This window comes from Bartonella sp. AC329YNZD (assembly GCF_042196685.1).
Taxonomy (GTDB): Bacteria; Pseudomonadota; Alphaproteobacteria; order Rhizobiales; family Rhizobiaceae; genus Bartonella.
Genome location: NZ_JBHIQS010000008.1, coordinates 1 through 57,671, shown reverse-complemented (window position 1 = coordinate 57,671; position 57,671 = coordinate 1). Strand labels below are relative to the sequence as shown.

General features: G+C 38.0%; 42 protein-coding genes and 1 pseudogene. 24 read left to right on the top strand and 19 right to left on the bottom strand.

The genetic code is table 11. The features are described from left to right. Nucleotides 1-115 precede the first annotated feature (115 nt). Together ACFIMW_RS05375 and ACFIMW_RS05370 are read left to right on the top strand one after the other, a co-directional pair. The gene (locus tag ACFIMW_RS05375; RefSeq protein ID WP_375608453.1) at nt 116-2,545 is read left to right on the top strand and encodes a TIGR02302 family protein; all 2,430 of its coding nucleotides are present in this window, start codon (nt 116-118) and stop codon (nt 2,543-2,545) included. 223 nt (nt 2,546-2,768) lie between these two features. Beyond that, nucleotides 2,769-3,539, top strand: coding sequence for a class I SAM-dependent methyltransferase (locus ACFIMW_RS05370; protein WP_375606043.1), 771 nt, complete (start codon nt 2,769-2,771; stop codon nt 3,537-3,539). Nucleotides 3,540-4,439: 900 nt separating this feature from the next. Here the strand turns inward: ACFIMW_RS05370 and ACFIMW_RS05365 are convergent. From ACFIMW_RS05365 to tsaD, 3 genes are all read right to left on the bottom strand, one after another. Beyond that, complete coding sequence (locus ACFIMW_RS05365; RefSeq protein WP_375606042.1) at nt 4,440-5,120, bottom strand: response regulator transcription factor; 681 nt, start codon at nt 5,118-5,120, stop codon at nt 4,440-4,442. A 1,189-nt stretch (nt 5,121-6,309) separates the two neighbouring features. Then, the gene (locus ACFIMW_RS05360) at nt 6,310-6,744 is read right to left on the bottom strand and encodes an EVE domain-containing protein (RefSeq protein WP_375606041.1); all 435 of its coding nucleotides are present in this window, start codon (nt 6,742-6,744) and stop codon (nt 6,310-6,312) included. 595 nt (nt 6,745-7,339) lie between these two features. After that, nucleotides 7,340-8,434, bottom strand: coding sequence for a tRNA (adenosine(37)-N6)-threonylcarbamoyltransferase complex transferase subunit TsaD (gene tsaD, locus ACFIMW_RS05355; RefSeq protein WP_375608454.1), 1,095 nt, complete (start codon nt 8,432-8,434; stop codon nt 7,340-7,342). 362 nt (nt 8,435-8,796) lie between these two features. On the opposite strand from tsaD, the gene ACFIMW_RS05350 reads away from it, so the two are divergent. The 4 genes from ACFIMW_RS05350 to ACFIMW_RS05335 all read left to right on the top strand — a co-directional run bounded on the left by ACFIMW_RS05350 (nt 8,797) and on the right by ACFIMW_RS05335 (nt 14,227). Beyond that, complete coding sequence (locus tag ACFIMW_RS05350; protein ID WP_375608455.1) at nt 8,797-9,981, top strand: hypothetical protein; 1,185 nt, start codon at nt 8,797-8,799, stop codon at nt 9,979-9,981. A gap of 11 nt (nt 9,982-9,992) precedes the next feature. Beyond that, nucleotides 9,993-11,552: a heme biosynthesis protein HemY gene (locus ACFIMW_RS05345; protein ID WP_375606038.1), complete on the top strand. Its 1,560-nt coding sequence runs from the start codon at nt 9,993-9,995 to the stop codon at nt 11,550-11,552. A 149-nt stretch (nt 11,553-11,701) separates the two neighbouring features. After that, entirely contained in the window at nt 11,702-12,448 is a 747-nt protein-coding gene (locus ACFIMW_RS05340; RefSeq protein WP_375606037.1) for a glutamine amidotransferase, read from the top strand. Nucleotides 12,449-13,240: 792 nt separating this feature from the next. After that, a complete protein-coding gene (locus tag ACFIMW_RS05335; RefSeq protein ID WP_375608456.1) occupies nt 13,241-14,227 on the top strand; it encodes a DUF2125 domain-containing protein in 987 nt (328 codons plus the stop codon). A 1,182-nt stretch (nt 14,228-15,409) separates the two neighbouring features. Here ACFIMW_RS05335 and ACFIMW_RS05330 read toward each other — a convergent pair. Further along, the gene (locus ACFIMW_RS05330) at nt 15,410-20,119 is read right to left on the bottom strand and encodes an NAD-glutamate dehydrogenase (RefSeq protein WP_375608457.1); all 4,710 of its coding nucleotides are present in this window, start codon (nt 20,117-20,119) and stop codon (nt 15,410-15,412) included. 274 nt (nt 20,120-20,393) lie between these two features. Between ACFIMW_RS05330 and ACFIMW_RS05325 the strand changes: the two genes are divergently transcribed. From ACFIMW_RS05325 to rpsP, 4 genes are all read left to right on the top strand, one after another. Further along, entirely contained in the window at nt 20,394-21,050 is a 657-nt protein-coding gene (locus ACFIMW_RS05325; protein ID WP_375608458.1) for a carbonic anhydrase, read from the top strand. A gap of 230 nt (nt 21,051-21,280) precedes the next feature. Further along, a complete protein-coding gene (gene ffh / locus ACFIMW_RS05320; protein WP_375608479.1) occupies nt 21,281-22,849 on the top strand; it encodes a signal recognition particle protein in 1,569 nt (522 codons plus the stop codon). A gap of 24 nt (nt 22,850-22,873) precedes the next feature. Then, nucleotides 22,874-23,203, top strand: coding sequence for a chorismate mutase (locus tag ACFIMW_RS05315; protein WP_375606220.1), 330 nt, complete (start codon nt 22,874-22,876; stop codon nt 23,201-23,203). 16 nt (nt 23,204-23,219) lie between these two features. Beyond that, nucleotides 23,220-23,594, top strand: a complete 375-nt coding sequence (gene rpsP, locus ACFIMW_RS05310; protein ID WP_375608459.1) for a 30S ribosomal protein S16 — start codon at nt 23,220-23,222, stop codon at nt 23,592-23,594. A 131-nt stretch (nt 23,595-23,725) separates the two neighbouring features. Here rpsP and ACFIMW_RS05305 read toward each other — a convergent pair whose 3' ends face one another. After that, a complete protein-coding gene (locus tag ACFIMW_RS05305; protein WP_375608460.1) occupies nt 23,726-23,941 on the bottom strand; it encodes a DUF1674 domain-containing protein in 216 nt (71 codons plus the stop codon). Nucleotides 23,942-24,025: 84 nt separating this feature from the next. Between ACFIMW_RS05305 and htpX the strand changes: the two genes are divergently transcribed. The 3 genes from htpX to ACFIMW_RS05290 all read left to right on the top strand — a co-directional run bounded on the left by htpX (nt 24,026) and on the right by ACFIMW_RS05290 (nt 28,309). Beyond that, a complete protein-coding gene (gene htpX, locus ACFIMW_RS05300) occupies nt 24,026-25,075 on the top strand; it encodes a zinc metalloprotease HtpX (RefSeq protein ID WP_375608461.1) in 1,050 nt (349 codons plus the stop codon). A gap of 59 nt (nt 25,076-25,134) precedes the next feature. Continuing rightward, nucleotides 25,135-26,499 (top strand): RsmB/NOP family class I SAM-dependent RNA methyltransferase, encoded by a 1,365-nt coding sequence (locus ACFIMW_RS05295; RefSeq protein WP_375608462.1) that lies wholly within the window; start codon nt 25,135-25,137, stop codon nt 26,497-26,499. A gap of 64 nt (nt 26,500-26,563) precedes the next feature. Beyond that, nucleotides 26,564-28,309: a heparinase II/III family protein gene (locus ACFIMW_RS05290; protein WP_375608463.1), complete on the top strand. Its 1,746-nt coding sequence runs from the start codon at nt 26,564-26,566 to the stop codon at nt 28,307-28,309. A 2,050-nt stretch (nt 28,310-30,359) separates the two neighbouring features. Here the strand turns inward: ACFIMW_RS05290 and ACFIMW_RS05285 are convergent. The 3 genes from ACFIMW_RS05285 to ACFIMW_RS05275 form a co-directional block, all read right to left on the bottom strand. After that, the gene (locus ACFIMW_RS05285) at nt 30,360-30,512 is read right to left on the bottom strand and encodes a DUF1127 domain-containing protein (protein ID WP_375608464.1); all 153 of its coding nucleotides are present in this window, start codon (nt 30,510-30,512) and stop codon (nt 30,360-30,362) included. Nucleotides 30,513-30,864: 352 nt separating this feature from the next. Further along, on the bottom strand, nt 30,865-32,484 hold the full coding sequence (gene purH, locus ACFIMW_RS05280) for a bifunctional phosphoribosylaminoimidazolecarboxamide formyltransferase/IMP cyclohydrolase (protein ID WP_375608465.1): 1,620 nt from the start codon (nt 32,482-32,484) through the stop codon (nt 30,865-30,867). Between the two features lie 2,384 nt (nt 32,485-34,868). Beyond that, the gene (locus tag ACFIMW_RS05275; protein WP_375608466.1) at nt 34,869-35,657 is read right to left on the bottom strand and encodes an SURF1 family protein; all 789 of its coding nucleotides are present in this window, start codon (nt 35,655-35,657) and stop codon (nt 34,869-34,871) included. 276 nt (nt 35,658-35,933) lie between these two features. Here ACFIMW_RS05275 and rpmB point away from each other — a divergent pair, with 276 nt between their 5' ends. The 3 genes from rpmB (at nt 35,934) to ACFIMW_RS05260 (ending at nt 38,320) form a co-directional block, all read left to right on the top strand. Beyond that, on the top strand, nt 35,934-36,251 hold the full coding sequence (gene rpmB / locus ACFIMW_RS05270) for a 50S ribosomal protein L28 (protein ID WP_375606026.1): 318 nt from the start codon (nt 35,934-35,936) through the stop codon (nt 36,249-36,251). Between the two features lie 79 nt (nt 36,252-36,330). Next, complete coding sequence (locus tag ACFIMW_RS05265; RefSeq protein WP_375617363.1) at nt 36,331-37,014, top strand: VUT family protein; 684 nt, start codon at nt 36,331-36,333, stop codon at nt 37,012-37,014. 1,195 nt (nt 37,015-38,209) lie between these two features. Continuing rightward, complete coding sequence (locus ACFIMW_RS05260; RefSeq protein WP_375608480.1) at nt 38,210-38,320, top strand: HaeIII family restriction endonuclease; 111 nt, start codon at nt 38,210-38,212, stop codon at nt 38,318-38,320. A 107-nt stretch (nt 38,321-38,427) separates the two neighbouring features. Here ACFIMW_RS05260 and cobT read toward each other — a convergent pair whose 3' ends face one another. From cobT to ACFIMW_RS05245, 3 genes are all read right to left on the bottom strand, one after another. Next, nucleotides 38,428-40,323, bottom strand: a complete 1,896-nt coding sequence (gene cobT, locus ACFIMW_RS05255; protein ID WP_375608468.1) for a cobaltochelatase subunit CobT — start codon at nt 40,321-40,323, stop codon at nt 38,428-38,430. A 14-nt stretch (nt 40,324-40,337) separates the two neighbouring features. After that, a complete protein-coding gene (cobS, locus tag ACFIMW_RS05250) occupies nt 40,338-41,318 on the bottom strand; it encodes a cobaltochelatase subunit CobS (RefSeq protein WP_375608469.1) in 981 nt (326 codons plus the stop codon). Between the two features lie 202 nt (nt 41,319-41,520). After that, complete coding sequence (locus tag ACFIMW_RS05245) at nt 41,521-42,141, bottom strand: J domain-containing protein (RefSeq protein ID WP_375608470.1); 621 nt, start codon at nt 42,139-42,141, stop codon at nt 41,521-41,523. 124 nt (nt 42,142-42,265) lie between these two features. Here ACFIMW_RS05245 and ACFIMW_RS05240 point away from each other — a divergent pair, with 124 nt between their 5' ends. Then, entirely contained in the window at nt 42,266-42,538 is a 273-nt protein-coding gene (locus tag ACFIMW_RS05240) for a BolA family protein (protein ID WP_375606020.1), read from the top strand. 18 nt (nt 42,539-42,556) lie between these two features. Here ACFIMW_RS05240 and ACFIMW_RS05235 read toward each other — a convergent pair whose 3' ends face one another. Next, nucleotides 42,557-43,525 carry a tyrosine recombinase XerC gene (locus ACFIMW_RS05235; protein ID WP_375608471.1) on the bottom strand — a complete coding sequence of 323 codons (969 nt, stop codon included), beginning with the start codon at nt 43,523-43,525 and terminating at the stop codon, nt 42,557-42,559. A 3-nt stretch (nt 43,526-43,528) separates the two neighbouring features. Beyond that, on the bottom strand, nt 43,529-44,350 hold the full coding sequence (locus ACFIMW_RS05230) for a SapC family protein (protein WP_375606018.1): 822 nt from the start codon (nt 44,348-44,350) through the stop codon (nt 43,529-43,531). 131 nt (nt 44,351-44,481) lie between these two features. Here ACFIMW_RS05230 and rimM point away from each other — a divergent pair, with 131 nt between their 5' ends. The 7 genes from rimM to ACFIMW_RS05195 all read left to right on the top strand — a co-directional run bounded on the left by rimM (nt 44,482) and on the right by ACFIMW_RS05195 (nt 50,606). Continuing rightward, nucleotides 44,482-45,039: a ribosome maturation factor RimM gene (gene rimM, locus ACFIMW_RS05225; RefSeq protein ID WP_375606017.1), complete on the top strand. Its 558-nt coding sequence runs from the start codon at nt 44,482-44,484 to the stop codon at nt 45,037-45,039. Between the two features lie 286 nt (nt 45,040-45,325). Then, on the top strand, nt 45,326-46,024 hold the full coding sequence (gene trmD / locus ACFIMW_RS05220) for a tRNA (guanosine(37)-N1)-methyltransferase TrmD (RefSeq protein ID WP_375606016.1): 699 nt from the start codon (nt 45,326-45,328) through the stop codon (nt 46,022-46,024). A gap of 209 nt (nt 46,025-46,233) precedes the next feature. Beyond that, entirely contained in the window at nt 46,234-46,674 is a 441-nt protein-coding gene (rplS, locus tag ACFIMW_RS05215) for a 50S ribosomal protein L19 (protein WP_375606015.1), read from the top strand. Nucleotides 46,675-47,154: 480 nt separating this feature from the next. Beyond that, a complete protein-coding gene (gene sdhC, locus ACFIMW_RS05210) occupies nt 47,155-47,556 on the top strand; it encodes a succinate dehydrogenase, cytochrome b556 subunit (RefSeq protein WP_375608472.1) in 402 nt (133 codons plus the stop codon). An 18-nt stretch (nt 47,557-47,574) separates the two neighbouring features. Further along, complete coding sequence (sdhD, locus tag ACFIMW_RS05205) at nt 47,575-47,961, top strand: succinate dehydrogenase, hydrophobic membrane anchor protein (protein ID WP_375608473.1); 387 nt, start codon at nt 47,575-47,577, stop codon at nt 47,959-47,961. Nucleotides 47,962-47,967: 6 nt separating this feature from the next. After that, nucleotides 47,968-49,812: a succinate dehydrogenase flavoprotein subunit gene (gene sdhA / locus ACFIMW_RS05200; RefSeq protein ID WP_375608474.1), complete on the top strand. Its 1,845-nt coding sequence runs from the start codon at nt 47,968-47,970 to the stop codon at nt 49,810-49,812. Between the two features lie 14 nt (nt 49,813-49,826). Then, the gene (locus ACFIMW_RS05195) at nt 49,827-50,606 is read left to right on the top strand and encodes a succinate dehydrogenase iron-sulfur subunit (RefSeq protein WP_375606011.1); all 780 of its coding nucleotides are present in this window, start codon (nt 49,827-49,829) and stop codon (nt 50,604-50,606) included. A gap of 1,910 nt (nt 50,607-52,516) precedes the next feature. Here ACFIMW_RS05195 and ACFIMW_RS05190 read toward each other — a convergent pair. The 6 genes and pseudogenes from ACFIMW_RS05190 to ACFIMW_RS05165 all read right to left on the bottom strand — a co-directional run. After that, nucleotides 52,517-52,816: a hypothetical protein gene (locus ACFIMW_RS05190; RefSeq protein WP_375608475.1), complete on the bottom strand. Its 300-nt coding sequence runs from the start codon at nt 52,814-52,816 to the stop codon at nt 52,517-52,519. Between the two features lie 1,067 nt (nt 52,817-53,883). Further along, on the bottom strand, nt 53,884-54,945 hold the full coding sequence (gene virB11, locus ACFIMW_RS05185) for a P-type DNA transfer ATPase VirB11 (RefSeq protein ID WP_375608476.1): 1,062 nt from the start codon (nt 54,943-54,945) through the stop codon (nt 53,884-53,886). Next, nucleotides 54,920-56,080, bottom strand: a complete 1,161-nt coding sequence (virB10, locus tag ACFIMW_RS05180; protein ID WP_375608481.1) for a type IV secretion system protein VirB10 — start codon at nt 56,078-56,080, stop codon at nt 54,920-54,922. The genes virB11 and virB10 overlap by 26 nt, the downstream gene beginning before the upstream one ends. After that, nucleotides 56,080-56,886, bottom strand: a complete 807-nt coding sequence (gene virB9, locus ACFIMW_RS05175) for a P-type conjugative transfer protein VirB9 (RefSeq protein ID WP_375608477.1) — start codon at nt 56,884-56,886, stop codon at nt 56,080-56,082. Before virB9 ends, virB10 begins: the two co-directional genes overlap by 1 nt. Nucleotides 56,887-56,899: 13 nt before the next feature. Next, on the bottom strand, nt 56,900-57,598 hold the full coding sequence (locus ACFIMW_RS05170; RefSeq protein ID WP_375608478.1) for a virB8 family protein: 699 nt from the start codon (nt 57,596-57,598) through the stop codon (nt 56,900-56,902). Further along, nucleotides 57,595-57,671: pseudogene (locus ACFIMW_RS05165) on the bottom strand (TrwH protein); the annotation flags it as partial. The pseudogene ACFIMW_RS05165 and the gene ACFIMW_RS05170, both read right to left, overlap by 4 nt.

The window sequence follows — 57,671 nt, the reverse complement described above, 5'->3', positions numbered from 1 at the left end:
TATTTTTGGTCTTATTTTTACTAAACTTTGATGAAACAATTTATTTTCTAGAAATTGTTCTGTATGGGGTTTATGATCTTAATGCACCACGGTAAAAGGGGATAAATGCTTGTTTATGAAAAATAAAAACATCAAAGGCTTTGCAATGAAGCTTTTGTGTGTGCGCATTTTGATGTGGGGGATCCTTTCATTGGAACGGATCTGGGGTCGGTTATTACCATTTTTCCTTGTTCTTAGTCTGTTTTGTTCGTTTAGCTGGTTGGGACTTTTTGGCGTTTTGGGCTATTGGTTCCATTGGCTTTTACTTGGGGCTATGCTTGTTTGTGCTGGGGTAAGTTTATTTTTTCTTATTGGTTTTCGGTTTCCCACAATGCGGGAAGTGGATCACCGTCTTGAACGTGTCAATGGCCTTAAACACCAGCCTTTGAATATTCAGACAGATCGTTTATGTTCTGAAAATGATGAAGATTTTAGTGTTGTTATTTGGCGTGAACATCAACGCCGAATGGCAAAGCAATTATACCATTTAAAAACTGGATTTATCTCTCTTAATAGTGCGGATTATGATCCTTTAGCTTTGAGGGCTTTGTGTGCTCTTCTTTTTGTGTGCGCTTTTAGTTTTTCTTTTGGTTCACAAGGGGGGCGTTTGGCTGATGCCTTTGATTTTCGTCCTGTCGTTGATGAAAAACTCATGCGGATTGATGCTTGGGTAACACCACCTGCTTATACCGGTGTGGCACCGATTTATTTGACAAAAGATGAGAAAACACAACTAGAAATCCCTGAAGGGAGTAATGTTGTTGTGCGTGTTGTCAATGGGGCTGGCATTACAGTAAAAGCAAAGTCTGTAGAAGATGGGAGGGAAATTTCGTTTTCAGAGAAAACGGAGCAAACAGCTTTGAATGATCCAATTGTTCATTTTGAAACACATTTAAAGCATTCAATAAATTTATTTGTATCATCACGTCGTAAAAAACAGCAATGGCATTTGCAGATAATTAAGGACACGCTTCCAACAATTCATTGGTTGGAAAAACCAGGGAGGATTTTAACGGGATCATTGGAGTTACGATATGTGGTGGATGATGATTATGGTGTGACAAAGGCTTTTGTTGAAATAGAGCCTTTTCTTCCTCAGAATAAAAGTGCTTCTTCTCTTTATAATGCTCCGGAAATAGAACTTCTTCTTCCGCGTGGTGGAAAGGGGAAAATGCGAATGGTGCAGGATATATCAGCGCATCCATGGGCGGGTTCGCAAGTCAAAATTACTTTGGTGGCAGAAGATGGTGCGGGGCAGAAAGGACGTAGCAAAACTTTTGTTATGATATTACCACAGCGTGTTTTTTCGAATCCTGTTGCACGCGCAGTGGTTGAACTGCGTCGTTTATTAGCTCTTAATCCTTTAGCGCGAGAGCGGGTACTTGATATGCTTTCTGCTTTGCTTGTGCGTCCAGAAAAGGGGTTGCAAAATGCATCGCATTTTATTGTTCTACAAAGTGCGTGGACAAGACTTTCTTTAGCACAAACAGACGAGGATTTGCGCAATGTGGTGGATTATTTATGGCAAATTGCTTTGGGTATTGAAGGCAATCAACTTGAATCCGTGCAAAAAAAGTTAAAACAAGCACAAGCTGCTTTACGTGATGCATTGCGTTACGGTGCTTCAGCGGCAGAAATTGAACGGCTTATGGCAGATTTACGTCAAGCTATGGATGCGTATATTCGTGCTTTGGCTGAAAAAGCACCGGATAGTCAAGTTTCTAAAAATTCTAAAAGCTCAAAAAGTCCTAATCTTTCTGAAGCTACATTACAAGAAAAGCTAAATTTAATTGAGGAAATGGCTAAAACAGGCTCTTCTTTAGCAGCTGAACAACTCTTGGCGGAAGTTGAACAGACGCTTGATCATTTGCATGTGCAAAAAGGTAATCAAAATGAGGGAGAAAAAAGCCAATCTACACAAATGAAAGAAAAGATGGACCAGCTTGGAGATTTAATGCGTCGTCAGCAAGAAATTCTCAATGAAACACATCAGTTAGAGATGGAACAAAAACGCGGAGAAAATGTACCGGAAACACAAAAAAAATCTTTAAAAAAACGTCAAGCTGAATTGCAATCTGAATTATCAACATTAGAAAAAGAATTATCAGAACAAGGATTTGAAACAGGGGGCGCCTTGAAAAGGGCAGAAGAAAAAATGAATTCTGCGGAAAATGCTCTTGATAATGGAAATCATCAGGTATCTATACAAAATCAGTCTGATGCTTTGGAATCTTTGAGGCAAGGTGCACAAAATGTTTTGAAAAAAATGCGCGAAACACTTAAAGAAACGGGAGATGATCAAAATGCTGATTCTGGTCCTAAAGATCCGTTAGGACGTCCACTTTCTTCAAAAACAGATGAAGAACAAGAAGGCGAGGCACTCCCACAAGAAAGTGATCAAATGCGTACGCGGCAGATTTTGGATGAAATTCGCGAACGTCTTGGTAAAGAGCATCTTTCAGAAGAAGAAAAAAACTATCTTGAAAGATTGCTTCATTTTAATTAATCAGTGTTGGCTTTTTTCTTAATTGATGTCAAAAACAGTGTATGAAGAACCTCTATGGAGTTCAGCTTCAAAGAAAATAATTAAAGCACTTGTAACGCGATAATCATTCTATTGTACTGCTTTTTTAATCATTTAAGTTTAAAATATGCAATATTGAAGTGTTCGCTATTGCGGAGAAAGAGCAGAAGTCCATATAAGTTGGATATATGAAAATCTGTAATGTTTGAAATTTGTTTCTACATGGTATGTTGAGTTGGATATCGTTACGCTGAAAGATTTTTATGCTTCTGCACTTGGGCTGCGTGTGCAAAAGACGCTGTGTGACCAATTAAATTTATGGTGGCCTGATCTTACGGATAAACGGATTATGGGGTTGGGTTATGCGATACCTTATCTTTCTGTATTGCGTGAACGTGCCCAACAATGTTTTGCTTTTATGCCTGCTGCTCAGGGTGTTTCGCCTTGGCCTTGTGCTGAGAAAGTTGCTACAGCGCTTGTTTTTGAAGAAGATTTGCCGCTTCCTGATGCGTCAGTTGATTGTATTTTATTGGTCCATGCATTAGAATATACAGAAAATTCATTTGAAACGTTGAATGAAATATGGCGTGTTTTAGCACCCAATGGTCATTTGATCGTTATTGTTCCTAATCGCTCTGGCTTTTGGGCGCGCAATACGACTACGCCCTTTGGTTATGGCGAACCTTATAGTCAACAACAGCTTATTCGTTTGTTCGAAAAAACAAATTTTATTTCTGGACCAATACAAGAAATTGTACACTATATGCCCTCTACGGGGTATTTTTCGCGGTTGTTCTCATTTTTTTACGAGCCATTTGCTCGCTATCTTTTGCCTTATTTTGGTGGACTCTTAATGTGTCAGGCACAAAAACGTGTTTATCAGGGTCTGCTCGTACAGCGTCGTCAGTCGCGACGTATTTTTATTCCTGCTTTATCACCACAGACAAGAAATATTTTAAATTATAAAGATAATTAATCATTTTGTCATTGTCATAAGAACCGCAAGTATAAAAGGATTCTCTTATTTCAATTTTTTGCATTTACAATTAAAAAATATTCTTTTGTACATTAATATGTGGAATTGGTATGTGAATAAAAATCTCAAGTATCTATATATCGAACCATATTTCATGAATAGCGGAAACATTTTAAAAGAAAAAATGCTGGTATCTTCGTAAGCATAAAAATAGCAGAGTCCAAAGGATCTTGCATAATATGGTTTATGGTGGTTAAAAACTGTACAAGGAAGGATTAAAATGCTTCTTATGAACCATCTCAAGTATCAAGGGCTCCTCTGCAACATCGAGATCTAACATAAGTGTGTGATGGTGCTGGCTTGTTCTTTTATAAGCGTAAAGATGGTGGTGCTCAGTGGCTTTATCGTTAGGATAAACATTTAGCGTTATATCATGAATTATATAATCTCTTAAGAGGAGATAAAGTCATAAAGAATGGAGGAAAACTATAAAGATAAAAAACATCTCTCAAGTTAGGTTAGTGAATGTGAGATAAAGCAATGCGTGGAGCGGTTTTTCTGAAAAAAATAATTATAAATAGCACTCATCTAAAGATGATAGTTATGATCAAGAATGTTGCTAAAAGATATCACGATTATTTATATGCGAAACATATTAAAAACTTTAGAAAGAACAAAAGCATGTGAAACAGAAGTTACAAAGTATATCGTGAGGGTTGAAAGCATTTTTGTTTCTGGTTCTCATGTTGGAATATTTCGTTTTTTATTCGTAATGTTATATATTTTGTCATAAGAGTAAGTTCTAAGTAATAGCATTCGAATTATATGCGAAGGTTTTTTCATCTCGTTTCTGTTTTCATTTAGGATATTAAAATTATTTTTGAAACAGTAAATCTCGAATTAAAGATTTAAACGGTAACCATTTTGATCTGTTATGAGAATTTGTGCATTGGAGGGATCGTTTTCGATTTTTTGTCGCAAACGATAGATATGGGTTTCTAAAGTATGGGTGATAATATTTTCATTATATCCCCAAACTTGTTCTAACAATGTTTCACGGCTGACAATTTTATCATTGGCATAATAGAGACATTTAAGGATCGCTGCTTCTTTTTCTGTGAGACAGATTTTATTGTTGCATTGATCAAGAAGAAGTTTTTGTCTTAGTTTAAAAGTATAGGGACCAATATGAAAGGTTGCGTCTTCATTTTGTTCATATTGGCGCAACTGTGCTCGAATTCTCGCCAATAACACTGCAAAGCGAAAGGGTTTTGTTACATAATCATTGGCGCCTGTTTCAAGATCTAAAATATTATCACAGTCTGTATCATAATTTGTTATCATGATAATGGGAGCACGAAATCCTTGGGTGCGTAATTGTTTAACGGCTTTGTAGCCATCAAGATCAGGAAGTTGAAATCCCAAAATAGTGAGATCAATATTTTCTTTTTGGATTATTCTCATTCCCGCTTCTGCTGTTTTTGCTTGGGAAATTTTAAATTCTTGATGCATTTGCAATTGTTCTACTAAAATGGGGCGTAGATCATCGCCTTCAACGATTAAAAGAGTGTATTGGTTCATGTTTTTCCTTATAGGCATGTTGATGCACTGATTGATATAGTTTCATGAAAAATGAGATTTCATGCAAGAAAAATTAAAAGAGGAAAATTAAAAAAAAGTCTTTGAAAAAATAAACTTTTATAATTTCTATGGTTGTTTGCCGAAAAGAAGGTGTTTCCGTCTGCAGAGTATTTTACGTATTGGTTGGAAGCATTTTTTATGCTTTAGAATGTGTTTTAGCCATTGAGTGTCATCATTTTTACGCTTATGGAGAAACAAGCTAGCACTATCATTCACTTTGCCAGCTCGTGGGTGTTGCGGACAGTTCTTGGCACTTGAGACGATTCATAAGAGGAATTTTTAGTGCTTTCTTTCACGTTTTTTATCTATATGGGACTTTCTCCGCTTAGAATATGCAAGCAAATAGCTTTTGATTGATTCAATATAAACAGGTTGGGAATGAGAGAATCCAGCGGCATGAGAGGCTCTCATCCAACATGCGAACAATGAACACTCAATATGATGCGTTTTTTAAGCGTGAAGAGAACTGTGCAACACCTAGCAGATATGTACCGTTTAGGAGAATTTCACGGTCATTTTTATTGTTTTTTTATCCACGTTCAGTTTTGTTTTTTCGTAGAGTTTGTGTGCGAAGAGGTCTGTGTGATGCTCGTGGGTGTTGCTTATTATAATCGTTGAGTAAGTCTTGCCTTTAGAAATGCCTAAAAAATACCTAATGAAGGGGGGAAGTTTTGGGGCATTTTATATTGAGAAGAGTGCAGAATGAAAAATGATAAGGAAGAGTATCCTATTTATGTATTTAGCGTGAAAACACATCAATAGAGAGGGATGCCTTGTGCGATATGAAGTGCTTTTTCATATGAGTCTAACGGTAAATTCATCGAACACTCCCATCTTTACGCTTATGAACAAGTAAGCCGGATCACACACTTTGCCAGCTCGTGGGTATTTCGAGACAGCCCTTAGCACTTAAGACGGTTCATAAGAGCCATTTTCACTCTTTTCTTTAACAATTTTTATTCACACACTCATCCCGCTTTTTATGTGCAAGAAAGTGGTTTTAATTGATTCAACATGGGACAAATTTGAAATGGGAGAATCTTACGATATTCGGGACTCTTATTCAACATGCAAAACAGTAATTTATCATTATAAATCAATGGATTATTAATGAATAAAATTTATTTCTTTAAGATAAAAGCATTTCCTTCTTAAGGTTGCCCATCAAACAGACTTCTGTCCATTCCTCTTCTGTCACGGGTTGTACTGATAAGCGGCTGGCCTTGACCAACACCATATTTGCTAGTTTAGGATTGGCTTTGATTTGTTTTAATGAAACAGGTGTTGGCATGTCACAAAGTGCTCGGATATCCACACATTCCCAGCGTGGATCAGAACTTGTAGAATCAGGGTGTGCTTCAGCACATATTTCTACAATTCCTACAATTTCTAAACCTTTATTTGAGTGATAAAAAAAACCTTTATCACCATATTTCATAGTGCGCATATTGTTACGTGCTTGATAATTGCGTACACCATCCCATTGTTCGCCATTAACTCCTTTTTTCTTTTGCATCTCCCATGACCATTTATGGGGTTCAGATTTAAAAAGCCAATAAGCCATGAGTTCTCCTTTTTCATAGACTGTTATGCATTTTTATAAGTATCTTTGTAATACCATCAACGATGATTTTTAAAATGGGGTAAATAACGGCTATTATCTATTTTTCTTGTTTCAAAATAATGTGTAGTAGAGAGACGCGCTCCATTGATATTTCATGTTGTATAAAAGTATTTTGCTCTTTGTTTCTCTTTTCAACTATGGTCTGAAATGCGGTCACTATAAGAGTTTGTTGGAAAAAATTAAGAAAATTGGTTCTAAAAAGCTTTAAGATTACAATGACAATGAAACGAATAAATGGTCAAAGATGATGAGGTCAACGAATGGCATTCATATCTATGCTTTGTGGGAGAGAGTAGATCTTATTATGCTGTAAAATACCGTCATTTGAAGTGTAATGATATAAGGCAGTTTTTTGAAACATGAGGTTTTTAAGAATGTGTGGTGAATATTTAGATTTACGTGTCGAGCTTTGGGTTAAGTGAATTGTGTGAGTGGGAAGCAGGTGGAATCTGCTCGATAGAGAATTCGGACTATCTATAGACCGGATTGAGTAGAAATCTTCGTTCTTTAAGATGTGTGTGGGACGTCAATTTTATTATGCTTTTGTTCCACGGCGTCCCATCCCGATCAAGGGCGGGGCTTTTTCATCTAATGGCCAGCGTGAGCGGGGTGCAATGTCAAGAGAGCTTGTTTCTCCTCGTGCGAGTTTTTGTGCACCGGCAAAAGCAATCATTGCAGCATTATCCGTACACAAGGAAAGAGGAGGGGCTATAAATTCAAAACCATGTTGATGAGCAAGGTCTTGCAACGTAGAGCGAATGGCTTGGTTTGCGGCAACGCCGCCCGCAACAACTAAAGCAGGAGAACGCTTTTCTTGATTATCAGAGAGAGGATATTGGTGGGTAAAGTGTTGTAAAGCTAGGTGAACACGATCACGTACCGTATCAGTCACAGCGGCTTGAAAACTTGCGGCAATGTCAGCAATATCATTTTCTGTAAGGGGAGCTATGGCTGTTGCGGCTTGTCGAACAGCAGTTTTGAGTCCTGAAAAAGAAAAGTCTAATCGTTTTTCACCTTTTAAAGGTCGTGGAAGAGGGATGCGATTTTTATCACCAAATAAAGCTGCTTTTTCAAGTGCTGGTCCACCAGGATAAGGAAGACCTAAAAGTTTTGCTGTTTTATCAAAGGCTTCTCCTAACGCATCATCAATAGTGGTTCCTAAACGCTGGTAGTTGCCTACTCCATGAACAATGATTGTTTGTGTATGACCTCCTGAAACTAAAAGTAATAAATAAGGAAAGCTGACGTTGTGCGTTAACACAGCTGTTAAAGCATGTCCCTCTAAGTGATTTACCGCAATAAATGGTTTGCCAGTGGCAAGAGAGAGTGCTTTTGCGCTCATAACGCCTACCAACAATCCTCCTATCAAACCAGGACCACTGGTGGCTGCAATGCCATCAATATCTTTTAATTTTGTGTTTGCTTCTGTTAGTGCTTGCAGAATTAAATGATCAAGAACTTCAACATGGGCACGAGCAGCAATTTCAGGAACAACACCGCCGTAAGGTGCATGGTGATCAATTTGACTCCAAACAACATTGGAAAGAATTCGGCTGTTTGATTCATTGTTATATTCAATGACAGCCGCTGCCGTTTCATCACAACTTGTTTCTATTCCCAGCAGACGCATTTTAAACAAAACCTTATATTGAAGCTTCTTTCTTACGTGCGTATCATGAACAGAAAAAGATGCAAAGTATTTCTCTTAGAATTGATTTTTCTATGAAAAATATGTGTTTTGGCATTTTCTTTGAATTTTATGATATCGTTGATTAAAAAATAAAGCTGTATTTTCGAGTATAAAATGCAAATATTTTTTTAAAACTTGTCTATTAAAGTCTATAATTGTAAATATTATTGAGAAAAATGAGATTTGGAAAATTTCTGTAAATTTATACTCTTTCGAAGATATTTGAGAAAAGCTTCATTTTTAAAACTTTTTTCATTTTATTATTTTATTTTTGAAAAAAGTGTGCACAAAAAGTGATAAAGATGGTCGATTCTTCAAAACCAAAAGTTAAATCACATTATACTGGTACGCGCCGTAAGAAACCAGTTATTGAACATGAAGCTACTCCCCATGATTCAGAGGAAAAAATCCACAATTCTGTAGAATCTCCTGCACGAGAAAAACAGAATATGCAAGGTCAGGATAAAAGTATCTCTAGTACAATTTGGCTTTTCTTATCCCTTTCTGGGATTTTGGGGGGATTCATTGCTTTGGGAATTTTTATGGGGTTTCAATGGGCTGGTTTTTTTCCTTCTCCTTTTGTGGCAAATTCTGCTGGGGAGGAAAAAGCCTTGCAGATTGCTGAAGCCGCAAAAAGTCAAGGTGAAGACACAAAGGAACAATTGAGCCGGGTCTTTCAAGAAATCGATGCGTTAAAAACAGAGTTTTCTTCTTTTTCATCACAACAGTTTAAAACAACGAAAAATGATGAACTATCGAAAGAAGAAAGCAAAAAAGCTTTTGCGATTTTAGAGGAAAAAGTAAAAACTCTTGAAGAAACTGTACAAACTTTTGTTAGAGAGTCGAAAGAGATAGAGACGGCTTTGTCTGTTGGGCAGAGCAATGCAAATGATCTTGCTGCGTTAAAACAACAGTTAGAAGCACTACAGGAAGAAACTGCTGTTAAAAATAGTGAGAAAAAAGAAATAGATACCGCGCTCTTTACTGCAATTAGTTCATTAAAAAATGCTGTAGAGCGTGGTGGATCTTATAATAATGAATTAAAGCTGTTGCGGCAATTATCGCCTTCGATTAATGGACTTGATGTGTTGCAAAAAACAGCTACTGTGGGTCTTCCAAGTTCAGCACAACTTTCAGTTGATTTTGCTCATGTTGCTGATGCAATTGTTGGTACGCAAAATCTTGTTGCGTCAGATGCTGGTTTTTTTGACCGAATTTTAGCGTGGATAAAAGGGCTCATTGTTTCGCGACCGATTGGAAATGTTGAAGGGACAACGCTGGGGGCTATTGCGGCACGCATGGAAGTTGCCATTCAAGCTGGTGATTACGAAAAGGCTTTGAGTGAATGGCAATCATTGCCCCAAAGTGCAAAAGATGTTTCAATGGATTTTGTTAAGCAGCTTGAAAGACATATTGCTATTCAACAGTTGTTGCAGCAATTGTTATTGTCTGTGCAACAAGGATCTTTTAAAGCAACAAAGATGTAAATAGGCCCAAGATGATACGTGTTTTTATTTATATTTTTGTTGTTTGTATCCTCGGTTTAGCTTTCACGTGGGTTGCTAATCACAATGGTATTTTTGTTCTCACATTTTTGCATTTCAGATTTTCTGCTTCATTTCTTACAGTGTTAAGTGTGCTTATTTTGTTTTTTGTAACGCTGGTGCTTTTATGGTGGTTATTGTCTTTCTTTTTTTCCATACCGAATGCTCTTTCCAATTATTTTTATAAACGCCATCAAAAGCGTGGTTACGAAGCTCTTTCAAAGGGGATTCTTGCAACTTTTGCTGGTGATAGTATGGTTGCGCAAAAAATGGAAACACGGGTTGCTAAATATCTTGCAGGAAAACAAGAGCCATTGGTAAAACTCTTACAAGCGCAAACCTTGTCTTTACAAAATGATTCTGTTCGCGCCATAGGTCTTTATGAAGAGATGAGAAAGGAAGATCCGACAAAACTGGTTGGACTTTATGGTTTGTTTCGTGAAGCGATGAAGAGTAAAGCTTATGAGGCAGCGCAACAATATGCCGAAGAGGCACTGACTTTATCGCCAGCACTTTTATGGGCGCATCAGGCGGTGCTCGATCGGTTAAGTACTGAGGGTAAATGGGATAAGGCACTTACTATTTTTGAAAGAACGCAAAAAGCTCTCCCGCGTTCTATTCGCGCGACTCCAGAGCGGCAGCATATACAGGTTTTACTACTAAGTGGGCAGGCACTTTCTTTGTTTGATACACATCCTGTACAAGCACGTGAAGCTATTTTGAAAGCCCATAAATTGGCGCCTGATTTTGTTCCAATAATAGTTATTGCTGCTGATATTCTTTATAAATTAAACGAAACGCGTAAAGCGGATAAAATGATTATAGCGGCTTGGCAAAAGGAGCCTCATCCTGACTTGGGAGCGCTGTATCTTGAAAGAGAAGAAGGAGCCATTGGGCGATTGAAAAGGGCTAAGACACTTGCTTCTTATAATAAAGATGCATTTGAGTCGGCTTTCCTTATTGCTAAAGCAGCTTTGGATGCTGGTGAAACAGCATTAGCAAGAGAGAAGGCACAAAAAGCATTACAATGTCATCCACGGGAAAGTGTTTATTTATTGTTGGCAGATATTGAAGAGGCACAGGGAAACAGTCAAGGTGCTGTGCGTCAATGGCTTTCTTTAGCACTTCGTGCTGAACGTGATCCAGTGTGGATGTGTGATGGGGCCATTTTTTCTTCTTGGTCAGCGGTTTCTCCAATCAGTGGACGTTTGGGCTGTTTTGAATGGAAGGCGCCTCCTTGTATGCCTTCTCTCACATTAGAGGCGGACAATATTGTGTCGAAAAGGCAAGACAAAGAGTATGTTATGGGAAAAAGTGATGATGTTGGAGATAAGAAGCTTGAAAAATTAACACCTATAGATGATTCTCTTTTGCATAATGCGCAGGTGGAGAAACAAGATATAAAAGAAAAAGATGTAAAAATGTTCAGTCAAACTCACTTAAATGTTGATGATCCAGGGGTTAAAACAGAAGAAGAAACATCTTTATCGAGGAAAAAATTTCGTTTATTTTAAATTGCATCAATATGGTAGTATGAGCGTTTTTTCAGAAGAAAAAATTAATATAGAAGAAAAAAAATTATCTTTAATCTTGTCCAATAAAATTATTCTCTTATGCTTAAAAAATGAAATTTTGCTTGGTAGCAGATGTGATTGGTTAAAAAATGTTTTTAAATCAGAGATGTCTTGATAAAAAACAAAAAAATAACAAACCAAGGATTGCTGTCGTTATTCATCGGCGCTCTACCTATACTGGTCGTTTGGGAAAATTTTTACAACAAAATGGTTTTGTTCTTGATATTTATCGTCCTATTTTTGGACAAAAACTCCCTGATACATTAGAGCATTATGCCGGCGTTGTTATTTTAGGGGGACCGATGAGTGTGAATGACAGCGAAGCCTATATTGGTGAGGAAATTGATTGGATTTCGTTATCACTAAAGGAAAATAAGCCTTTTTTGGGTATTTGTCTTGGAGCACAAATGTTAGCGCGAAATCTAGGGGGGCGCGTTGGTACAAGAAGTGATGGGACTGTTGAAGTCGGCTGGTATCCACTAGAAGCAACCCCACAAGGGAAGGAATTGATGAATTGGCCAGAGATGGTCTACCATTTCCATGATGAAGGTATTTATGATTTACCGAAAGAGGCAATGCTTTTGGCAACAGGGAATACATATCCTACACAAGCTTTTCGTTATGGAAACAATGCATGGGGCTTGCAGTTTCATGCTGAATTTACACGCGCTATGATGCGGCGTTTGGTCGTGCGTTCGGCACATAAATTGACTGAAAAAGGTGCTCAACCTGCTTGTGCACATTTGAAAGGTCGTTTAATCTATGATCGAGCTTTGAGTCAATGGTTTGAAAGCGCATTACACCAGATTTTTTGTACACCGCCCGTACTTGTGTGATTATTGATAACGCATTGATTTATATAGGTAATTCACGGTTTTGTATATTGAATGAGAACCCCGAATATAGTAAGGTTTTTTCATTCCAAACCTGTGTATATTGACTCAATAAAAACCTCTTGTTTGCATGTCACAAGTAGGGCTGGCGTGTGGGCAAAAACTGTATAAGAAAAGACTAAAAATGCTTCTTATGAACTGTCTTAAGTGCCAAGAGCTGTCGCAACATTTGGGGGCTAGCCAAATATAATGATGGTGCTGGCTTTGGGGTCTCCATAAGCGTAAAGATGGGGGGCTCAATGGCTTTATCGTTAAGAAACACTATTCATTATCATTTTTGTTGTGCTGTAAAAGAGTATGGTTTAAGGCAGAGGTAGAAAATCTATGTAAAACTTTACACATGAGGTATTTTTTGTTAAAGGGTATAATCGTTCTTCTTAAGAAAGCCTTGTTGAGTTTATGAGATACAGTACTTTAGAATGATGTATGGGGGCTTCTTGAAGTGATCAGTAGATAAAGTCCGGTCGATTAAGAAGTTGGATTGTGTATAAACTGACCGGGGTTAGAAATCTTTGTCCTTTTTAGGGTGGGAGAAAGTTAAGAGATAAAGAAAGTTTTAATGTTGTCCAAATCCTCTCAATTACCATTAAGACGAAAAAGTTTTTCTTTAAGCTATTTAATTTTTGGGCTTTTTTGTTTGGCTCTGATATTTATTTATAGCGCACTCTGGTTTTTTTTTCACGTAAAATAGAAGACCATGTTTCTGATATATTTGTAAAAGTATCTTCCCATAATATGGCGGCGGTATGCGAGAATGTACGCAGGGATGGTTATCCTTTACGTGTCGGTGTTGTTTGTGACAAGTTTCAATTTTCTTGGCCTTTACATGGGGTTTCTTTATCGACGGGGCGTTTGACGGCTGGTGCACCAATTTATTCACCTTATTTGGTCGAGTTTAATGTTCGTTCTCCTGCATTAATTGTTTTTTCCGGAAAAACTCCTATAGTATCGCATTGGCGCAATTTGGTGATTGAAACAGAGCCTTATTGGAAAACGGGTAAAACATTGAAGTTTATAGCTGAAGGGCTTGAGATTGCATCTTTTTCCTCTTTCTCTGAAGATCAAAAGCTTCAAGAAGCATTAAGAGCACAAACGATAGATAAAAAAACGACACAAGAAAATATTGAAGATCCGGCATCTTTGCAAAATACGCATGACGTGATTATTCAGCCATTAGAGCCACAAGATATGCCTCAAAAAATAACGGCAGAATTTTTGCGTTTTGATCTAAAACATGAAAAGAATGATTTATCGGGACATATAACTTTTGACGGTTTTGATGCTTCTCCCTTTTTAAAATCTTCTTTTGTTGATATTCCTAAAATTGATGGTAATTTGAAATGGATTTTAAATGACATTTCTTTTCTGTCTGAAGATGAAGAAAAAAATTGGCAACAGCGACTGTATGGAAAAAGTGGACTTTTAAAGCAAGGTGAATTGACTTTTCATACAGGTGGTGCAGTGCGTATTAGTGGACCTTTTTCTTTTGATGATGAAGGATATTTGACAGCAAAATTTGAACTTGTCCTTATTCAGTCCATGAATCTTCTTGACACTCTGCAGCGCTTATTTCCCGCGCAAGCCAATAATCTTCAAGCGTTATTTTTTATTTTAGGTGCTTTGCCTAAAAATGCGGACGGCGCTCCCGTTCTTTCATTGCTCATTAACAATGGGTGGGTAAAACTGGGATTTTTAAAACTTGGTCGTCTTGCTCCACTTTAGGTGTTGTACCAAAGCCTTTTTTCATCTTTACTATCAAATTTCGACTTTTTCTGATTTTCACACTTTTTTGCAATTTTAGAGTGTCAAAATATATTTTAACAAAATGCGTATTTAATGGTAAAAAAAAATAGCTATAAAAATAAAAAATTATCATCTACTCCTAACTCGTCCAACCTCTTTTCACTTAGTACAAAATCTTATGTCAAACTACATATAGCAACAGTGTTTGTATGGAAAAAGTGGTATTTTAAAGTATGCTGAATTGCCTTTTTATACAGGTGGTGTGGTTCTTTTTAGGAACCTTTGTCTTTATATATGAAATGAGCATATTGCATATATCTGTTTGGGTGTAACCTCTTAAAACAAGTAAATAGCCTAGTTGGAGGAAGATATGAAGTTGTAAAGGGGAAAATCAACATCCATCTTTACTGTCATTTTTTATTCGATTTTACGCATTTGTTAAAAAAATATTTCTCAGTACTTCTTATTTCCGATGTCGCTTATGAATGGTATAAGGATAAAGCCATTAAGCACTACCATCTTTTCGGTTATGGAGTAACAAGCTAAGGGGCAACACCATCATATTATATTTGCTAACTCTCAATGTTACTGCAGATTTTGGCACTTGAGGCGGTTTATGAGGGGCATTTTTAGTTCTTTTTTTACTGTTTTTATCTATTCGGCTTTCCCATTTGCAATATGCAAGGGGAAATGTGGTTAATTAATTGAATATAAACAGATTTTAAATGAGACAAATTTAGAATATCGAATTATCAGTCATCATAAAAATGATAAAATTATGATTGTAAATCAATATATTATATTTTTATGATGAAGGATATTTGACAGTAAAATTTGAATTTATTTTTTATTTTGAGTGCTCTGTCTAAAAATGCAGGATAGGGCTTCCGTTCTTCCCTTGTTGGTTAGTCATGGATGGATAGAACGGAGCAAAAGCTTAGCTGTTTTGTACTGCTTTTAAGTCTGAAAGTTTATGTTTTTAGGGTGAAAAATCAATCCTGTTGTTTTTTTGAAATTGTTGCAAACAATTCTATTGTGATAAATAGCGAGATTTTATTTTGGGTGTTATGTTTAAAATGCAAACTCCCGCTCTATATTTTCGCTGGTTTGTTGTGGTGGTGGGATAGAACGGGAGATTGAGTGGGTCGTTTTGTATTTGCTTTAGGTTTGAAAGCCAACATTTTGAAGTTGAGAAATCAATCCTGCTGCAAAAGTAAAACGAGAAATATTGAGATCATTTTCAATAAGGGCACTAATGCGGTTTGTAATATTATGAATATTATTTTCTTCTGTTTTTTTCCAAGTGTCAAAAGGATCTTTTTTCTTGCCATAATTTTTGAGGATTTTCATAACGATTTGCCGTAAGCTTTCGGAAACATTTTCTTTGGCTTGGCTTAGAGCCATACTATCATAATAATCTAAGATGGGAATTGTTCGACGAGCTTCATTAATGCGGTTTATACGAATGATTTGTGCAAGCGAGAAATAAATCTCTGCAGTTTTAATAAGATCACTGTTGCTTTGTTTTGCAATCAAAGAAATATCACAGATTATTGGTGCTGCTTCCAAGAGAGCCAATTGTTTTGCTAATGCTTTTGGTGCTCCTTCTTCACTGTAGTGTAGTGCTTTTTCTTCAATCTTTTGATTAATATCGTTGTTGGGAGAATGCATAAGCTCTTTTTCAATAATACTACGGGCTTGCTTTATTGTTTTTACAATTTCTTCTAGTGGACGTGAGAGATCCATGTTGTGCAAACCCCAATTGGTCGTTTCAAAGAGCATTGGGGTCATTGCTGCATAGAATTTGTTTTGGACAAGACCAGGTATTTTATTATCAAGCTTATCAATTTGATCAGATAATTGAGGAATTTCAAAACCATCACGGATGGCAATAAAAACGCGAATAATATTTTCAACCTTTTGTTGTGTTTCATCGTGTAGCCGATTAACAAAAGTGGGGCCTCCACGATTTACAATGTCATTGGCAATCAGTGTTGCGATAATATTACGACGCAATTGATGGTTAATCACTTCCTTCTTAAAATTTTCTTGAATTTGGGTTGGAAAATAGTTCAGCAAGGCTGTATTGAAATAGTGATCATCAACAATGGGGCTATTAGCAATTTCTTCTTTTAAGGTCAATTTAGCATAGGCAAAAATAACGGCGAGTTCTGGACGGAGAAGACCTTTGCCTTGGGTTGTTCTTTGTCGTAAAATTTGCTCATCAGGGAGTATTTCAACTCTGCGATCTAGAAGTTTTTTTTGTTCCAAATCGTGCATAAAGCGTATTTGATAGGGCAAATCAGTAGTGCTTTGGTTTTCCGCCAAAGAAAGAGCAAGGGGTTGTAGATAATTGTTACGCAAGACGAGTTGCTCGACTTGAGGCGTCATTTTTTTCAAGAGCTTATTGCGATCTTCGCGGGTTAACGTTTTGGCACGTAGTGCTGATGCAAGAACAATTTTGAGATTGACCTCAATATCAGAACAATTCACACCAGCAGAATTGTCAATGGCATCCGTATTGCATCGACCACCATTTGAGACATATTCAATCCGTCCACGTTGTGTAACACCAAGATTAGCTCCTTCACCAATAATTTTTGCACGCACTTGTTCTCCGGTAATGCGTATTGCATCATTTGCGCGATCACCTACTTGAGCATCGTTTTCTGTTGCAGCACGGATATAAGTACCAATACCGCCGAACCATAAAAGATCAACCGGGGCTTTGAGAAGAGCAGAGATAATTTCAAAGGGTGTTCCTGTTTGTTTTTCAAAACCAATGGCTTGTGCTGCTTCAGGTGAGAGAGTAATGGTTTTTTCTTTTCGTGAGAAGATACCACCGCCCTTTGATAATTTGCTTTTATCGTAATCTTGCCAACTTGAGCGAGGAAGTTTAAAAAGGCGCGTACGCTCTGCGTAGCTTTCGTCTATGTTTGGATCTGGATCAATAAAGATATCGCGGTGATCAAAAGCGGCAATCAATTTTGTTTGTTTGGAAAGCAGCATTCCATTACCAAAGACATCACCAGACATATCGCCAACACCGACACAGGTGAAGGGCGTTGTTTGAATATCATGATTAAATGATTCTCTAAAATGTCTTTTGACGGCTTCCCATGCGCCTTTAGCTGTAATACCAATGTCTTTGTGGTCGTAACCTGCTGAGCCTCCAGAGGCAAAAGCATCATCAAGCCAAAAGTGGTTTGCTTGGCTGATGGCGTTGGCTGTATCAGAAAAAGTTGCTGTTCCTTTGTCTGCTGCTACAACAAAATAGGGGTCAGGGTCATCATGACAGATGATATTGTGGGGCGCACTTATTTTGCCATTAACCAGATTGTCTGTGATGGAGAGCAAAGCAGTGATAAAGTCTGTATAAGCTTGACGTGCTGCTTCTATGATAACAGCACGGTCATTTGTTTGGGGAAGCCGATGGGGATAGAATCCACCTTTTGCACCTGCAGGAACGATAACTGCATTTTTAACTTGTTGGGCTTTGACTAAGCTCAGCACTTCGGTACGATAATCTAATGCACGATCAGACCAACGAATTCCGCCACGGGCAATAGGTCCAAAACGCAAATGGACTCCTTCAACTTCCGGTCCATAAACAAAAATTTCTCGGTAAGGGCGCGGTTCAGGCAAACCTTCAATCTGGCGCGGATTTAATTTGGTGGCTAAAATACGCCGTGGACTTCCATCAGGAAGAGGCGTAAAGGCATTTGTTCGTAAACTCGCCTCTATAAGGTTACAATAACGGCGTAAAATGAGATCATCATCTAAACCAGAGACTTTTCGTAATTTTTCTTCAATGCGCTTTTGAATGACTTGTTGGTTTTTTTCCCGTTCTTTTTCTGTATGGCTTTGATGAAATTTTAAATGAAATAAAGCATAAAGATCTTGGGTGATGTCAGGATAAGCATTTAAAGTTTGGGCAACGCGATCTTGCGAATAAGGAATTCCAGCTTGTTGGAGATAGCGCCCATAATGGCGCAAAATAACAATTTCATGCCAATCAAGCTCAGCTGTTTGGGTGAGAGCATTAAAGCCGTCATTATCAGCATTTTGTGCCCAAATGGCTTCAAAGGTTTCGGCGTGTTTTTGACCGTCTTTTTCAAAATCGATACAGCGTTGGAAAGTACTTTCTAGCTGCATATCATGAAGATACACAGAGCGCCCATTGCCATCTGGTAATTCAAGAGTTTGTTCAGCAATAACGCGAAACCCCATATTTTCAAGGAGTGGTACACGTTTGGAAAGGGCAAGTGCTTCATGGCGGTGAAAAAGCCGAAGAGAAATGCACTGTTTTTCTTTGTTTTGTGCATGATAAAAGATCACGAAAAGGGGCTTTTCATCATGAAGACTTAGAATATGTCCGGCATCGTTAATAGCGTCTTCAGCTGAAAATAAATCACGATAGCTGTTGGGGAATTCACTGGCTAGACGTGTTTGTTGCTCTGTTATTTTCTTGTTAAGAGCGATGGCTTGAACCCTGTCTTCCCAACTTCGTGCAATCGAACGTACATGTTGTTCAAGTGTGGAGCGCTCAATAAGGGGAACAGTTTCGTTTCCTTTACGATGGATGATATAATAGACACGTATAAGAGTGCTTTCCAAAAATAGCGGATAAGATTCAAAAAAGTCACCTTTATAGAGCCCAACAAAATGTTCGCCAACTTTTTCACGCAGGCTGCTGCTATATTGATCACGCGGTACGTAGACAAGGATAGAAACAAAGCGCCCAAAAGAATCAGTATGGGCAAGAACCCGTAAACGTGGGCGCTCATCTAATTGTAGAATAAGTTTAGTGTTTTCTGTCAATGTATCAACATCAGAGCGAAACATTTCATCTCTTGGATAGGTTTCTAAAGCACTGATGAGTGCTTTTCCTGAATAATCGGCGTGATTGTGTCCAAGACGTTGAATAATAGTTCGGGCTTTTTCTTTTAAGAAAGGAATTTGCAAAATAGAACGTGTATAAGCTGAGGAGGTAAAAAGCCCTACAATGCGTAATTCTCCACAGAGTTGGTTTTCTTTATCAAAGATTTTAAGACCAATATAATCCAGCCAAACAGAACGGTGAATTTTGGAGCGGCTGTTCGCTTTTGTCACGATAAATAGATTATCGCTTTCCATGAAGGATAAAACTTCTTGAGGAGGCTCTTTCATGCTTTTATCGTCAACAATATGAATAGAAGCATCCGTGAGTATACCAAGTTCAATATTACTCGCTGTAAAGGATTTTAGCGGTTTTTGGTCTTTGATGAAGTTGTAAGTGCGCATACCAAGGAAAATGAAATTATCGTCCATTAGCCAGTGAAGAAATTCAATGGCTTTTTCGCCTTCTTGTTTGTAGTGCGGGGGAAGACTTATTTGGTAGGCATGAATATGTTTTTCAACTTCTTCAAGCATAGGTTTCCAGTCTTGTACAGCAGCATTAACCTGTTCAAGAACTAAGGTGAGTTCATTTTCAAGTTTCTGCGTCTGCTGTTTATTGAGTGACTCGATGTGAATTTGCATCAGACTGATGCGTTTTCCAGAAGCACTATCAAGAATGGGGTGTGCAATCAAATAAATATGGTTTTTGTGTTGATTGAAGACATTTAAAATAGAATCGAGAAGGAAGGGTTTGTTATCATTGACAAGCGTGATAACGGTTATAGGCTTGTTATTACGGGTCAAGTTTTGTTCAAAGAAGATGGTATTTTTTCCCGTCTGATGGAGATTAAAAGCTTTTACCGCGATAGCAGTGGCCTTTTGAAGTTCTTCACTTTCGTAATAAGCAATATCTTCTTCATCGGTTTGAGCAAAAAGGATTTGTTCTATTTTATCTTGGGTGTTTTTTATTTCTGTTTTTTTTTGTTGCAACACATTCACTCTCCCTTTTTGCTCTTAGGGGTCTTTTCTTCTCTTTGTTAAAAGCAGACCATTATATTTTTACATACTGTAACACCTTCTTCCTAAAGAAAATAGCTCTTTATTTGGAAAGAATGAGTTTGTTTTTGCTATTTTTTAGTAATATTTTGTACTTTAAAGAAATATTTTTCTTCAAGGAAAAGGCATTTTTAGTATTTTTGTATGTTAATAGTTTGTTTTTTAAAATATACAAAATGAAAGTAAAAAAAGAAGCAAAAGTAAAAAAAGAATGGCGCATTTACCAGAAAGACTTTTAAGTGGTTACCAAAACTTTATAAACAATCATTTTTCATATAAAACAGCACATTATCAGCAATTGGCGATTGAGGGGCAGAAACCTGAAGTTTTGGTCATTGCTTGTTGTGATTCGCGAGCAGTACCAGAAATGATTTTTGATGCTAAGCCGGGGGAAATTTTCACCTTACGCAACGTGGCAAATGTGGTTCCTCCTTTTTCTCCTGATAACAAATATCATGCAACATCAGCAGCTCTCGAATATGCCGTGCAATTGCTTGAAGTGAGACATATTGTTGTTTTTGGTCATGCCCATTGTGGGGGAGTTCATACTGCTCTTAAGCAGACGTGTAAATCTTTATCGTCAAATGATTTTATCGGTCAATGGATAAGTCTCTTAGCACCAGCCGCAGAAATTGTTTTGAATAATAAGTCGCTGTCGTGGCCAGAAAAACAGACGGCATTAGAGCAGCTTTCTATTCGTCATTCGTTGAGAAATTTAGAGACGTTTCCATGGATAAAGCTTCGCAAAGATCAAGGTTTTTTGACATTGCATGGGGTTTGGTTTGATATCTCTAGCGGAAAATTATGGAGCCTGGAACAGGAAACAGGTTGTTTTATGCGCGTTGAAGTTGAAAGTTTTGAAGTATAGTATTTGTTGTTTTTATTTCTTCGTATAAAAAGACATTTTATGATAAAACTTGACAAAGCTGGGGTTTTATTGTTTGAAGGAGCAAGCTTTCAGTGACAAAATTAACTTGGAGCCACCGACTGAGACCCCGGTTTAAGGGTATAAAGAGATCTCAGAGGTCAACATCCGACGGCGCGATGCGTTCTCGGGTGCCACTTTGGTTTGTTTGTTATGCAACAATGAGGTAAATGATGTTTGAATCTTTGCAAGAGCGACTTGGTTCTATCCTGTCTCATTTGACAGGGCGTGGCGCTTTATCTGATCAGGATGTTGCAGAGGCGCTGCGTGAAATTCGTCGCGCTTTATTGGAAGCCGATGTTGCTCTTGATGTTGTGCGCTCTTTTACCGATAGAGTTCGGGAAAAAGCTGTTGGGGCCGAAATCGTTAAATCGATTAAGCCAGGCCAAATGGTGGTTAAAATTGTTCATGATGAATTGGTTCATATTCTTGGAAATGAAAGTGTTCTGAGTGATTTGAATGCTCCTTCTCCAGTTGTTATTATGATGATTGGTTTGCAAGGTTCGGGAAAAACAACCACAACAGCAAAGCTTGCAAAACGGTTAACGGATAAGCACAATAAAAAAGTTCTCATGGCGTCATTAGATACACGCCGTCCCGCTGCACAAGAGCAATTGCGCCAATTGGGAGAGCAGGCGACACTTGCAAGCTTGCCTATTATTGCGGGACAGTTGCCCGTTGATATTGCATCACGTGCTGTGCAAGCTGCTAAATTGGGTGGTTATGATGTGCTTCTTCTTGATACGGCAGGGCGTAATCATATTGATGAAGCTTTGATGCTTGAATTGGCTGAAATTAAAGCGTGTTCCCTTCCTCATGAAATTATGTTGGTGGCTGATAGTTTGACGGGGCAAGATGCCGTTCATCTTGCTCGTTCTTTTGATGAGCGTGTAGGGATTACAGGAATTATTTTAACACGGATGGATAGTGATGGGCGGGGTGGTGCTGCTCTTTCCATGCGTGCTGTTACAGGCAAGCCAATTAAAGCAATTGGAACTGGTGAAAAAATAGATGCTTTAGAAGAATTTCATCCCAGTCGTATTGCTGATCGTATTCTCGGAATGGGGGATATTGTTTCTTTGGTTGAAAAAGCTGCTGAAACAATGGATCATGAGAAAGCCGCTGCTTTTGCAAAAAAAATGCAAGCCGGAAAATTTGATCTGAATGATCTTGCTGAACAGTTGCAGAAAATGAAAAAACTTGGTGGAATGGGCGGTATTATGGGCATGTTGCCAGGATTGGGGAAGGTCAAAGAGCAAATTGCGGCTGCAGGGCTTGATGATCGTTTGTTTAATCGCCAATTGGCTATTATTTCATCTATGACACCTCAAGAGCGTGCAAATCCAGAGCTTTTAAAACATAGCCGTAAACAACGAATTGCTAAGGGGTCTGGTACAACGGCGGCTGATATTAATAAACTTTTGAAGATGTATCGCCAAATGGCTGACATGATGAAAGCCATGGGTGGTAAAGGAAAAAGTGGTTTGATGGGAAAAATGTTGGGAGGCCTTGGTTCCAAAATGGGATTTGGAGGCAAGGGAAACTTGAGTGGAGATTCTCCAGTTATACCTGATTTATCGGGAATGGATTTGAAGCAATTCTCAACGTTTCAAAAGCAGATTGAAAATGATAATGGAGGGAAGATTTTGCCTGGACTTCCCAAGCGTGGGCCTATATTTCCTGGTCTTTCCAATAGCATTGCCGATAGGGGAAAATTTCCTCAGCATCCTAAGAAAAAATAAGATGTAAAGAGGGAAAGGAATATGATGCAGGAAACAGTATTAAACGAATTGGCACATTTACGAGCATCTATTGATAATTTTGATGCAACTTTGATTCATATCTTAGCAGAGCGTTTTCGTTGTACGAAAGCTGTTGGGCGCTTAAAAGCGCGTTATGATTTGCCTAAAGTAGATCCTTTACGGGAGAAACATCAAGTAGCGCGTTTGCGGCAATTGGCTATAGATAGTCATCTTGATCCTGATTTTGCTGAAAGATTTTTAAAATTTATTATTAAAGAAGTTGTGAGTCATCATGAAGTGATTGCTGAAGAGCAAAAAACAAAAAAAGTCAATTTAAACGAAAGCCAGAGCTGACAATAGGAGATAAAATATGGCATTGAAAATTCGTTTGTCCCGTGGAGGTTCAAAAAAACGTCCTTATTATCATATCGTCGTTGCAGATGTTCGTAGTCCGCGCGATGGGCGATTTCTTGAACGTGTTGGAGCATGGGATCCAATGTTACCTAAAGATGGACTGAGGGTAAAACTTAATGAAGAGCGTATCCAGTATTGGCTTGGACAAGGGGCTCAACCAACTGATCGCGTTTTACGATTTTTAGATGCAGCTGGTTTAAAAAAGCGTCCAACCCGCAATAATCCACATAAAGGTGAACCAGGTAAAAAAGCACAAGAACGTATAGCAGCAGCAAAGCAAGCAGCAGAAGAAGCAACGGTAGCGGCTGAAGCAGAATCTGCTTCAGCATAAAAAGCATGATGGTTCAACCAACGCGTCTTTAAAAGTTCTAGAAGAATGAATATTATCCGTTTTTGTTCGTCAAAAACGGATCTCCTTTAAAAACTTGTTTTAAATAGTGTTGGTTTTTTTAAAGTTGAATTTTAAAAGTCAATGGCGCGGCCTTTAATTTCCCAGTCTCCATAGCGCGAAGGGTCTTTGCCGCCGCGTCCACCATTTTCGACAGGTTGTTCTTTTTTTGCTTCGCTTTTTCGTCGTTCTTCAGCTTCTTTAAGGGCGCGTTGTGCTGCGGGTGAGAGAGATTGTTGTTTAACGACAGTTGCATTTTTTTTGCTCGTTTTCTCGTCTTTTTTATTCATTTTTATACCTATTCTATTGAAGAAACAGAAAGAAAACCCCATCATATAGTATTGATAAACTTTTATCATGGAGTTTTTTGAGTAATGAATATAATGCGTACAGCCATGCTTTTGGCTTTTTTAACTGCTCTCTTTATGGGGGTTGGTTATCTTGTTGGAGGGGGCAGTGGCATGGTCATTGCTCTTTTGATGGCAAGTGCTTTGAACTTTTTTTCTTATTGGAATTCAGATAAAATCGTTTTACGCATGTACGGGGCGCGTGAAGTTGATCAGCATTCTGCGCCGGTTTATTATAAAATTGTAAGTGATTTAGCGCAAAGAGCTTCTCTTCCTCAACCAAAAGTTTATGTTATTGAGAATCCACAGCCAAACGCTTTTGCAACGGGACGTAATCCGCAAAATGCAGCTGTTGCTGCAAGTACTGGATTGTTAAAGCGGTTGAGTTCGGAGGAAATTGCCGGCGTTATGGCGCATGAGCTCGCACATATTGAGCATCGTGATACATTAACAATGACTCTAACCGCAACGATTGCAGGAGCCATTTCAATGCTTGGTAATTTTGCTTTCTTTATGGGAGGACCGCGCAACTCTTCAGAAGATTCTCATGGCGCTGGGGCAATTGGAGGATTTATTGCCTTGCTCGTGGCTCCTTTTGCAGCGATGCTGGTGCAAATGGCGATTAGCCGTACACGTGAATATGCTGCAGATCGGAGAGGGGCTGAAATATGTGGTAATCCTTTATGGTTGGCTTCCGCATTGCGTAAGATTGCTGATGGGGGACGTGGGGTATATAATGAAGAAGCAGAGCATAATCCAGCAACAGCACATCTATTTATTATCAATCCTTTGAGCGGTGAGGGAGCGGATAGTCTTTTTTCAACACATCCTGCAACGGCAAATCGTATTGCTGCTCTTTATCGGCAAGCAGAAGAGATGAAAGGGGTTCTTGCTGAAAATGGGGGATGGAATGAAGAAGGCAGTATGAATAAAAAAAGCAATGATGAGATGAATTATGGAGATTTTCGCAGTGGTCAGGCTTATGCATCAGGAGAGCAAGAAAACAGCACTTTTCAGCGTATGACAAAACGTCCTTCTTGGCTTCGTTATGATAATTCAAAAAGATCTCGTTCATAGAATTTTTTGAGAAGATTTCTGGGAGTTCTTGAGAAAACAGTGATATAAAGGTTGTTGTTTTGAAACACAAAAAAGCGGGGCATGTGTCTGAAAAAAATGTTCCAGGATTAGCTGTTCGGCAGGTGTGTGTGCGCCTTTTAGGGGCGGTGGTTGATAAGTGTACGCCTCTTTCTGGTTTGACGGATAATGAACACGGACATCCACACTATTTAAAACTTTCACAACGAGATCGTTTGTTGTGTCGGGCTATTTTGATAGCTTCATTACGTCATCGAAGGCAGATTATAGCGGCTTTCTCACGATTTTTGGTGCGTCCTTTGCCTTCACAAGCACTTTCACTTCAGCATCTTTTGCATATCAGTGTTGCACAAATTCTTTATCTTGATATTCCTGATCATGCGGCTATTGATTTAGCTGTACGTGTGGCAAAACTTGATCCTCGTATGCATCGTTTTTCAGGGGTTGTGAATGCTCTTTTGCGCAATGTTGCGCGTGAGGCAGAGCTTTTATGCCAACAAGTTCCTACCATTGAAGGTGTTCCAGCGTGGTTTGGACAGCTTTTAGTGTCAGCTTATGGAACAGAAAAAGCACATCAGATTATAGCAATTCAAAGTATGGAACCCCCTCTCGATTTGACAGTGAAATCTGATAGCGTTGGATGGGCTGAAAGACTTGGCGGTGTTGTGTTGCCTAATGGCTCTGTTCGATTGAATCGTCTGGAGTGTTCTGTTTCTGATTTACCAGGCTATTGTGAAGGAGCTTGGTGGGTTCAAGATTTTGCTGCAGCCTTGCCTGCTTGTTTACTTGGGAATATACGGGGTAAACGCGTTGCTGATCTTTGTGCAAGCCCTGGGGGGAAAACAGCACAATTGGCTTTGCAGGGGGCAGAAGTGACAGCAATTGAGCTTTCTGCTAACCGCGTCAAGCGTTTAAAAGAAAATATGGAACGGCTTGATTTTTTAGTTCAAACTTGGCAGGGTGATGTGAGAAATTTCCACCCCACACAGCTTTTTGATGCGGTTCTTCTTGATGCTCCTTGTTCTTCTACAGGAACAATCCGTCGTCATCCAGATATTTTATGGACGAAGTCGAGGAAGGATATCATCAAGTTAGCAGCGTTGCAATATGAGTTGCTTGTCGCTGCAATTGCCTTGGTAAAGGAGGGGGGACGTATTATTTTTTCCAATTGTTCCCTAGCAAGAGAAGAAGGTGAAGATCTCATTGAAAAAATTTTATCAACACGCAATGATATTGTTTTAGAACCTATTTATCCAGAGGAAATGGGAGCACTGGCACATTTGCTTTGTGAGGGGATGTTGCGTACAACGCCTGCGGATTTTTGTCATAAAAATTTCGATGCTGAGAAAACTGCATTTTTAGGAATGGATGGTTTTTTCGCTGCGCGCTTACGAAAAATTGCTTAATTAACGCTTCATTTACAAAAATGGTCGAAATTGTATTTGATTCAGCATAAATGGAGATAAGATTTTGGCGGTTGCAGTAAAAGCTCCTCAGGTAAAAATAGTGGCCTATGTCGATACTCTGCAGCACTTTATGCGGCGTTTATGGGTTGGGCCATTGTTTCGCTGGCGATTTTCAGGATTCCGCCCTCATAAAATTTTAGCACATCCTATTGATTTGCATGTGGCTGACCCAATGATGGCCCATGAATTTTATCATGGTCGTTTTGCTTTTGCTCGTCATGTGGTTCATTCTGGTGCTGTTTCGCCATTTTCATTGGCTCCTCCAACGCTTGAATGGGAAACGGCTCTACATAATTTTCATTGGTTGCGCCATATGGAGGCAGCAGAAAGTAATTTAGCTTCTGCACATGCACGCTCTCTTTTAGAAGATTGGCTTGATCATGCTGGTAAGAAGGTAAAAGGGCTTGCTTGGAGTAGTCCTGTTGTGGCACGGCGCTTGATTTCGTGGATTTGTCATTCAAAAATGTTGTTAGAGGGAGCAAGTGAGCGGTTTGAAAAACGCTTTTTACGTGCGCTTGGTTTGCAATTTCGTTATTTGCGCGTAACAATTTGCAGTATGGAATATGATGATCAACGTTTACAAGCAGCGACAGCTTTGACTTTCGCCTCTCTTGCTTTGCCTGTTTCTGTGGCAGTGAAAAAAAAGGTACAAACGATGCTTATAGAGGAGCTTTCACGTCAAATCCTAGTTGATGGTGGGCATATTTCCCGTAGTCCTGTTATTTTGCTGAATTTGTTATCGGATTTATTGTCGTTACGGCATCTTTTTATGCGTAGTAATGAAACAGCACCCCGTATTTTGATTGATTCTGTTGAGCGTATGTTGCCAGCTTTACGATTCTTTATCCATGAAGATCAAACATTGGCCCATTTTAATGGGGTTGGTCCTCTTGTGTCGGAACGATTATTATCACTTTTGGAGCTTGATGAAACAGGAGGGCATCCTTTTAGTTATGCCCGTTATTCAGGATTTCAGCGCTTAAAAGCCAATCAAACAACAGTGCTTGCAGATACAGGAAAGTTTCCACCTCGCTTTGTAGCACAGCAGGCTTGTTCGGGGTGTTTGTCTTTTGAAATGTCTTCACAAGGGCACCGTTTTATTATCAATACCGGTGTTAATCCTGATGGGCGGGAAGATTATCGATATTTAGGGCGTGTTACTGCAGCACATTCAACAGCTACACTTAATGATTGTTCGGTAGGCGTTTTTTATAAAAAAAAGAAAAGTGGAGCTTCCTTTTTGTTTGATGGACCAACGGATGTTCAAGTGCGCCGTATAGAGGATTCAGAGAAGACAGGTTTTATTGCGAGTCATAATGGTTATGTGCGTTCTTTTAATCTTATTCATGAGCGTGGTCTTATTTTGGCGACAAATGGAGATATGATCGAGGGGTTTGATCGCTTTTTTATGCCAAATAAAGGGGGAAAGAGACATAAGAGTGCGCAAAGCGAACAGAATCATGTTGCTGTTCGCTTTCATCTTCATCCACAAGTTGAAGTTAATTATGATGGCAAGCGTGTGTGTTTAGCCATAAAGAATGAGCACGTAAAGAACGAGCAAGTATGGTATTTTATTTCGCCTGATGCGGATATTTGTCTTGAAGATTCGATTGATTTTGCGGAATTAACAGGTCCACAACGGACGCAACAAATTGTTTTATATTTTCGCCCTGCATTGCAGGAAAAAGTTCGTTGGCGCTTTATCCGTAAAGCATTTGATAAAAAATCAGAACAATGTTCTGATCTGTAGTTCATATATTTTATCTTCATACCGCGAAACATCATCGCTTATTGTGGTAATATTTTCAAAATTTGAAGGCCATGTAAATTTTTATACATGAGGTACTTTTTAGAGTATGTAATGGGTATTTTTAGGCAAGGTTTGCCTATAGAATCTCATGAGGTGGTGCTAAGGGGATTGATTTCAGATAAACAGAATTTTTGATAGATCGGTATTGGTTAAGAATTTTTATCTTTTAAAAGTGTGGAGAGAAAGTCAAGCTGTTGCATGTCTTAGAAAGTTTTTGCATGTATTGTTGTGATCAATATTTATCTCTGAGAAAGCTGCATATTTAAGATAGTCAAATGTTTTCCTGCAAATGCACATTCTTGTTTTAAAGGAAATATCGTTCAATGTTTATTGTTCCCATTTTACGATGGAATCCGTATAGAATATAATGTAAAAATCTCCCGTAAATGGTGTAGGGTTATTGTGTCTCCCATTTTTACCGTTTCTTTTTATTTTGCTTTATGATTTTTCAAAGCATCTAGAATAACAGCTTTTAAAGAATGTGGATGATGCTTTATTTTTCACATTTTTAAAGAGATTAACATATTGATTTATACTAATTATTTTTTAAAACTTAAAATTCGAAAATTGTGAGATTCTTTCTTTGCAAATCTGTTTATAGTGAGGAAACTAAAAGTATAGGTTTGTACGTTATAAGAAGACTTGGCGTGTAAATAAAACCTATGGAAGAAAGGAATAAAATAGCTCTTCTGAATTGTTTTACGTGCTAAGGGCTGTCCCCGATACACCCACAAGCTGGCAAAGTGTGTGATGGTGCCGGCTTGTTTCTTCATAAGCATAAAGGAGATAATGCTCAGGAGATTTTATGATTCTTCATAAATGTTATCATGAGAGGGGGATCACAAGCATTGAGGGATGTTTCCTTAAAACAAAATCGTGTGAATGTGCAGCATATAATGTCGTTTTAATTTTGGATCTTTTATTTTGCCTGAGGGATACGATTTTATTAAAGAGCGAGAGAAAAAGGTGTGATCATGTGTAATCTCCATTCTTTAAAACTATTATTCTCAATGCTTTTGAAAATTGTAAAGCAAAGTAAAAAATGATAATAAAGATGAGGATGGGTTTTTATCTTTAAGATTTTCTCTTCTTGTCGAATTAGGTTGTTTCCCATTTTAGGAGTAAACCAAATCTATAGATTCATATTTTCTGTCACCATCTTGCATAAAAAAGCTGATATAGAAAAGCATTAAGCCATCTTAATCTTACATTATTACTGTGTTAAGATTGGGGATGTTGATTGATAAGCAACAGAAAACAGTACGGGCTTTAGAAGTATAACGATATCATAAAAGGTAAAACATACCAGTGCTGGATTGGAGAAATATTTCGGATTTTATCAGATATTTAAGCAAACAATGACAATTACACACTTAGCTTTACGAATGCCCCTCAAGCTTTGCTTTTGTTACAAGTATTCATACATGCTTTTTGCGTTATATTCATAAAAATCAAATTGATGGGGATCTATGATAATCTTTGTTTGAGCATAAAAACATTGACATGATACTCCACTAGAGTTTTGCATATACTCGCATGCACTTCCATCTTTACGCTTAATAAAAGCGCAAGCTGGTACTCTACTTTGTCTACGTTCAATGTTGTGCGATAGCCTTGTGCTCTTGAGAGTGTTTATAAAAGTTTTTTTATTTCTTTCTTGATTGTTTTTTTGCCTATACGCCAACCTCGCTTGTGATATGCAAGCGAATGATTTTTATTGATTGAACATGAAACAATTTGAAATGGAAAAAGCCTACAATATTAGAACTTCTCATTCAATGTGGAAAACAATAAACTCTTTTTATAAATCAAATGTAGTTCATTATAAAAGCATTGAGAACTCAAGAAATAACACATAGCAACGATATGTGGAAAAAATATAAATATTCTCTCTGCTTTTTGTTATTATACTAAAAATGAAGTCATAATAACCAACTGCTCAACGCTCATTTTCTTATACAACAAGCATTCTCTCAACTTCAAACAACTTTTAGAAAGATCTATACGAATAACGCCGTGCAATGGACTTAATATCACCTCGATAAATGCCAAGATCACTCAGCTCATCCGTTGAAAGACGGTTCAATGCGTTAACGGTTCGACGATAACGACGCCAATTATTATAAGAACGTAGAATATTCATGTCCTCTACTCAAACTTTATATTACACTTTTTAGTTTAAAGATAGAACATATTACTAAAAAGAGTTGTGCTATAATGTCATAACAGGTATGCATCTACACATAAAAGAAACCATTTTAACACTTGTCTCATATAAAAGGACAGACTATTAAAGTTACTAACGACTACGCTATTCTATCTCTAAAACAATGGCTCAATTATGTTTGTTCGTTGTGGTGATAAATTTATTCATTACGCGTAGATTCTTTGAATTAAATAATTGCTCTCATTGCAACAGTTATCAATCGACAGATGACGATTATGAAAAATTCCTTGAAATATTTATCTTATATGAAGGGAAATCTACAAAATGATTAATGTCGGAAATGTCGTGTTCCTGTAAAGACCATAGCTAAACCTTGCTCATCAGCAGCTGTGATAACTTCTGCATCACGCATGGAGCCTCCTGGTTGAATAATTGCTGTTGCACCTGCCTCAGCTGCTGCTAATAAACCATCGGCAAAAGGAAAAAATGCATCTGATGCAACCACTGATCCTTTTGTGAGAGTTTCTGTTAAGCTTGCTCTTAGCGCACTTTCTGCTGCTTTACTTGCAGCAATTTTTGCTGAATCAATGCGGCTCATTTGTCCGGCTCCAATTCCAACTGTTGCACTATTTTTCGCGTACACAATAGCATTCGATTTAACGTGCTTTGCTACACGAAAAGCAAATTGAAGATCACGCATTTCATCTTGAGTTGGTGCCCGCTTTGTCACTACTTGCAATTTAAGATCATCAACCACCACATTATCACGCGATTGCACTAAAATGCCTCCCGCTAATGTTTTAGCAAGAAGTCCTCCACAACGTGGATCAGGAACTCCACCTGTAATAAGCAAACGAAGATTTTTTTTCTTGGCAATAATTTCACGTGCCGCCATTGTGGCATCAGGAGCAATAATCACTTCTGTAAAAATTTTAACAATCTCTTCTGCACATTCTTCATCAAGGGTCTGATTTAAAGCAACAATTCCACCAAATGCCGATACGTTATCACACATAAGAGCTTTCAAATAAGCTTCTTTCAAATTTTTGCCTTCTGCAACACCACAAGGATTGGCATGTTTAATAAGAGCAACAGCAGCAGTTTTTTGCGGATCAAATTCTGCCACAAGTTCAAAGGCTGCATCTGTATCATTCAGGTTGTTATAAGAGAGCGCTTTGCCTTGTAAAAGTCTTGCTGTTGCAATACCAAAACGCTTTTCATTATTGCGATAAAATGCTGCTTGTTGATGTGGATTTTCCCCATAGCGCATAACACTTTCAAGATGACCGGAAAAACTCTGCCATGATGGAATTTCAATTTTTAAATCCCGTGCAAACCACGCTGCTATTGCTGTATCATAAGCAGCGGTGTGTGCATAAGCGCGCATTGCTAGCTGACGACGTGTGGATAAGCCTAAACATCCGTTATGCTGTTTTAATTCGGCTAGAATCGAAACATAGTCGTTTATCGCTGTTACAACACCGGTATAAGCATAATTTTTTGCCGCTGCGCGAATCATCGCCGGTCCGCCGATATCAATATTTTCAAGAATTGTTTGATTGTCGGCGCCTGATTGGACTGTCTCTTCAAAAGGATAAAGATTCACCACTAAAAGATCAATTCCATGAATGTTGTTCTTTTCCATAGCATCTTTATGGCTAGGATCTTCTCTTACCCCTAACAAAGCACCATGAATCAAAGGGTGGAGTGTTTTAACACGCCCATCCATTATTTCAGGAAATCCGGTAACTTCAGCAACATCTTTTACGGGTAAACCAGCAGCTATGAGTGTTTGGGCTGTTCCTCCTGTTGAAATCAATTCAATATTATAATCCGCATGAAGGGCTTGTGCAAATGCAACAACACCTGTTTTATCAGATACAGAAAGAAGAACACGACGAATCTGATGAAGATCAGGTATGGGAAAATTTTTGGCAACAACACCCATTATAGAAGCCTTAAAAATGAAAGAGTTAAAATTTCAGAAAAATAAACTTATACATTTATAGCATAAGCCTTTAGAAAAATACACTGAAAGAATAAATTGCTTTGTTAAAATACACTAAGAATGATTCATCTTTTTTCTATTATTCTGTTATCTTGGAATGCTGTCATTGAAGATGTGGTAATAGAGGATATACACGTTTCATTGATACATTAAATGTTGTTTTAGTGCATGGTCAATATTCTTAGATAGGCCTTTTCTGTAGACTTTTTGTAATCGTATGAGTAGGAAGATCAAGCGTAAAGATGGAGGTGCTCAATGGATTTACCTTTATACCCTTCATGGGCGCTGCCGTGAAATGGGCTTGGGTGCTTTGAGAAATGTTTCTTGAAAAAAAGCTCGTGAATTAGCAAGTCAATGACGTTCTGTTTTACATGAGGAATACACACGGTAAGAATCCGGATTGTTTACAAACCAGATGGGGTTAAAAATCTTCATGCTTTGATATGGTGGGAGGAAGCCAAAAAGAAGCAGATCCTTGCTTACTATAAATTGATTTAAAATGGTAATTTAGTTTTCTATATTGAATGATGGCACTGAACACTATTAGATTTTCTCATTTTCTTCCCTTGCATTCAGAAACAAAAGCTTTTCTTATACATTCTCTAAATGCAAAAATAGAGTAAAAGTGAGAGCTGAGAAATAAGATAATATTTGCTTATACCTTGACTAAACCTAAAAATGAAGCACCGTGGAGGCTTATCCTTTATGAGCACCGTCAAAAGATGAAATTGAGAGCAAGACAAGATATCTTGTCAAAGAAAATACTTAAAAACACAATACTGTTTTAAAAGTTTATACGACGATAAGCACGCTTACCTTTATCCTCTCATATATATTTCTTGACATAGTTTTATACTTTCATAAGAAATGGTCTGTTATTTCAGCGAGGCAATTCCAATAGATGGGAATGAAAACTATGGAGATATGTTCTAAATTTAGAATGTTTGATGTCAGTTGGATGTAATTCATGTGCAAAAGGACTTTGATCAGAAAAAGAAAAGATAATAAATTTTTTCAATGAGTTTAGTGCTTTTGAAGTAATAAGCCGGTACCATCACACAATTTGCCAGTTCGTGGGTGTTGCTACAGGCTTTTGGCACTTGAGACGATTCATAAGAGCCATTTTTAGCCTTTCTTATACAAATTTTATCCACACGCTCATCCTGCTTATAATGTGCAACAGACATGGTTTTTGTTGATTCAAAATAAATAAATTTGAAATGAGAGAATCTTAAGATATTCGGGACTCTCATTCAACATACAAAACAATGAATTATTATTATAAATCAAAGTATTATTGATGATCAAGATACGAAAAACTTTGTTGTTTTGTCGGGTTTCTTCTTAATGTTTCCTCGCCAAAGATTGTCCATAGATTATTGTTAAGCTGATCTTTATGAATATGGTGCAAAGAAAAAAAGAGTATGTACGAGTGCTTACTAAAATAAATAAACGCAAAGCTAAGTATATTATTGTTATTGTTATTAATTATCTTAAAATCCAGCATATTTCTCCAATCCATTGCGGGTATATTGGTGAATTTATAGTATGTTATGTCTCATAAAGCTTTTGTTTCTTGTAACGCAACATCTCATCTTCATGAAGCAGCAGGTTTGAAATAAAAAACGCATCCATACGTTTTCTGCTCTATGATTTTGTATGTTCGATGCAGGCCAGAGGATTACGTATATAAATTTGAGTAATCTCTGGAACAGCAAACAATCAAATGAGGCAAAAATATAATAGGAATGAGCGCCCATCTTTCCTGTTATTTTTAAATTGTGCGTTAGTTTTTTCAAAAGCGTTTATAACAGTGTTTTTTTAGAATGGGGATAATGCATTGCTTCACATTTTTGTGCATTTCTTCTTTAATGAATCACTTCCTATTTTATGATGGTCTTTTGAAGAGTATCGTGTAAATTCTTCGTGAATAGGATAACAGATTCATTGTATGCCTATGATTTTTACTAAATAAAAGCGCAAGTCGGTATTCTTAATTCTTGATAAGTTCTCAATATTTTAACAACTCTTGGTCCTTGAGATGGAAGAGGTATTTATTTTCAATAATTTTATCCGTACGGTTATTTTTGCTTGTGGGGAGCCAAGAGAATGATTTTGATTGCTTCAGCATAAGAAGATTTGAAGTGAAAGAGTCTTACGATATCTGAAGTCTTTTTGGTTATAAAATGATAGGATTATCAAACTATTGTTTCTTGAAAAAACAGATTTTATGGTGTGTTTAATACAACAGCGTTAAGATATGCTCTATTATGAAGCATATTAATGAGACTATATTGGGGGATGGGTATTTTACTTTTAATTTTTTAGTTTTTTTGCCTTAGCAGAAAAAGAAAAGCTCCTAACATCCCAGCGGCTAAAATAAACCACGTGATTGCATAAACGAGATGATTGTTTCGAAAATGTACAATCGTAAGACCAGCAATGGGAAGGTTTGCTTGTGGGGTTGTTTTTTTTTCGGCATCAATGAAATAAGGGGCAACAGTGGACAAACCAAGTTTTTGTGCCATAGCGGGGAGATCGCGCGTATACCATAAATTTTTGTCAGGATTATTTTTGCGTGGAAAAAATCCATTTTTTTCACTCATGCGTAATAAACCTATGATCGTTGTTTGTTCTGTGTTCGTGGTAGAATGTTGCTGAGATGGGGCATTTGTATCCAATTGCTCTGAGTTTTGAAAATTGTTACGTTCATCCATGGGGATAAAACCACGGTTGATAAAGGTCAATGTATTGTCATCAGTGGTTTGTAAAGGAGTCAAAACCCAATATCCCGTAGTATTTTGAGCGGTAGCCGTGACCAAAATATTTTTATCTGTTAAAAATTTTCCCGTGATAACAACAGGTTGATATTCATATTTTTCAAAAGTAACATCTGCCCATTGATTTTTGGGGGGGGCTTTTATGGGGGGCAAGTGAATGCGCTGATTGGCACTGGTGATAAGATTTGTTTTCCAGTTTAACCGTTGTACTTGCCATATACCTAATGCGCTGAAGAGAAGAAAAAAACAAACACATAAAGTTCCAAACAAAAAAGAAGAAAAACGGTTAGGATTTTCTTGAAGCTTTGTCATGGGGGACTCTTGTTTACTCATGATTTATATTTCCTTTCAGGACAATAAGCTTTCATTCTAACATGGTATGACTTTAAAAAAACATTTTGTACGCCTTATTGCAGAAAAAGATGAAAAATGCTCCCATAAGAGATGAAAAAGGTTTTATAAAAGACTTGACCTTTTGTTGTCGACCCCCTATTAGAAAGAAACTTCCCAATGATGCCCGTTCGAGGTAGTGTTGTGCGTGCTTTACGTTAATTCTATCCTTTGGGTATAGGGATTTGAAAGTTTCTTAGAGTTTTAAGGGTGAAGTTTATGTCTCGTGCATGTGAATTGACAGGGAAGACGGTTCTGTATGGTAATAATGTTAGCCATGCAAATAATAAGACTCGGCGTCGTTTTTTACCAAATCTTTGCAATGTGACATTGATTTCAGAAGTGTTACAGCAAAGTTATCGCTTGCGCATTTCTGCAAGTGCGTTGCGTTCTGTTGAGCACCGCGGTGGTCTTGATGTTTTTTTAATGAAAGCAGACGATAAAGAGTTGTCACAACGTGCGCGTTTGTTAAAACGCCAAATCATTAAGAAGAAATCTGAGCAAGAAGGTGAGAAAAAAGCTGAGCAAGCAGCGTAATTTTCAGCGTTATTGTTTCCGGCTTTTTTCTTTTTGATCGCTCTACTTTTATTTGGGTCCATACCCCAGGTTAAAAAAAATGTCTTCAAGCGGTCATTTATTAGAACAGCAAAAGAAAAGGTATATTGTTTTTTCTATTTTAGCAATGTGCCTTGCTGTCACTGCTTCTAATATTTTTGTTCAATATCCTGTTTACTGGTTTGATTTGAATGAGCTGTTGACTTATGGGGCTTTTACCTATCCATTTGCTTTTCTGATTAATGATTTGACCAATCGTTTTTATGGTCCATCTGCTGCGCGGCGTGTGGTTTATGCTGGTTTTTTTGCGGGTGTCTTTGTTTCTTGGGTATTGGCGACCCCACGGCTTGCAATTGCCTCTAGTCTAGCATTTTTATTTGGGCAACTCCTTGATATTATTGTTTTTACTCCGTTGCGACGTAAAACATGGTGGAAAGCGCCTTTAGCAGCAGCATTGGTTGGTTCGGCTTTGGATACAGTGCTGTTTTTTTCTCTTGCTTTTTCTAGCTTTTTTGCCGTTCTTGATAGGATAACAGGCTATGCTGATAGTTCTCTAGTGGAGAGTACTGTTTTGGGAGGGATAGGCATGCCAGTTTGGCTCTCACTTGCTTTTGGTGATTTTTCGGTAAAAATTGTTATGAGTCTGTTGATGTTGATTCCTTATGGGACAATTCTTAACATTATAAAGCTTCCTCTTTATCGAGGGCATTCAAAGGATGCTTCCTCTTTTGTTTGTAACAAATAATAGTCTTTTTGTTTTCCTGAAGCCAAGAAAATTGTACGCTATATTTAGTATGGCACGTTATTTATAATGATACTTTATCATTTACCAACTTAAGTAAGAACTCTAACACAAAACACTTTTATTCTTTCAAAATTCTCTTGTGAGGAAGAAATAGAGTCATTTGTTTGTATCTCACAAGAAGGCAATGTGAATAAAATTGTTTGAGAAGGGGCTAAATATACTTCTTATGAGCGGTTTAAGGTGAAAAAAATTATAACTTATTTTCATTAATAGATTAAAATGATAATTATGTTTTTCATTTGAGTGAAAAAGTCCAATATCATAAACTTTTACGCGTTTTAAATACTCTTATTATTGAGTGAATAAAAATTATTTATTTGTCTATGTTACAAGAGAAATTGGCGTGGAGACAACGCCATTTGAAAAGGAAATACTTCTTATGAAGAGCTTTAATGCAATAAAAGTGCAATATTAGACGCTGGAAGTATACTGATTGACCTTAAAATATTGGAAGCTTGAAAATAGGTTTCTGCTGTTGGCTTTTTGCTTGTAAAGCGTAAAGGATGATTCCGGATTCTACATTATGCTATATATGGGTACTGTCGTGAAATCGGCTTGGAAGCAAGGAAGAATGTAAGAGTGCGGATAAGATATATAATGGTGTGTGCTTTTTTCGTGAATGAAGCAATATTCTTTTTTTCGTGTTTTTTCTTATATTTTATGTGAGTAAAGGTTTTTGCTTTTATTAATGAGATGGGAGCTTATGTTGATCATTCACTCGTGGAGAGTACTGTTTTGGAATGGTTATGAAGTGTCAGTTTTGCTTGTCGTTTGCTTTTAGCAATTTTGCCGAAAAATCGCTATGAATCCATTTATGCTGATTCTTTTATAAAATAACTCTTAGTGTTTAAAACAGCCTCTTTGGATTATTCTTCTTGTCTGTATCATAAATACGAATTTTATCATTTTGTGTTACTGAAGATGAAAGGTTAAGTATTATATTTTCTGTGAGAGCAACATTTTAAAGCTATGTCTAGTGGAGATATTTTTCTATATACGTGTATTTCAATATTTAAATATAACGAAATAACACAAGATCAAGACAAAAACGGGTGATTATTCAGTCTTTTAATTTGAATGATACTTTGGGATATGGTCGTAAATGGAGAATTCCAAGTAAAACTTATCCGTTGCAATAAAACCGGAAAGTAAAAACAAACTCATTATAATTTTTGAAGATGGTTGGAGCATTTCTTTTAGAATTCATAATGCATCCAGTAAAGTAGAAGCCTTCCTTAAAGTTTGATATTCAATTTGTGGGATTATCTTCTCAGGTTTTTAGCCATAAAATTCCGATGGTTTAATGATAGAAATAATTTTTTAAAATGTAATCGTTGTTGATTCAAGGAAGGCTTATTTCTTATAACTATGAGGACTTTTATCACTAAAAAGTACTTCTAATTGTTTTGTTATAGCGTCGGCAAGTTCTTCAGCATTCATAATTGTTACAGCACGTTGATAATAACGTGTGACGTCATGACCAATTCCAATGGCAATGAGTTCGATGGGGGAATGGGTTTGGATTTCTTGAATCACTGCACGTAAATGTTTTTCTAGATAATTGCTGGAGTTGACCGATAGTGTTGAATCGTCAACAGGAGCACCATCAGAAATGACCATAAGAATGCGACGTTGTTCACGCCGTAATAAAAGGCGTTGATGCGCCCAAATCAAAGCTTCTCCATCAATATTTTCTTTTAATAATCCTTCTTGCATCATCAAACCTAAATTGCGTCGTGCGCGACGCCATGGGGTATCAGCACTTTTATAGATGATATGGCATAAATCATTAAGACGTCCAGGATTATGGGGGTTGTTTTGGGCAAGCCATTGTTCGCGTGATTTTCCTCCTTTCCAAGTTTTAGTGGTAAAACCTAAAATTTCAACTTTGACACCACAACGTTCAAGAGTTTGTGCCAAAATATCGGCACAACTTGCAGCAACGCTAATGGGGCGTCCGCGCATTGAACCAGAATTATCAATGAGGAGTGAAACAACCGTGTCTCGAAATTGGGTATTACTTTCTATTTTAAAAGAAAGGGGTTGTGTTGGGTCGATAATAAGGCGTGGAAGTCGTGCTGTATCAAGATATCCTTCTTCAAGGTCAAATTTCCAATTGCGATTTTGTTGCGCCATCAAGCGGCGCTGGAGACGGTTTGCTAAACGTCCAACGATGTTTTGGAGATGATTGATTTGCTTATCAAGATAACGGCGTAAGTTATCTAACTCGTTTTCAGAACAAAAATCTGTTGCTTCCAAAATTTCATCAAATTGACGGGTGAAGATTTTATAATTGCCAAGTTTTTGCATTTGTTCCGAATCGGAAAAAAGGTGTTTGGGTTTGTGCGGCTTTTCTTGCCAAGGTCCATTTTTTTGCTCGCCGTCAGCTTGATCATTGTTGTTTGATTGTGTCGCTTGTGTTTTTCCGTCGTCTTGCACATCACTTTCTTGTTCAGTGCTGGTTTGTTCTTCACTTTGAGCGTGTTTTTTGTTTTTACTCTCTTCTTCTGCTTGGTCTTGAGGTTCATATTCGTTTTTTAATTTTTTATTGTTTTCATTGGCAGAAGCTTCACCCTGTTGTACTGTCATTTTGAGTGTAACAAGCATTTGGCGAACGATTTGTGCAAAAGCCTGTTGGTTGTAAATATGATGTGTAAGTTCATTAAGCTCTGCTGCGGCTTTTTGTTCGAGTTCTTGACGCCACAATTCTAAAACAGGGCCCGCTTCTTTTGGGGCAGGGCGCTTTGTTACTTTTTCACGCAATAAAAGTGCAATCGCTTCTTGGATGGGAGCCTCACTTTGGTTGCTAATCTTGTGATAATGGGCTCTCTTGTATTTATCGGCGAGCATGACATCAAGATTTTTTGCAAGCCCCTCCATGGTTAACGTGCCAATTGCTTCCACACGTGTTTGTTCGAGAGCATCAAAGACAGCACGTGCTTCTGATTCTAGTGGAGCAAATTGCATGTGAATGCGGTTGTCATGCCATGCTTTGCGAAGAGCCATGGAATCACCTAATCCGCGGGTAATGGTGATGTCTTTATTCGTTGCGTATTGAGGTAATTCTGGTAAACGTGCACAACTTTCGCTCAAAGATGGTCGGTTATGACTAAAGGAAACTTCAAGGTTGTTTGTGCCTGCAATCGCACGCATACAGGTGGAAAGTGCTTTTTTAAAAGCTTCAGTATTAAGAGTGTTGTTGGAAGAATCTTTTGCTGGATTTTTGTTGTCACCAATATCGGTAGCCATGAGTGACAGATTCCTTAAGGCGAAACACCATGAATGAGTGATTCGGGAAGCTCTTGTCCAAAGGCGCGTTGATAAAATTCTGCAACAGTGGCACGTTCGAGTTCATCACATTTATTGAGAAAGGTTAATCGGAAGGCAAAGCCGACATCTTGAAAAATTGTTGTATTTTCTGCCCAAGTAATAACGGTACGTGGACTCATGACAGTTGAAAGATCTCCATTGATAAAAGATTGGCGTACCATATCAGCAACATGAACCATTTGTGAAATTATCTTTTTTCCTTCAGTCGTTTGAAAGGATTTGACCTTTGAACAAATGATATTAACCTCTTTATCATGGGGTAAATAATTGAGTATCGTAACAATAGACCAGCGGTCCATTTGAGCTTGATTAATTTGTTGGGTACCATGATAAAGACCGGTTGTATCGCCAAGACCAATGGTATTTGCTGTTGCAAAAAGACGAAACGCTGGATGTGGAGAGATGACACGGCTTTGATCAAGTAAGCTTAGTTTTCCAGAAGTTTCAAGAACGCGTTGAATGACAAACATAACATCGGGACGCCCCGCATCATATTCGTCGAAAACAAGAGCAATATTATTTTGATAAGCCCATGGCAAAATGCCCTCTTTAAATTCAGTGATTTGTAAGCCATCTTTTAAAACGATAGCATCTTTTCCTACAAGATCGATACGACTTACATGACTATCGAGATTAATGCGAAGACAAGGCCAGTTAAGACGTGCAGCAACTTGTTCAATATGCGTTGATTTCCCTGTACCGTGATAGCCAGAAACCATTACACGGCGGTTAAAGGTAAAACCTGCGAGAATCGCTAAAGTTGTTTGCTGATCAAAAAGATAATCAGGATCAATATCAGGAACATGGGGACTTTTTGTGCTAAAAGCAGGGACTTTCAGATCTGTTTCAATATGAAATAGATCGCGAGCACAAAGTGTAATATCGGGCAAATTTTCAACGGTAAGATTTGTCATTATGTTTCTGGAAGGGAGAGGACGCTATTTATTCATTAGAAACGATACAAGAGTTAAAGTATTTATGCAATGCTCTATAATGAGAGCCTTAGATATTAAAGAAAGATTTTTTTACGTATTCTATAATGTTTTGCAAAAAAAGTAACATTTTGCGCAAATAATGATGGTCTAAATGAAAATAGACTCATATAAGCGCATATTTTCAGCACAAACCAGACTTTTTTAGCAAATTGTAAGCATGTAAAACATCACGAAAGCGCTCTTCTGAAGCACGATTACCACCATTGGAATCAGGATGGTGCTTTTTTACCAACTCTTTATATTTCATTTTGATGTCTTCTGCTGAAGCGTTTGCCTGTAGTCCCAGTGTATCAAAAGCTTTTGCTTCTAAGGGCTTTAATTTTCGTGAAAACTTATTGCTTGAATGCTGCCCAGTAAAAAGCGTGAAGGGATCGCGCATGCGATTTTGATAGGCAGCTGTTCCAGAGCGAATCTTTGCATAATTCGCGGCTGTTTTTTTCGATGTACCATTGCTCAGATCTGTAGGCCATGTCGGACGATGTCCTGTGAGAGCATCCTTTTGAAATTTTGCGATATCTTTATTGCTAAGACCAGAGAAGTAATTAAAATTTTTATTATAGGCGCGTACGTGTTCAATACAAAAATATAAATATTGTCCTTCGTGATTTCGACCTGCTGGTGCTTTATGGGACCCTGTTTTTTCACAACCTTTCCACTGACACTGTTGTGCTTCTGGCTCAGCTTTTTGTTTTTTATTTGAGCTTATGCGAATTGAATCGAATAATTTAGATGTTATTGTCATATTATTGGTTTATGCAAAATTGATTAATTTTACAAGAATTGACTTTTGAAAAATTTGTTTTCACACTTATTCTATTATGAAAAAGGTGTATTTTTGCACGTTCATTTTGTTTGAGGAATGAAAAATGTCTATAGAAACAATCATCAACAGAAAGCTTCAGGATGCTTTTCATCCGCAGAAACTGGAAGTGATTAACGAAAGTCATCTTCATGAGGGACATCCTCATGATGAACATGCTTTTGATGGTAAAGGAGAAACACATTTTCGGGTGAAAATTTTATCTTCTTCTTTTTCCAATATGACGCGTGTAGAAATACATCGAGCGATTTATCAAGTTTTAAAAGAAGAGCTTGCTACTTGTGTTCACGCTTTGGCACTTGAGGTTGAAACACTCTAATTTTTTGATGAGACGTTTTTAGGAACGGGGATGGGCCTTTTGATAGATTTTTAACAAATGGTCTGTATCGACGTGGGTATAGATTTGTGTGGTGGAAAGACTAGCGTGCCCAAGAAGTTCTTGAATGGTGCGTAAATCTCCCCCCCGTGATAAAAGATGGGTGGCAAAAGAATGGCGTAGTGTATGAGGCGTTGCAGTTTCTGGTAAACCAAGGCTTGCACGTAAATTACGGACAGCTTTTTGAATAATGGCAGGCTGTAGGGGACCACCCCGCGCACCACGAAACATGGGTTGGTTGTCTATTAAAGGATATGGGCAGCATTGAAGATAATTTTGTACGGCTTCGTAAACAATTTTTATGAGGGGAACAAGGCGTGTTTTGCCTCCTTTTCCAGTTATAAATAAACTTGTTTTTTCAGGATCAGAAAATTGTTCTGGTGTGAGGCTTAAGGCTTCTGATATTCGCATTCCACAGCCATAAAGAAGCATGAGGACAGCAGCATTACGCGCGGTAATCCAAGGTTCATTTTCCAGTTGATTTTCTTGTTTGACTATGTGAAGTGCTGATTTTATCGCTAAAGATTTTGGGAGCGATTTGGGGTGTTTGGGGCTTCGGATAAGTTGAGCTGCGGGAACATTGACGATTCCTTCACGTGATAAGTATTTGAAAAAAGAACGGATGCCTGCTACTCCGCGGCTTAAAGAACGAGCACTTACATTATTTGTTCGCCGATAAGCAAGATAAGCACGCAAGTCACTAACGCGTAAATGAGCAAGATCTGTAAGGGTTGGTGTATGGCTTAAGTGTTGACAGAGAAAAGACAAAAATTGCCGCGTATCACGTTCATAGGCTTGCACTGTTTGTGCTGACATACGACGTGTTTGGGTAAGACACTCTAACCAATTTTTCCTTGCGTTTAAAATTGCATGGTCTGCTGGAATGAGAGGAATATTTTCATCTTTTCTCTTGTCGTTTTTGATAGGCATTATCTAGTTGAGAGTTTCTTTCTTTTTAGATTTTTCATCGTTAGAATGACCATTCTTGTTTTGGGGTTTCTCTTCACGATTGATAAGCTGCTTTTCACCTTTGAGAGAGAGTATTTTCAAAAGATTGTGCGTTGACATCAAATGCGCAAAAATTAATCCTAAAAAGCCATTTTTATGAAGTTTGGCAAGTTGGCTTGCTGATAATTTATTCAATTTTTCTTCATCAACAACCCAAAAATGTTCCAATTGCGCTGAGAGACCTTTATCGTTTTTCACATTGATGGATTTTTGGCTTAGAAGATCCATTTCTACAAGAGCATCAATAAACTCAGAGGTTTTCTCCATAGCGATTTTAAAACTTTCAAGAAAGCGAATACGTTCTTCCATAAAAGGAGAAATAGAGCCATCGGAATTAAAAAGTTCTGTTCCTGCAACTTCATTAAACATACCGGACTGTTGATCAAAGCACACAGAAAGTTCTTTTTCATTGCTAATTTGTGCCAAAACAAAAGGGTAGCGGCGGACAAAAGCAGGAACATAAGTATTGTTTTTCCAACTTTTATCAGAAGCGATATAGTCATTTTCGTCATTAGAAAGACCGACAAGAGCTGCGGATGTGTAGTGCCGTTTTTTTTGTTCATCTTCAGCGCACATAAATAAAATAGGATAGTCTAGTGCTGCTTGAAAATATTCAGTACTTGCTAAAGGAACCCAATGAGTATCCTTGGCAAAAGACATATCACTTGGAGGAGCAAATTTTAGATTTTTATGGGAAATTTTGTTGATTGGTGTGATATCTTTGTAAAATAGCATAATATTTGCCATAAGACTTTCTCCTTTATTAATTTGTTTTTGTTACCAAGAAAGGTCTTTTAGAAGATTGTCTCATATGGCAACAAGATTGAATAGAAAACTATAAGATTGAAGGGTTCATTTTTGAGAGATAATATTTTTGCATGAAGTATAATAAAGAAAAGCTTAAAAATAAAGTCTATCTTGCCATTATTGGTACGCCTCATGGTGTAAAAGGGGATGTTTTTGTTAGAATTTTAAGTGCTGATCCCCAGCGTTTCAAGTCTTATGGTACTCTTTATGATGATATGGGGCGTTCTTATGACATTGTAACTCTTCGCATGCAAAAAAATAAGGCGATTGTACGTTTTAAAGGGATAGAAAATCGTAATACTGCTGAGTCTTTAAATGGTATTCGCCTTTATGTGATGCGTGATCAATTAATTGATGATTTGATGGAGGATGAGTTTTATCAAGTCGATTTAATAGGTTTGTGTGTCCAAGATTGTGGGGGAAAAATCTTAGGTGAGGTATGTGGTTTTTTTAATTTCGGGGCTGGTGATTTGCTTGAAATACGTTTGAATACGGGTAAAAGAGTTCTTATTCCCTTTAGTAAGGCGGCAGTACCAGAAATTTGTATGGACTCTGGTTTTCTTGTTGTTGATCCCATGGCAGCTGGTTTTAGCGATAGAGGAGAAAATGATAAAAAGGAAATAGCTTGAATCTAAAAATAAAGATGAAGGTAAAAAACAACAGATGAATTTCGTCAATAAAAAGTGGAATGTGTGAAAATATTAAAAATGCTCTTTTGAGCAGATATTGTAAGCACTTTATTTCGAAATAGTCCTGAATTTTTAGAGTCTTTTTTTAGTGTAAGTATTTAGAAGGATCGTATTGAATATGGCGCAGATCAAGGAGACTCAGATTAACGCTATGGCGTTAAAAGTCTTGTTTGTGCTATTTTTGCTATTATAGAATCTGTTTAAGAAAATAAGGATAAGAAATAAAATGAAATTTCAGGCGCGCGTTTTAACCCTTTATCCTGAAATGTTTCCTGGTTTTTTAGGGTATTCTTTAGCAGGGCAAGCTTTAGAGCGTGGAATTTGGTCACTGGAGACGGTACAGATTAGGGATTTTGCTTTAGATAAACACCATAGCGTTGATGATAAACCTGCTGGTGGGGGAGCTGGTATGGTAATGCGGGCGGATGTATTGGCGGCTGCTCTTGATTGCTGTCCACAGGATTCGCCAAGATTGTTGATGAGTCCACGTGGACGCCCTTTTGACCAAGCTTACGCGCATAGCTTGGCTCGTGATACGGGTGTGACGTTAGTTTGTGGACGTTTTGAAGGGGTTGATGAGCGAGTCATAGAAGCACGAGAATTAGAAGAGATTTCTATTGGTGATTATATTCTTTCAGGGGGTGAAACAGCCGCATTGGTTATCTTAGATGCTATTATACGTCTTCTGCCCGGAGTGATGGGGAATGCAGCTTCTGCAAGGTGTGAAAGTTTTGAAAATGGCTTGCTGGAACATCCGCAATATACACGCCCTTCTCTTTTCGAAGGGCGGGGTATTCCGCCTGTATTGCTCTCAGGTCATCACAAAGCGATCGCAGATTGGCGTCAAAGCCAAGCCGAATTGTTAACACGTCAACGTCGCCCTGATCTTTATGCGCGTTATGATAAAAATCATCAGAAAACTTGATTCATATGATAAGGTGGTGTATTGCATGGCTCTCTTTTTAGAGAGTTTTTTATAAAAGGTTTTCTGTAGTTCCAAAATTAAAATGAAGGAATGGTGTATTCGCTCCTGTGTAAGACATAGCCTAAAGAGCTCCTTATTCTTAATAAAGGCTTTTTTGGTAAGAGTTGAGCGCTCTGACTGTTCGATAAAGAACGTGAAGGATAAAAGAAATGAATATTATCGCACAGCTTGAAGCTGAACAATGTGCAAAAATTGAAGAAAAGCGCCAATTTCCAGCATTTCAGCCAGGAGATACAGTCCGTGTTATGGTGCGTGTGACAGAAGGTACACGGACGCGTGTTCAGGCTTATGAAGGTGTTTGTATTGCACGTTCAGGTGGTGGGTTGAATGAGACCTTTACAGTACGCAAGATTTCTTACGGTGAAGGGGTGGAGAGGGTATTTCCTGTTTTTTCTCCTTTGATTGAAGGTGTTGAGCTGGTGCGCCGTGGTAAAGTGCGCCGTGCAAAACTCTATTATCTGCGTGGCTTGAGAGGTAAAGCTGCGCGTATCGCTGAAAAGAGAGATTATCGGAAAAAAGCTGAAAAGGTTGTTGAGAAAGTAGAAGCAGCAGCCGTAAGTACAGATGTTGAAAAGCAAGTTTCTGAGTAAAGATTATATCGGCTAAACTTTATGCAAAAGCGGCTTTTATGCCGCCTATTTGTGTCTTTCGTGATTCGTTTTGTCATTTAAAAGACTGTGAAGAGACATAAAAATGTTTAATCTATCAAATTTTTTGTCTCTTTTTATTCTTAAATAATGGATCAAATTTAGAATATCATTGTACGTATCGTGAACACTCAAAAGTATAATGATAGTTTAAAAAAATGTCTGTTTATATTTGAGAAAAGATGTTAGACCTTTGACGTGAAGATAAAATTGTATTAGATTAAGGCAAGTTTTGCGGAGTATATCCGTTGAGTAATCGGTTTTTTTTATGCGTGACCTTTAATCCGTTATTTGAGACAACCGACCTGTAATATTGGTATTTGAGATGCCAAACAAGTAAAAGCGAGATAATATATATTTAGTCGTTTTATGCGGGCTTTCTCGTTCGTTGCGGTTGCAGTAAAAACCAGGTCAGGATATTTTATGACAGAGACAACTAGGATAAAAGAGCGCCCTCGTTCCCCTCATATAAGTATTTATCGTTGGATAATTACTATGGCCATGTCTATTGCGCATCGCGTTACAGGTATGGCTCTTTATGTTGGAATGGTCTTTCTTGCTGTTTGGTTAATTGCTATTGCATGTGGGGAGGAGGCATTCAAAACAGTTCATGAGATTTATAGTTCTTGGTTTGGATTGTGTATCTTGTTTCTTTATACTTTGGCAGGGATTCATCACATGGTTGGTGGTGTGCGACACATTGTGTGGGATGTGATGCCTTGCCTCCTAGCAAAAGAAAAGGCAACAGTCACTGCTTGGGTAACAGTGTTTATTTCTCTTATTATTACTTTTATAATTTGGATTATTGGATATACCGTTGTTTAGCTGGGGGTGAAAAGAGAGATGAAAAAAGATTTTCGAACGGAACTTGGAAAAGTACGGGGGCATGGGAGTGCTCATGAAGGAACAGAGCATTTTTGGCTACAGCGTTTGACAGGGGTTATCAATCTACCGCTTTTGATATTTTTTATTGTTCTTATTCTTTCGCTTGTGGGCAAGGATTATAGTATTGTGCGTGCACGGCTTGCACATCCTATTGTTGCTATTTTGATGGGATTGATGACTTTTTCGGTCCTTTATCATATGAAACTTGGTATGCAGGTAGTGATTGAAGATTATATTCCACGTGAAGGTTTTCGGATATTCTTTTTGACGTTAAATATTTTATTTTGTTTTCTCGTAGGTGGTATCATTATTTTTTCTCTTTTGAAAATTGCATTAGGGGGTTAAACAAGTATGGCGGGTACAGGATCATCTCTGGGCGCTAAAGCAGGTAACGCCCCTTATCGCACTGTAGATCATAAATTTGATGTTGTTGTTGTTGGGGCAGGTGGTGCAGGATTACGTGCAACATTAGGTATGGCGGAACAAGGATTAAAGACAGCTTGTATTACGAAGGTTTTTCCAACGCGCTCACATACGGTTGCAGCACAAGGGGGGATTGCTGCATCGCTTTCAAATATGGGGCCTGATAATTGGCAGTGGCATTTATATGATACCGTGAAAGGTTCTGATTGGTTGGGCGATACCGATGCAATGGAATATTTGGTGCGTAATGCTCCTGCTGCTGTGTATGAATTAGAACATTATGGCGTTCCTTTTTCGCGAACGCAAGAAGGCAAAATTTATCAGCGTCCTTTTGGTGGACATACGACACAATTTGGTGAAGGTCCACCTGTTCAGCGTACTTGCGCAGCAGCTGACCGTACAGGCCATGCCATTTTGCATACGCTTTATGGACAAAGCTTAAAGCATAATGCGCAATTTTTTATTGAATATTTTGCCCTCGATCTCATCATGACGGATGGGGTTTGTACGGGGGTTGTGGCATGGAATCTCGATGATGGTACAATACATCGTTTTTCTGCCAAAATGGTTGTTCTTGCAACCGGTGGTTATGGACGCGCTTATTTTTCTGCGACATCGGCGCATACCTGTACGGGTGATGGTGGTGGAATGATCGCACGTGCTGGATTGCCACTTCAGGATATGGAGTTTGTGCAATTCCATCCGACAGGGATTTATGGTTCTGGTTGCTTAATTACAGAAGGAGCTCGGGGTGAGGGGGGCTATTTAATCAATTCTGAGGGTGAACGCTTTATGGAGCGCTATGCACCTTCCTTTAAGGATTTGGCTTCACGTGATTTGGTTTCGCGTTGTATCACTCTTGAAATTCGTGAAGGGCGTGGCGTGGGACCTAAGAAGGACCATATTCATTTGGTTCTCAACCATATTGATCCTGCAATCTTGCACGAGCGTTTACCAGGAATTTCGGAATCAGCTCGGATTTTTGCAGGGGTGGATGTAACAAAAGAACCTATCCCCATCTTGCCAACGGTCCATTATAACATGGGGGGAATTCCTACCAACTACTACGGGGAAGTTCTCAATCCAACGGCTGATTCGCCTGATCGTATTCAACCAGGGTTGATGGCGGTAGGAGAAGCGGGATGTGCTTCTGTTCATGGGGCTAATCGCTTGGGGTCAAATTCATTGATTGATCTTGTGGTGTTTGGTCGTGCTGCTGCTATTCGCGCAGGTGAAATTATTGATCGGAATGCAGAAATTCCACCCCTGAATGAAGCTGCTGTTGATGAAATTATAGCACGTTTTGATCGTTTGCGTTTTGCAAAAGGGGCGGTACCAACAGCGGTATTGCGTGAAAAAATGCAACGCACGATGCAAGAAGATGCGGCTGTCTTCCGTACAGAGGATTCTTTGCAACAAGGATGTCAGCGGATGAATAAAATCTGGGAGGAATTGTCTGATATCAAAGTTACAGATCGTTCTCTGATATGGAATTCTGATTTGGTTGAAACATTAGAGCTTGAAAATCTCATGGCGAATGCAATCATGACTGTTTATTCGGCGGAAGCACGTTTAGAAAGCCGCGGTGCCCATGCGCGTGAAGATTATCCAGAGCGTGATGATAAAAATTGGCGTAAACATACGCTTTCACATTTGTCAAAAGAGGGTAAGGTGACGTTATCATATCGACCTGTCCATGTGGACCCGTTAACATCTGAAGCTGATGGTGGGATCGATTTAAAGCGCATTGCACCTAAAAAACGGGTTTATTAAGGGGAGACTGAAATATGGTACAAATTAAGCTTCCTAAAAACTCTCAGGTAAAACCGGGAAAGGTTTGGCCTAAACCTAAAGGTGCTAAAAAACTAACAGAATTTCACGTTTATCGTTGGTCGCCTGATGATGAGGAAAATCCTCGTTTAGATACCTATTACGTAGATCGTTCCGCTTGTGGCCCGATGATTCTTGATGGGCTTTTGTTTATTAAAAACCATATTGATCCAACTTTGACACTTCGTCGATCTTGCCGTGAAGGCATCTGTGGTTCATGTGCGATGAATATTGATGGAACCAATACATTAGCTTGTACCAAAGGGATGGATGATGTAAAACATCCCATTAAGGTCTATCCGTTGCCTTCCATGCCGGTTGTTAAAGATTTGGTTCCTGACTTGAATCGCTTTTATGCGCAACACCGAGTTATTGAGCCTTGGTTACAAACAGTTTCTCCTGAACCTGCAAAAGAATGGTTACAAAGTCACTCCGATCGCCAAAAAATCGATGGCCTTTATGAGTGCATTTTGTGTGCGTGTTGTCAGACTTCATGTCCAAGTTATTGGTGGAACGGTGATCGTTATTTGGGGCCCGCTGTTTTGCTTCAAGCTTATCGCTGGATTGCGGATTCACGTGATGAGATGTGTGGTGAACGTCTTGATAATTTAGAAGATCCTTTCCGCCTTTATCGTTGTCATACGATTATGAATTGTGCCCAAACTTGTCCAAAGGGATTAAATCCAGCGAAAGCGATTGCTGAAATTAAAAAACTCATGGTTGAACGCCGCCTTTGAAAATTTACTGATTGATCAAAAGAAAGCGCAAGGTGGAAAATTGTATCTCCTTTTAGCAATTAAATCTCTAAAAAAAGATCGGCTGCTTATGGGAGCGCAGTAGCTATAATCATTCTAAAAGTGAAGTAATCCCTAAAAAATTAAGCAATCCTTGCAATGGCTGAGCAGAAAACTCATAGTTGAAAATTGATCAATTAACGAACAGTAAAAAGAAAAATAGAAAATTGTGCGTGTTTTTTGTGCTTTTTGAGGCTTAATCTCTAAAAATTTATTGGCTTCTATGAAACGGTTAGTATAGTTATTATTGCCTTTAAAAAGGCTTTAGTTTTTTGAGTAGACTATACTTTAAATAGGCATTCTATGTAAAAATAATAAAATCAATATGCCATGTGTTTTTATTTTTATTAAATTCGTATCAGAATTTTTATTTTGATGCAGATTCAATTAATCATTTTTTATAAAAAACGATAACTCTGTATAAATATAGCACAAAAAATAAATGCTGATACAAATATTATAACGCATGTAAATTATCCTAAATGAAATACAAAGGAGTGATCATTATGACAATTCGTCATTTTACGACACATTTATTATAATATCGAAAACATTGCTAATATTCAGGGATTAGGAATTTTTGATAATATCATTATATATAAAGGTCATATTTTTTATTTTAAAGATTGGATTGTTAATCGCATTAAACAACAAAATTTATAGTTCTCAAAAAATGGAGAACGTAAAATCTCTCTCTATTGTAGAGATAGATCATGCAGTTAAGGGGGTAGTAATTTAAAACTATTGTAACGTCATAGATTTAAATTCACTAAAGAGCAAATAAGACGTTTGAAAAATATCAAATTTATAGTTTTTCCCGAAAATTTAGAAAACACTAGTGAGAATTCTAAGAACACGTGTTGCGAATGTGGAATAAGGGCTGTTTATAGATTAATTTGAGTTGAATGAATTCAATCATCAAAGAAAATATGTTATATTTTTATGTGTTTCGTAGGTTTTGATTTTATATATTTTTATCTATAAAAATAGAGATTTCTAGGTTTAATTCCTATTTTTTATATTACTCAATTTCATTTTTGTTTGCATATATTGCTTAAGAAATTTATTTAGGCAGTAAAGTGCTTTTTTGTTTTATTTTTCAGTATAGAGATATTTCTTAACATGAAGGAGAGGTCTAGAAATATTAATGGTGTAATCAGTTATTGTTTGGGTGTTTATTCTATTGTACTGTAAAATACCCTCATTTGAGGAGCGCTAATTAAAGTGGTTAAAAAGTGGAACCGTTTTAAAGAGGTGTGTCTTAAGGCACCAAAGCCCATTTTGCAGAGCTGACCATGGATGGTATAATGGTAAATCTAATAGAGTACCTCCATCTTCATGCTTATAGAAGAAGCAAGCCAGCACCATCATTATATTAGCCAGCTCGTGGGTGTTGCGACAGCCCTTGGCACTTAAGACGGTTCATAAAAGGCATTTTTAGTTCTTTCTTGTATAGTTTTTACCTATACGCCAGCTCCGCTTGTGAGGTGCAAGCAAGTGATTTTGATTGATTCAACATAAACAGATTTGCAATGAGAGAATCCTACGATATTCGGGATTCTAATTCAATATGAATAACGATAAATTATTTATTATAAATCAATATCTTGTCTAGAAAAGGAGGCGGATTGTTTACAGATTGATGCGGGGTAAGAAGCTTCATCCTTTGAGGTAGTGAGAGCGAGATTCTGCTAGACAATGGTGTAAATTAGAACGCCCCCCAAGCGGGCAGGTACTAAGTCCAGTTTGTTGCATATATTGAGCCATACAATGCGTAGCGAGTGTACCATGACTGGTTGTAGAAAAAATTATTGCCAGATAAAAGGTACGTTTGTTTGGTCACTTTTGGTGCTTCAGATGATAAGGCCACGCGAAATTCTGTTGTAGCATTCCGTCGTCTTTTCATATTCTCGAGCCAAGGATAGAGTCCATATATTCCCATCAATATAATTTTTATAAATATGGCGCAAAGGACGTGTACGAATACTTGTTAGGATAAGAAAACGCAAAGTTAGTTGTGTCATTGTTTTTGTTTTGCAGAGTGTTTGATAAAAAGCAGGCAGCTCTTTCCAATTCATAGCTGGTAAATTTTGCGCTTTATGGTGTTGTTTACCTAAGAGAGCACGTGCTTTTTTGTTGCTTGTAATCAACATTATTCAATCTCAATGCAACAGCGCGTTTGAAACAAAGATTGAGGCAAATGAGAGCTTTATCAGGAATTCCAGCTTGTACATGGCAGATGGAGGAGAGGGTATTGCGTATCTGTGTTGGCGTAGACTCTGAAACTGCTATACAGCCTCATTTGTAGAGAATATAAAGTCGTAAAGGTGCAAATCAATCACAAGCCTTACCATCACTTTTAGTTCAGTTTTACGACTTTCAAAAGCATTTAAAGCAATATTCTTTAATAAAGGTGCTTACTGCTTTACGCTTTTGTTTATTGCATTCTTTAATAAGATCACGTCCCTCATGCAAAACAGAATGTTCCAAATCAAATACACTTGGGTTGCCAGTTCAAGGGCTTTTTTTAGAAACATTTCTTAATGCTTCCAAGTCCATTTTACGACACTACCCGTGAATAGTATAACAATAAAACCATTGAGCTCTCCATCTTTAGGCTTATGAAGGAGTAAGTTGATACCATCACATATTTTGTAAGCACCTAATGTTTGTAATTCAGGCATTTGAGATAATTCATAGGAGGCGTGTTAATCCTTTATTAACAATTTTTATTCCATTTTCTCCCTGCTTGTAACGTGCAAAAGACATGGTTTTGGTTGATTCAAACAGATTTGCAATGAGAGAGCCTATGATATTAAGATCTCTCATCCAACATGCAAAACAATGAACATTCTTTATAAATCAATGTCATGTAGTTTAAAAAGTGGGATTATAGATTTGTGCTTATAGGAATTTTTGCTCTTTGAGATGTAGAGAAGAGAGCAGGAATATTTAGAGTAGCGCTTGCCTGTGTATTTTGTAGACATTGTCTTTTAGGATAGGAAAATGATCAAAGGTTAAGAGAATTGAGAAAGAGTTTCATGTGTGATTTAATTTTTTTGTGAAGTTGTTTTCTCTTAACTTTTTTCTTCTTTTGTTCATTAAAAGTGTAGAAAACGCATTGAAGAAGCAAAGAGAAGAGGGGGATGAAAATAAAAAGCCATAACCAATTGGTTATGGCTTTTTGTCTTGTATAATACTATCGAGAGAAGAATCCCTCTTAAGCGATTTTTGATTTAGCAAAAATCGGGTCGTAAAAGACTTCAGTGAGTTTTCTATCTTTAAAGAACAACACTACGTCAACTGTTGTATAGAGAACGATTTTTATCATTTCTAACTCGAGTTGCCGGCCAATTTCTGATCTTTTAATCAAGGTGGCACATCTCTCAAATGTCTGCAAAGCGCTGTTGGCATGCGTTGTTGTAATCGACCCGGGATGACCAGTGTTTAGTGAATTGAGATATTCCCATGCTTCATTGCCTCGCAATTCAGCGAGAAAAATTCTGTCAGGCGACTGACGCATACATGCATCTAGGCATTCTTCAGCTGAAACACGGCCTACATTGTTACCATAAATCATATGTACATGATTGGGATGATTGGGTAGAAAAAGCTCATGAACATCTTCAATTGTGATAATACGCTCCTCTACAGGAACCTTTTCAATTAAAGAGCGAGCAAATGTTGTTTTACCAGATCCTGTTTTGCCTGCAATAATAATGTTGCGTTTGTGAAGGACGCATTCTTCCAAAAATTCAAGAATTTTTCCCTCACGTTTACTTTGTAAGAGTTGAACTTCAAATGGTTCCAACCGTGTAAAGTTCTGCTTCGATAACAAGTTATCTGCTTCTTTTGCTGAAGGCTTATTAAAACTTACATCAGAAAAATTATCAAATGCTCCTTCTTCTTTGAGTTCTTCTAACGTCTTAACTACAAGAGAATGTTTACGAATTACAAAAGAAAGAGCACCATCAACAACAGCTGGTGTTTGTATAATTGTACCACGTTGTCCACCAGGCAAGAGCACATAATTAATACTTCTGGGAGCCATACCATTATAAACGATAATAGCTGTAATAAGCGTTTGCAAAAAAGTGGTTGTTAATTCTGGCACGCTATATACCTGCCAACCCTTAAAGCTTTTTGTCCATACTTCACAGGGGCGGCAGATCGATAATTCAGTGATCTGCGGATCTTCTAAAAAATGATCAAGCGGTTGCAAAAGCTGAGAAACTGCTTGATCTTTCTGTATTGGGTTAACGTGTGACGAGACTGTAGACATCGCTGAAATCCAGATCACGAGCAACAAAGATGTTCACTCGTTCGCCTTGGTTTTTATAAAGTGTTGGTGCAATATTGATGGAACCTTGAAGAACATCGGTCACTATCGATTCAGCATTCTGAACACCTTGAGATTGAACATTTTGAGTTTGTGAATTCTCTTTACTATTTTTATTAATTTTGCTTCTTACCCATTCTCCTAAATCACCGATGATGCTGACCATAATGGCACTGCCAAATCGTTCCCAAAAGTGTCTATCAACCCAGCCGCCGATACCTGATTCACCAAGAGGACCTGTACCAGGTGAGTCAAGATTGACAACAACACCAGAAGGCGTTTCAATGCGTGACCATTGCACAAATACACGCGTTTGTCCTTGTTGTATGCCACTTTGGTAAAAACCAACAACTTTAGAACCACGGTCGAGCAAAACAACGCGACCACTTGTGGAGTAAATATCACGTGTTAGATGACATGTCGTCATGCCTGGTTGTGATGTGATGATCTTTGTTTCCAATGTGCAATCTATTTGTGTTCCTTGCGTAATCAAGAAGTCACGATTACGAAGTTGTGCTGCATGTGATTGACCTAAACGAACTGGTTGGAGACGGTCGAATAATGCGCCACTATTTCCATCATCATTCGATGCTTTTTTTGTCTCTGCAGATCCTTCACCCCCACCGTTGTTAAGGCTAGAACTGAGCATACGTCTGCGTGCTAATTCTTCAGAATCTTTAAGTAAATGTGAGGGAATGGTTGTTTGAAGAAGCTTACTCAAGGCTGGTGAAATATCCAAAGTTGAGTCTTCTGTTTGTGTTGGCTTATCTGCTTCTTCTACAAACTTTGGCTCTTCTATAACTCGGGGGGTATAGCTTGGTATAATTTGCTGTACTGTTTGTTGTGGTTTCTCTTCCTCCACTTCTACGGTGTCACGCATTTTAAAAGATTTCCAGGTCAAAGCAAGCGGTACCGCTATTATGACAATAAGTCCTACCATTAACAATGCGCGAGTACCTGGAATTGTCGGACGGCGTTCAGAACCTAGTTCCGATCCTCCATACACGCTTTCGACATGTCGTTGCTCTGCATTGTCTAGTCTTGTACCTTTCCCCTCTCCCTTCTCATTACCAAACATCATTTTCCTCCTTTATTGACGCGATGAACCACTGAAGATATTGTTCCAGTTGTATTTGGTATACCATTGGGATCATAGGCTTCATTAAAAACAGCTAAAGCACGTTTTCCAAGTCGTATAAGCCACTTAGGATTGACCTTATGAACGGCGATAATATCATTAGAACTGCCAACAACGGTACGTGGTATTAAGCTTTCATTCCCCTCAGCATCTACGACATAAATCGATGGCATGTCCATGTTAGCAGGAAACTTAAAGTAAGTAATACGCCCATTGTCCCAAGCATTTATTGGCGCAATATCTTGGTGACCGCTCATGGTGTAACTAAGATTATAACCTTTTACGCTTTGGTGAAAACCACGTTCAATTGCAAGCCGTTGATTGTTTGTGTCTGATTTTTCATCGTTTGAATTGGGATAATGGAAAGCCAATTCATAAGTTGCTCCTGCACGGTCATTGCGAAATTGCAGTCGGAATTTGTAACTTCGTTTATCAGTTACAACGATGAGATTGGTATTGGCAAGCTCTGCTTTTGGTTTAATAAAAATATGTCTTCCTTTATGCGCAAAGGCATAGGCCTCTGAATCACCAAAGGCATGAGTGATATACTGTTCACCTTCTTCAAGAATAATATGTGTTGCCACACCAAGAACTGTTTCAATTTGAACCACATCAGCTTCGTTATATGTTATATAGCGAATGCGATGATCATATTGTGAATTTGATGGGCTTTTGAGTGCTTGCACAGGCACCGTATAAAGAGAAGAAAACGAAGACAATAGAACAATGAATGCAAGTTTTTTCATAACAATCAATACCTTAATCATTCAATAGTATTTCTGGGTCAGAACGATAACTTGTCACTTGGAAACCAAGGGGGTTAAGCAATCGATCAGATGATTTCATAGGTGAACCAACATAAGTGTAGCCAATTGTTGCGATTTGGTGTTGTTTTGCTCCAGCAGCACCGGTGCTGTCATGCTGTTGGGTCGTAAAACGTACAGTTGCTTGACCGAGCCCATTAGGTTGGATTGATCGTACTTTAACTGTGATACGTGCTTTGTTAGACAGAACTTTATCCCGCGCATTTTCTCCTTCATAAATTTTTAAATATTCTTGTTGAACAGCTGCTGCGCTTAAAAGTGCTGTTGTGTCATAGTTCAGTTGAATGGTATCGTAGTCGTAAGTTTCGCGGTTAAGCACATATTGATTGAGCCAATATCTGTCTACAACTTCACCATAGCTGGTTTCATGTTCACGCATGATGGAGATAACATCAACTGCACCTGTTGCATTATCAACACGTAATACTAAAGGGGTGGGAGCTGGTTGAGAAAAACCGACAACTCCACATATCATACCAAATAAGCCAAAAAGACCAACAGCACCTGCTACACGCCATGCCGTCCTACGCGATCTTATAAACTCACTTATGAGATCACGTTCTAAACCTCGGCTTTCTTCATAATAACTATTTAATTGTTCGGCTTTCACTGGTTTTGTTTGTTTTGTTTTCATCTGTCTCCTCGCTTGATTTCGGCAGGGATTGTTTTATTAATGGGTACGCGGTTTCTATCATTTGGTTGCTTTA

Excerpts from the sequence above, each read along its gene's own strand:
- ACFIMW_RS05375 (WP_375608453.1), top strand. The coding sequence starts at position 116 with ATGAAAAATAAAAACATCAAAGGCTTTGCAATGAAGCTTTTGTGTGTG.
- ACFIMW_RS05365 (WP_375606042.1), bottom strand. The coding sequence starts at position 5,120 with ATGAACCAATACACTCTTTTAATCGTTGAAGGCGATGATCTACGCCCC.
- ACFIMW_RS05360 (WP_375606041.1), bottom strand. The coding sequence starts at position 6,744 with ATGGCTTATTGGCTTTTTAAATCTGAACCCCATAAATGGTCATGGGAG.
- tsaD (WP_375608454.1), bottom strand. The coding sequence starts at position 8,434 with ATGCGTCTGCTGGGAATAGAAACAAGTTGTGATGAAACGGCAGCGGCT.
- ACFIMW_RS05350 (WP_375608455.1), top strand. The coding sequence starts at position 8,797 with ATGGTCGATTCTTCAAAACCAAAAGTTAAATCACATTATACTGGTACG.
- ACFIMW_RS05345 (WP_375606038.1), top strand. The coding sequence starts at position 9,993 with ATGATACGTGTTTTTATTTATATTTTTGTTGTTTGTATCCTCGGTTTA.
- ACFIMW_RS05340 (WP_375606037.1), top strand. The coding sequence starts at position 11,702 with ATGTTTTTAAATCAGAGATGTCTTGATAAAAAACAAAAAAATAACAAA.
- ACFIMW_RS05335 (WP_375608456.1), top strand. The coding sequence starts at position 13,241 with ATGGCGGCGGTATGCGAGAATGTACGCAGGGATGGTTATCCTTTACGT.
- ACFIMW_RS05325 (WP_375608458.1), top strand. The coding sequence starts at position 20,394 with ATGGCGCATTTACCAGAAAGACTTTTAAGTGGTTACCAAAACTTTATA.
- ffh (WP_375608479.1), top strand. The coding sequence starts at position 21,281 with ATGTTTGAATCTTTGCAAGAGCGACTTGGTTCTATCCTGTCTCATTTG.
- ACFIMW_RS05315 (WP_375606220.1), top strand. The coding sequence starts at position 22,874 with ATGCAGGAAACAGTATTAAACGAATTGGCACATTTACGAGCATCTATT.
- rpsP (WP_375608459.1), top strand. The coding sequence starts at position 23,220 with ATGGCATTGAAAATTCGTTTGTCCCGTGGAGGTTCAAAAAAACGTCCT.
- ACFIMW_RS05305 (WP_375608460.1), bottom strand. The coding sequence starts at position 23,941 with ATGAATAAAAAAGACGAGAAAACGAGCAAAAAAAATGCAACTGTCGTT.
- htpX (WP_375608461.1), top strand. The coding sequence starts at position 24,026 with ATGAATATAATGCGTACAGCCATGCTTTTGGCTTTTTTAACTGCTCTC.
- ACFIMW_RS05285 (WP_375608464.1), bottom strand. The coding sequence starts at position 30,512 with ATGAATATTCTACGTTCTTATAATAATTGGCGTCGTTATCGTCGAACC.
- purH (WP_375608465.1), bottom strand. The coding sequence starts at position 32,484 with ATGGGTGTTGTTGCCAAAAATTTTCCCATACCTGATCTTCATCAGATT.
- ACFIMW_RS05275 (WP_375608466.1), bottom strand. The coding sequence starts at position 35,657 with ATGAGTAAACAAGAGTCCCCCATGACAAAGCTTCAAGAAAATCCTAAC.
- rpmB (WP_375606026.1), top strand. The coding sequence starts at position 35,934 with ATGTCTCGTGCATGTGAATTGACAGGGAAGACGGTTCTGTATGGTAAT.
- ACFIMW_RS05265 (WP_375617363.1), top strand. The coding sequence starts at position 36,331 with ATGTCTTCAAGCGGTCATTTATTAGAACAGCAAAAGAAAAGGTATATT.
- cobT (WP_375608468.1), bottom strand. The coding sequence starts at position 40,323 with ATGGCTACCGATATTGGTGACAACAAAAATCCAGCAAAAGATTCTTCC.
- cobS (WP_375608469.1), bottom strand. The coding sequence starts at position 41,318 with ATGACAAATCTTACCGTTGAAAATTTGCCCGATATTACACTTTGTGCT.
- ACFIMW_RS05245 (WP_375608470.1), bottom strand. The coding sequence starts at position 42,141 with ATGACAATAACATCTAAATTATTCGATTCAATTCGCATAAGCTCAAAT.
- ACFIMW_RS05240 (WP_375606020.1), top strand. The coding sequence starts at position 42,266 with ATGTCTATAGAAACAATCATCAACAGAAAGCTTCAGGATGCTTTTCAT.
- ACFIMW_RS05235 (WP_375608471.1), bottom strand. The coding sequence starts at position 43,525 with ATGCCTATCAAAAACGACAAGAGAAAAGATGAAAATATTCCTCTCATT.
- ACFIMW_RS05230 (WP_375606018.1), bottom strand. The coding sequence starts at position 44,350 with ATGGCAAATATTATGCTATTTTACAAAGATATCACACCAATCAACAAA.
- rimM (WP_375606017.1), top strand. The coding sequence starts at position 44,482 with ATGAAGTATAATAAAGAAAAGCTTAAAAATAAAGTCTATCTTGCCATT.
- trmD (WP_375606016.1), top strand. The coding sequence starts at position 45,326 with ATGAAATTTCAGGCGCGCGTTTTAACCCTTTATCCTGAAATGTTTCCT.
- rplS (WP_375606015.1), top strand. The coding sequence starts at position 46,234 with ATGAATATTATCGCACAGCTTGAAGCTGAACAATGTGCAAAAATTGAA.
- sdhC (WP_375608472.1), top strand. The coding sequence starts at position 47,155 with ATGACAGAGACAACTAGGATAAAAGAGCGCCCTCGTTCCCCTCATATA.
- sdhD (WP_375608473.1), top strand. The coding sequence starts at position 47,575 with ATGAAAAAAGATTTTCGAACGGAACTTGGAAAAGTACGGGGGCATGGG.
- sdhA (WP_375608474.1), top strand. The coding sequence starts at position 47,968 with ATGGCGGGTACAGGATCATCTCTGGGCGCTAAAGCAGGTAACGCCCCT.
- ACFIMW_RS05195 (WP_375606011.1), top strand. The coding sequence starts at position 49,827 with ATGGTACAAATTAAGCTTCCTAAAAACTCTCAGGTAAAACCGGGAAAG.
- ACFIMW_RS05190 (WP_375608475.1), bottom strand. The coding sequence starts at position 52,816 with ATGTTGATTACAAGCAACAAAAAAGCACGTGCTCTCTTAGGTAAACAA.
- virB11 (WP_375608476.1), bottom strand. The coding sequence starts at position 54,945 with ATGTCTACAGTCTCGTCACACGTTAACCCAATACAGAAAGATCAAGCA.
- virB10 (WP_375608481.1), bottom strand. The coding sequence starts at position 56,080 with ATGTTTGGTAATGAGAAGGGAGAGGGGAAAGGTACAAGACTAGACAAT.
- virB9 (WP_375608477.1), bottom strand. The coding sequence starts at position 56,886 with ATGAAAAAACTTGCATTCATTGTTCTATTGTCTTCGTTTTCTTCTCTT.
- ACFIMW_RS05170 (WP_375608478.1), bottom strand. The coding sequence starts at position 57,598 with ATGAAAACAAAACAAACAAAACCAGTGAAAGCCGAACAATTAAATAGT.